The organism is Pseudomonas luteola NBRC 103146, assembly GCF_002091675.1.
GTDB classification, from domain to species: Bacteria; Pseudomonadota; Gammaproteobacteria; order Pseudomonadales; family Pseudomonadaceae; genus Chryseomonas; species Chryseomonas luteola.
This window is the reverse complement of sequence record NZ_BDAE01000009.1, coordinates 115344-170627: the sequence shown is the minus strand read 5'-3', so window position 1 is coordinate 170627 and position 55284 is coordinate 115344. Positions and strand designations below refer to the sequence as shown.

Below are 55284 nucleotides of genomic sequence, written 5' to 3'. Positions count from 1 at the left end.
GCCCAAGCAGTTCGCCGCCACCCTTGTCGTTGCTGTTAGTCATAAACATACCCGTTTGCCTATCTCTTATCCTAAGGGGGAAACGGTGTCCTGTCTTTCAAGGGGCTCGTTCAGAGATGTAGATCGCATCGGCAGCAGCACGAAAACTCTTATGCTCAACCAGAGCACAAAATGCCTGAAGATCATTTAGGTCGAAGTTGACGGCCATCGTACTCACATAACTTGTGTTGAATAATGGACATATATTATCGGATATAGCTATGGCAAACCGCTTTTATGGGCATAATTTGATGCAGCCCTTAATCGCGCCATTATGTGCTAACCCTCTCGCCCTTAGGTTAGTTGAGGCGTTCCTCCCAAATGATACGTAACTGTGAGTGAGAATGCTGGAGTAGATCAGTTCTGACTGTTCACGCTTGAATACATTTGTCGAGAGCTATACTACTTAGAGCATTCGCAACATGCGGATCGGCTATAAGAGTAGGATCAAATCGCCTAAATTTGTAGGTCTATAGCAAGGAGTAGCTTTTGTTGAGGTGATTGAAAAACCACTTGGTGTAAGTTTGATCATATGCTGGACTAAAGGATTAACAAGATCCGGCTAGATGTCCAACATTTAAGATTCCTCGGTACCGCTATAGAAACAAATAGCTTAAATATTCATAGGAAGGAGGAATAGTTTCATCTTTGTAGCGTCTAGCGTGTTGGATGATAACTTGAAGATTAAGCGTTTGGCTTTAACTAATAACGCATAACGGACTAAATGATTTGACTTGCCAGCTATTTTATCTTTCCTTGCAATATCTGGGAAGGACATTATGACATTGGCGGGTCATAACGTTATTGCTTTTGAGATACCGATTAAATCCGCATTTTCATAACTTGTCTTGCAGACTTATAAGAATCTTGTTGCAGTATTGATCGTTATTAAAAGGTTGGTCGTGGCTGATCTGTTTATAAAAAAACTAAGGGTTTCATGACGTAATAAACGTACCTATCCATTTGTCGGATTTGATGGCAATAAGTTTTTCTGAATCTACGCTGTTGTTACCAGTGCAACTGGTAACTATCAAGATCAGAAGAAGGATGCGGTCTCTCTGGTTAACTGGCCTACTGCCATCTTTAAGGCCATATATTAGGTATAACGACAAGGAAATCGATATGCGTCTTCACCACCTTTTCACTGCCACAGCCCTAACCCTTGCGACTGCTACTGCAATGGCTGAAATGAATGAGTCTGAGATTAACCAGGCTGGGGATGGCAATACTGCTGAGCTTACCCAAACCGGAAGCTCTAATAAGGCAATACAGAATCAAATGGGCATCAATAGCAGGCAGATCGTCGAGCAGAATGGGAACACAAACTCGGCTACTGTTTTTCAGGCAGAAAGTACCAACGACGCTGAATCAAGGGTGTACCAGACGGGTGACAATAACCTTGCGACCATTTACCAGGAAGGCGGTAGCTATGCTGATGTAACGCAAAATGGTAATGCAAACGTTTATAACTATGACGGTACAGGTGGCTTAATAGGCGTAGCGTCCAGCGAGCAGATTGGTAATAACAACGTACATAACATTGTCCAGACCGGGCTGTACTATGCTCCCGTTTTTGCCTACACAACTGGCAACGCGAATAACATCACGGTAGAGCAGGACACGGGAGGTGTAGGTAGTGGATTCTCCGTCACCCAGAATGGTGATAACAACGCTATTACCTCTACTCAACGCTATATGAATAATTCGGTCGTAGGCGACCAACGTGGAAATGCAAACGTTGTAGTCGTTGACCAAGACGGCAGTAACCCTAAGTATCCTGAGGACGGCGGGAATAGCTTGAGCTTTAACCAGACCGGTGACGGTAATAGCGTAAACGCCACTCAAATCCTGAATACATCAGCCGGATTCACACAAAATGGTAATAACAACACCATAACTTCCAGGCAAGAAGGTAACGCCGGAATGTTTGCTTCAGCACGGGTTTATCTGGATGCAACCCAAACAGGGGATAACAATACTCTGAATGTAGACCAGAGGGCTGCGCAGGGATCTAATGAGATCACTACCAATCAGGAAGGTAATGGCAATACCATGGATCTTGTGCAGGATAGAACGATCGATAGCTCACTGGAAGTCGCTCAGCTGGGTGACGACAACTACATGAGTATTACTCAGCGCCAGACTGTCAATGATGTCTTTAAGCTCACTCAGGAAGGCTCAGGCCTATCTGTAACGCTTGAACGTACTGGTCAGGGTAATCAGGCTACGGTATCTCAAACCGGCATGATGAATACAGCGGCCATTATTCAGCAGTAAGCCAACAAAGTACGCCATGAGAACCTTGAGTTCTCATGGCCTCTCTGAGCTTCAAGCCTGTCACAAGAGGCATGTCGCGTTTCCAGACAATTGGTCAACACAGCTATCTGTTTGGTCTGCTAATAAGGCTTGCTTATGAGCAGGAATTTAAAAAACTGTTTACTTAAATTTGCCCCGCCTTGAAAAGTATGGGCGGATGAACCAATACACAGGTAGCCTTGCTTTGGATACTTAGCCGAAGTGCTTATAGATTCCATTCGCTATAAGGCCCCTTAAATGTTCATTGCCTAACTGCAAGTAGTCTCTTTATAACGCTTTCTTAAATTGAACTCTAGGGTCTGTCTGAACAGTCCATCCACATGCATTGCTCGATACAAGCCAGAATAACCACAGCCTTGAAGCTACTGGCCAGTTTGTCAAAGCAGGTGTATTTCCTTCAACTAGCTGAATAGCATTCGTTTACGCGTATATCAAACCGTCAAGGCGCGCCTAGACACGTGGTGCGCTGAGTAATTACCGATCGCATACTAAAGTGGTTGCGATCATGACGTAACTCTTCACGATCGTAGTCCTTGTCAATGCTTCCTGTCATTAAGCATTGCAGAGTAAGGCAAGAGGTATATTTGGTCCTGACACCTTGATAGCTTAATCATTTCTATTGTTAGTTCATTCTCTGCAGCTGATCTTTCGTAGGATACTACGCCGCCTCGTTCATCTCTAATTTCTGCTAGAGTGCACAAAAGATGCCAGTCTATTAGCTTGTTTTTAAGACGGAACTTAACATCTTGAGCTCATTTAAAAGGTTGCCTACGGCACTATTCTGCTCTTCGCAGCTTTGTAAGGAGCTTAATTGATCCTCTAAGTCGGAGATGAACTTTGGGGCATCTTTTAACTCGAATCTATTAAAGTGAGCGATGCATTCCCTCGCTAGTCCCAACTTGGTTTGAACATCTTCTAAAGCACGCATAGTATTCAAAACGCTTTCAGCCTGCTGGTTTGGTAATTTTAAATCAGGCCGCTTATCGACGAGTGAAAAATCATGCAGCCAGTCACCAGCCTGAACAAGATGAAACGTCTCGACTATTTTTTTGCCAATAGCCTCTCTATCGTTGCCAGTGAGCGGCATGACACTAAACTTATTCGATGCAATAGTTATCAAGTTTGTTAGCGCTTTAGATTTTTCGCGCTTTGCTGCTAAATCTCCGAAAGTACTGAGCTCATCTGGCCTTGCTGCCATCTCATAAAGAGTGTTTGTTATGCGCTCTAAACCTGCAGTATGTTTCTCCTGCGGTAACCGAGCGATTCCATAAGCGAAAAGGGCTTCACTAAGCGTCATCGCGATGCTTGGATTTTCGACATTTATATCTGGTAGTGCGTTATATAAATGATCCAACTGCTCAAGTTTGGATTCAGACTTTGATTGAAAATTAATTAGATATTTAACAAATTCCATCGCTATAGACGATTTGTCTAAATTATTTGCGTTGGGTAGATGTTGAAGTAACGTATCCATCGCCCTGATATTTGGAGCTTTTTGTAAGGTCGTCCAAGCCTCTATAACGTTGTCAGGAACCTTGATGTCATTGTGCTCAATCATGGCTTGACATAATGCATCGTTAGATTGTGACAATGCCAAGCGATCAGGGAAAGCCAAGTGCTTTGCCACCTCGCTGACAATATCCTTATTGGCCTTTTTCCAAGCACCTGAAAATCGTGCTACTTGCAGCGAAGAGGCACGCGGACTTGATGGTGGAGCATCTGGCCGAGGCGGTTTTACTGGCAATTTCTGGGGAGGCAGCGGAGCAGTTTCACTCTTCCGAACATCCTCTTCAGGTGTTGGAGAGTGAATGGTAACAACAGAAGGAGTACCAATCGGATACATGATGGACAGGCCTGTTGGATATAGAGAAAGTTCCTGCGTGGTTTTCTACTAACAAAAGTTCCCACCTATGGCCTGGACTGAATCTGCTGTGATCAGATCCTTTACCTACGCCGGACGCCGATCCGTTGGCTTCATTAACGAGGCGGTTTTTGCTTGAGCCTCTAATCCATAGGGCTTAAACCTTCAATTGCTAGTCCAAGCGGTAGTGATGCAAGAGCGAAGATAACGATGCAGCACTTTTCTACTAAGTCGCATTGTTGAAGGACCCCTGGCAATACAGCTCGGAATTGGCGCGGTTAAAAAGCGTCGAGTGGCGGCATGACGCAGCGTCGTGACATGTTATGTAAGCCATATTGCTCCACAACCAGAAGTTGGACCAAAGCTTGCCATCTACGGATGCCTGTCTTGACCCGAATGCAAGCGTGGAGCCTCGCCTTGCCTCACGCATTCAACGTTTAAATCGAGAAGGTCCGTGACCCATCGCTCTACAGCGCACCTGACTGAAAAGCTGCAGCCGAGCCTGTTAGGTGCCGGTCAGGACATTGCGTCAAAACGCAGGCAGATTTGACAAACAAAGTTAACTATCATAATTATTTAGATGCTGGCCGATACCGAGGTCAAGCTCAAAAATGGGCATACAACAACAAGGAAAACCCATGAAACTTCTACCAGGTGTATTTGCCACCTGTCTTTGTCTCTTATCGAGCACAACGTCGTTCGCTGAAAACGCCCAAACACCTCATCAGCCTAATATTCTCCTGCTAGTTGCTGATGACCTGGGCTATGCAGACCTTGGCGCAATGGGCAGTGAAATCAGCACACCTAACCTCGATCAGTTGATTGCTGGTGGAAAACTCTTGCTGGACTTTCATAGCGCGCCGAGCTGTTCTCCTACCCGTGCCATGTTGCTTACTGGCAACGACCAGCACCTGTCAGGTATTGGCATGATGGCCGAGACACGTAATCGGCTGTTTGCTCACCAAGCCATCCGTCCTGGCTATGAGGGCGTATTACAAGGTGAGGCTGTTACGCTGGCTGAACTACTGCGAGACGCCGGCTATGAGACTTCCATTGCAGGGAAGTGGCATCTGGGCAAGCTGCCGGAACAACAGCCTCAGAATAGAGGGTTTGCTGAGTCCTATGTGGTGTTGGAGGGAGGGGCAGCTCATTTCAAGCAAAAGGAAATGTCTATCCAGGCCAACTACTCGGCAACCTTTGTCCATAATGGGGAACCGCTTGCTCTGCCCGAAAACTACTTCTCGACCACCTATTTTACCGATCGGCTGATCGAGACGACCCGGGCGGCGCATGAGCAAAACAAGCCTTTCTTTGCATTTGCAGCCTTCACGGCGCCTCACTGGCCGCTCCAGGCGCCGGATAGCTATCTTGCCAAGTACCGTGGGTTCTATGACAGGGGATATCAGGTGATTGCCGATCAACGCCTGGTTCGCCAAAAAGAGCTGGGCCTGCTTCCAGCCGATTTCCAGACGCGGGCGGTACTGGAAGGCGTGCCTGAGTGGAATTCCTTAAGCGCGGAAGAAAAAATGCGCTCAGCACGCTCAATGGAGGCCTATGCGGCAATGGTTGAGTCTCTGGATCAGGAGATTGGCCGCCTCGTCACTCATCTTAAAAACCTGGGCGAGTATGACAATACACTTATACTGTTCATGTCCGACAACGGCCCGGAGTCGGTGAACCGAGGGGATTCAATCAAAGAGTGGGTAGCCGAACACTTTGATAATCGTCTGGACAATTTGGGGCGAGCCAACTCGTTTGTGACCTACGGTCCGGCCTGGGCGCAAGTTAGTGCTCAGCCGGGACGGCGCTATAAGCAGACCATTTTTGAAGGTGGAATACGGGTACCTGCGTTTGTACATTTTCCGGCCAGGGCCCTCAAGGGCCAGACAACGGAGTTTGCCAGTGTTCGTGACGTCATGCCAACCTTTCTTCAGGTAGCCGGTATAGAGCATCCCGGTATTCGCTATAAGGGTAGGGCGGTCATCCCGTCACAGGGCAGCACGATGTTGCCGTTTCTTAGTGGAGAGGAGCCGCAGATTCATGCCGCCGCGCAGCCGATGGGGTGGGAGCAGGACGGTGCAGCAGCGCTTCGTCGAGGCAACCTGAAGCTGGTCTATGCGCCCAAGATAACAGGCGCAACCTGGCGTCTATATGACTTGGCCACCGATCCCGCCGAGCAACAGGACTTGGCTGGGCAACATCCTGAGCAGGTTAAGGACCTCCTGATAGACTGGCGGCAGTATGCAGGCAGTAACAACATCTCTGTAGACGAGGCAGGAGTGCCGCGCTTTCCTGCACTGCAGCGCCCGGCCGATAGCGCACCAGATCTGTGAGCGTACGGCGTAATCACCTGATCGCTATCGGCGCTCTTTTGCTCGCGATCCTGACCGGAGGGCTTTTGCGCTACCTGGCCGTGGCGGATTCATCGCCAGTGCCAGGCTATTTGTGTGAAACCTACGACGGGCTGCCCCTGACGCGGCAGGGCAGAGAGCGGCATGGAATGATCCAGCTAAGCGCAGGCCGGTTTACGATGGGGTCCGAGCGCTTCTATCCCGAAGAGCGGCCAGCGGTCCCCGTTGGCATCAAAGGTTTCTGGATAGACCGTCACCCTGTCACCAATGCGCAGTACGCAGCATTTGTAAGGGCAACCGGCTATCAGACGCAGGCGGAGCGCGGGCTCAGTGGCGAAGCGGCCAGAGGACTTCCTCCGGCGGTGCGTCTGCCCGGCTCGCTGGTATTTGTCCGTTCAAAAGAGCATCCGGGATGGCAGTTTATTGCTGGAGCAAACTGGCGGCACCCGGAGGGCCCTGGCTCGGGCATCGAAACTCGACTCAATCATCCGGTGGTTCATGTCAGCTTTGATGATGCTCTGGCCTATGCCGCCTGGCTGGGGCGAGAGCTACCAAGCGAGGCGCAGTTGGAGTACGCCGCCCGCGGCGGCCTAATGGAAGCGGACTACGCTTGGGGTGACAAACCACTGGATCATGAACATCCACAAGCTAACACTTGGCAGGGCGACTTTCCCCTTGCGGATCGAGGAATTGATGGATACCGGGGGACATCTCCCGTGGGCTGCTTTCCACCCAACGGATTCAACCTTTTTGACATGGGAGGTAATGTCTGGGAGCTTACCCGTACTTGGTATCGTCCGGGCCATGAGAGTGTTGAAACCAACAACCCTGAAGGGCCTGATACGGGGCTGGACCCGCGGGAGCCTGGCGTTCCGGTGAAGGTTATAAAAGGTGGCTCCCACCTGTGCGCCGAAGATTACTGTCTTCGTTATCGGCCTTCCGCCAGGCAATCCCAGGTCAGTTATTTAGGCACCTCGCATATCGGATTTAGAACGGTCTCGACAGAGGCGCCGACCCGCTAGGCAGCTGTATTTCCAAGCTTGGGTTACACCTGGCCGTTTTGAGCGCGACAGAGCAGGCGGATGGCCTGTCTTACGATACTAAAGGCATCCATGTCTTGAATGAAAATGGGGCTGCCCAGGGCGGCTCCGCTCCTGCAGTAGTGGTGTTCGTCTTGTCAGAAAATAATTTTCTTAGGCACGTCAGAGAGTTCATGGCTTCGAATTTCGAAGCGGGTTATAGCGCACCCAACAAGCACGCGATTAACTTCTGAAATCAGGCGTCCGGTATTCTCATTAATGAACTTATCTAGTCTTTTAGGTGCTGTGCCTAATTCAGCTTTTTGCTCATGAAAAGAGGGTGCTGGAGTGCATTGATTCAACTATCTGAAAGCGTCTCGATGTCTGTCTAGGTCACAAGATGTAGCTATTCTTTGGTAGAGCAAGAATACGGCAATCGCCTTATCCGTAATTACCGTTAAACGTTTCGTCTCTACGCGCTGAGCTCGTGGTGTGTGGGACGCAGCTTGGCTTGTTCAAAGCGCCTCGGCAGCCTGCCTCACATTTGGAACCGGCACTGACCATAAACCACTCATTCAAACGCTCCGCCTGAACTAGGCTACTAACGGGCCGGCAAGATCTGTTGCTAAAATAGGTAACGAATCCAGATGAGCTGGATGGCCTTGGTCAGGTTGGAAACCTATGCACAAACCCGGCGCTATTCACCGATTGGTTTTAAGCGGCACCATCATTTTCGAGGCAAGGTAAACATGAGTGTATCCATACAACGACCAGTTCCTCAGAACTTACTGCCCTTGGATTCCCAGAACATGGGCTTTTCTCAAGGTAGTTATGGACAAAATGGGCAAGTCTCATTTGGCTTAGGCGATAGCAGCCCCGTCAATTTCGGCAGCCTATATGGCGCCGACAGCAATTCTTTGAATCACAGTTTCAGCAACAAATCTATACAGGATCCGAGCGGTGCCAATACTGTAGAGCAATCGCTGAAAGATATCCTTGAAATGCTCAAGCCCCTGATTCAACAATTGCTGATGCTGTTGCAAGGTGGGCAGCAACATGCCTCTTCCAACAACTCCGCCGGGAGTGAAAAAGGCAGCGGAGGGAAAGGCAATACTTCGGTCACTTTTGGTAATGAAGTCCAACCCAGAGATGTTTCATTTGCAGCACAAAGCCCTAGCGGCAAGGAGGGGGAGGCCAGGGCAAACGACGCAGGTGATGGTCAGACAGTGAAGTCCGGCAATGGCATCACTTCAGTCAATGCCGGTAATGCACCGAAGGGCATGCCGCAGGGTCTTTGGCAGAACTGCGTCAAAGCGGGAGAAAAGTATGGAGTTGATCCCTTTGTGCTTGCAGCTCAAGCTAAGCAGGAGAGCAGTTGGGGACAGAACATGGCTAATGGCGACGGTGTGATGCAGGTAGAAGCCGCTACACGTAGCGAAAACACCGGCATGTTCCGTCTGCAGGCAGGTCATGAATACGACCATTCTAGTAAAGCCGACCAGGTAGAGATGGCCGCTATGATCATGAGCAACCTGGGTGGCGACACCCGGAGTCAGTTGGAGAAATACAACGGCGGGCCTAACTGGCAGCCAGGCTCGATCGATTCTTTCAAGCGAACCACCGACCCTCAGGGCTATGCGCAGAAAGTAATAACGACCGCGGATGAGTTGCGCGGCAGCGTAGCATAAGCGAAACACGGAGGGCTTAATTGGTCCTCCAATTATTATTTTATTACTAATGCTACGGGCGTAAGCATTAATTGTTGCTATGTAATTACCAAACTGATGTGCTGTTGCTCTCAATTTATTATGGATGAGTGCACCTTTTGCATAAGGGACAAGAGGTGCGGTTATTTATAATTCAGTCTCATGGCTGCGCTAACTCTTCACAAAGTTTCTTGCGAAATACCCGGCTCTTTTATTTCAGTGACTTTTATAAAATATTTACCAGTCCAATGAAAAATCACCTCTGGATCAGCCGTGAAGTGAGTGGCTGTGCGGCTTCGCAGCACTTTTAATAAAATCGAAAATCTCAACGGAAGCACATCCGGCCGGCTGAAAATAACGAATGAGGAAAGCGCTTCTCTGAATTGAAAGAGTTTATGTGCTTGAAGAACCGGAGCTGAAGCTTAGGGATTGTGTCTGAGTTGTTGGCTGAACCAGGCGATTTCATTAGAGTTAATTATTACAGTAACAGCTGAAATTCAAGTGTGATCAATAAACTCATTATCTCTAAAAGTCTGAAACTGAATCATGTAGGAACCGATATCTACTTCAAGCCACATAGGACTGTTAGGTTTGAGGTGCTTATTGTCATGGAACGGTCTTTTTTTCGTATGCCTTTTGCCTCCCTACGGGCTGGTTTTCTTTTCTCTATTACTCTATGTGCAGGTTGTCAACTTACTGACTCAGTCCAACTACCTGAGGCACGCGCGCCACGCTTGGTCATTCGTGAGGGGCAGGAGCCGGTCATGGTATCTGACTATTCCCGGCCACCTATGCTACACGAGAAACGGTCTGACATCTGGGGAAGGGTAAGCAGTCGGTTTGTTCTGGTGGACCAGATTGGGCGTAACGATCGGATTAATCAGCAGCTTAACTGGTTAATCCAGAATCGGCGTTTCATAACCACCGCCAGTGGCAAGGCCGCACCTTATTTGCATTTTATCGTTGAAGGTCTCGAACAAAAGGACCTTCCGGCCGAACTGGCTTTGTTGCCTATGATCGAAAGTGCCTATGACCCGATGGCCATCTCAAGTCAAAAGGCGGTCGGACTATGGCAATTCATGCCCCGTACTGGTACAGATTTCGGCTTGCGCCAGACGTCGCTTTATGACGCGCGGCGCGACGTTATCGCGTCAACACACGCGGCCATGAGATACCTGACACGTCTACATCAGCAGTTTGGAGGTGATTGGCTATTGGCTTTAGCCGCCTATAATGCTGGTGAAGGGACCGTATCGCGCTTAATAGAGGCCAATCGCAAGAAAGGGCTTCCTACCGATTATTGGCATCTGGATTTACCCCGTGAAACGCAAAATTATGTCCCACGGCTCCTGGCCCTATCCATTCTTGTCAAATCGCCTCATGGACATGCCATAGAGCTGAAGCCTGTAGCGGATGAGCCATACTTTATTACGGTTCGCTTGGCCCGTCCTGTAGAGCTGGCGCAGTTGGCGCTTATATCAGGTATCCCCAAAAAGGAACTACAGAGGCTAAACCCTGCCTATGTTAACGGCAACACCATAGGCGGGCCGGGGCATCTCGTCATTCCCATCGCTAAAGAGAGGCTATTGACAGCTAATCTTGATACGCTTGCGCGCTCTGGCAGCTCCGTTCATACGTCGGAAATGCAGAAAGGGCAGTCGGCTATTGCCGCCACGCCTTAATCGAATGATGTGTAACATAATACCATTGAAATTTAATATTCAATTATTTGTGAATTCGGAATTTTATTTCCATACTCATAACTGTTAGGCGGAATAATTTATAAGGCAACCTATCGACAAGAACTGGCTCGGCTTTTTAGCAAAAGGATGATATGTCGAGTCGTACCACCTCAACGAAATACTGCAGCCATCCAAAAAAACGCTGATAAAAGCCATCCAAGAAAATTATTCTAATCTTTTACAAAATGTAAAATGGAGATATGTTTGATAAACTAAGCAAACCGCACTGTTAAAGATAATAGCCCTGCTACTGCCTGACTCTTGGCCTTCTGATCCATTCAAAACACCTTGGATGATGTACAGGTTTTGTCTAGAGAGATGTCGGTAATATGAAGCTTTTATTACCTTCTACCAATTTTTAAGCCCCTATTTAATTTCGCAAGGCTCGGTGCATCTGACCTTAATTTCTGCACCTTCTATTGTTTCAAATAGCTGTTTTAATCCTATGTTTTGATTAATAAAAGCAAGAAAAAGATAGTTTGCTATTTGTTAACCTATTCACACAACTCAATTCACATATTGACGATTTTGGTTACAAAGATATTACTATTCTCGACCTTCAAGGTGAGAGTTGTCGATGCAAACAGAAACCGCTATACAAGATCGTGCGGACTGTAATAATAATAACGCGCACAACGTTCTTGGGGCTGGCCTGGATTTTAACCATCTTAAAATGGACCTTCTGCTTTATGGCGAGACGGGTACAGGAAAAGACACGCTAGCAAGACAAATTCATGATCTCTCGGAGCGGTCCGGCTCCTTTGTTGCACTTAACTGTGCTGCTATACCAGAGGCACTTGCCGAAAGTCAGTTATTTGGTACTGTAAACGGAGCCTATACGGGCGCCACACGTTCCCGTCAGGGGTATATAGAAGCGTCAGACGGCGGGACTCTTTATCTGGACGAAATCGACAGTATGCCTTTGGCGCTACAGGCCAAGCTGCTACGTGTCCTGGAGATAAGAGGAGTTGAGCGATTGGGATCCACTGAGTTTATTCCTGTTGATCTTCGTGTTATCGCCTCTGCGCAACGCCCGTTGGATGAACTTGTGGAACAAGGGTTATTTCGTCGAGATCTGCTTTTTCGACTCAACATGGTAACCATCCGGTTACCCGCGCTACGTCAGCAGCGTGAAAAGATATTGCCTTTGTTCGACCAGTTCGTTACAACCATGAAAAATGAGCTTAACAAGCCAGCGCCAATCCTGGGCAACCATTATGTCCAATTGCTTCTCAGCCATTCCTGGCCGGGCAATATTCGTGAGCTTAAATCAGCGGCCAAGCGTTTCGTCCTGGGGTTTCCGCTGTTGGGGGCGGAGGGCTGTGATGCTGTGCTTTCTGAAGAGCCAGCTGGGCTCAAATCACAGCTGAAAGTTGTCGAGCGGCTGCTGATTCAAGATGCGCTCAAGCGACATAAGCATCAGCTCGATGCGGTTATTCAAGAGTTGGATATACCTAAACGTACGCTGTATCACCGAATAAAGGAGTTAGGCCTTTAGTTTTCTTCCCAAAGGCGAAAGGAATCTCGCATCGGGATGTCCCCGCGCTCTTGAAGTATTCGAGGTCAAGAATGAGCGAGTATGATTTGCTTGATGAAGCATTGGCGGTCTCACCTGACCTGCCTGATCTAGATGTCATTGCACAGAGCCTTTCCGAATTCGCCGTCGATCTGTTGCTGGCGGGCGAGACTGGCTCTGGTAAAGATACATTGGCTCAACACATACATTTGCTCTCAGGGCGTAAGGGACCCTTTGTCGCAATGAATTGTGCTGCGATTCCGGAATCGCTTTGTGAAAGCGAATTGTTTGGCGTGGTGAGTGGTGCCTATACCGGTGCTGATCGTTCTCGTGTCGGATACATCGAAGCCGCACAAGGAGGAACTCTTTACCTGGACGAACTGGACAGCATGCCGCTGGCCTTGCAGCCCAAACTGTTGCGCGTATTGGAAACGCGTGTGCTGGAGCGGTTGGGATCGACTACACCGATTCCGCTTGATATCTGTGTGATCGCGTCTGCCCAGCGCCCGCTGGACGAATTGGTCGAGCGGGGTGAGTTTCGGCGTGACCTGTATTTTCGACTTAATGTGCTAACGGTGAAGTTGTTACCACTGCGGCTCCAGCGTGAGCGCATTCTTCCACTGTTTTACCGTTTCTTAAAAAGTGCGGCGAGAGAGCTTGGACTCGAAGCCGGTAAAGTTGATCCGGTTGTGTCCCAGATCCTGTTGAACCACGACTGGCCTGGGAATATTCGCGAGCTAAAGTCTACTGCCAAGCGTTTCGTGCTCGGTTTGCCGCTGTTCGACAGCGAGTTGGTAAGCGAGGGGGAGTCACCTACAGCACTCAAGTTCCAGTTACGGCTTATCGAAAGGGTATTGATTCAGGAATCGCTCAAGCGAAACCAGCACTCTATCGATGCAGTTAGCCGCGAGCTGGACATTCCTCGGCGGACGCTTTACCACCGTATGAAAGAGTTGGATGTCTGAATCACGTCTGGACCGTTCAGCCTGACTTATGCAGGCTGAACGGCTCAAGGAAGGCGAAGCTTTTCGCATTAATGCGCCTTGGGTATCCCGAACTGCTCCAGCGTAGGGTCAACGTTGTGGTCGAATGTTTCCTGTTTCTTATGTTTGTTTACCGCATCGATAATGGCTTTGATACCAAAGCCGATGGCTAGAACGGCATCAATTGCCCAGCCAATCGGTCCGGCCGCGGCGCCAATGGCACTGGCGGCTGCCAATCCCGCTGCTTCGCCCGCAACCATTCCGACTACACGTCCTGCGACGGCACCCGCCATACGTCCAAGTCCGGCAGAGGCATCCTTGCCCAGGCTTTGTGCCACGGCGTTATAACCCAGCTTACCTAACTCAGCTGAGCCTTTGGCTCCATCATAAATAGCCTTGGCTGCGCCAGCGGTGTCTCCGTTATTCAAGCGCTCTGAGACAGATAAAAGGCTAGCTACGCTAACAGCGCCGCTGCCAGCTAACAGGGTCTTACCGCCCTTACCGAGGTCTGACGCAGATGTCTGTTTCTCCACATTGTCTCTTAGTTGAGAATACAGCTGCTGACCTGTCATTTTCTTCTCGTCAGCATCTTTTGGAAGCGTACCCGCATCCTTCAAGTCCTTGATTACGCTTGCCCCCTTGGCTGTGGTAGTTAAGGCTTTCATGGTCGCTTCGGCGTAGCCGCTCTGCGCTGCAGTCGTAGCGCTTTGCGGAATAGCGTCTTCATACGCCAACTTCTTCGCATCTACCTGGGACAGGACATCTTTAGGGTCTGATTTCTGGTCCTGTTTAAGTGCACTCTCGGCTGCTTTACCTTGAACAAAGTTCTCCTGATAGGAGCGATCAATTTCCTGTTTAAGGTCCGGACGGCGGTCCAAGACCTGACTGGTAGTGGGTACGTTATCTTTACCCTTCAGGTCTCCTTGTAACTGGAGTTCTGCCGTCATATGCCCAATAGCCTGGCTATAATCCACAGGCTTGCAGTCTTCAGGCTTCTTGCCTTTGTTATCCTTGGCGGCCTGGTCCCGGGCGGCTTGCATGTCTTGCTCAAGTGCCTTACCAGATATCAGATCCTCGTGGCGTTCGTTGACTGCCTCTTTCAGGGCGGGGTCGCTGGCAATCAAGGTCTCTTCCTGCGCAGGAACTGCCTTGTCCAGATAGGTTTTAACGCTTTCGTCGGTCTGCAACTGAGCAATTTTTTGCTGTAGCGCCTCGGAGGTCTTGTCTACTTTTCTTAGCTTGCTTCCTCCCTGGACTTGCTCGAGCGTTTCCTGCAACTTGATCATGACGGCGGCTTTTTGCTCACCCGTGTAATTGTCGGGGTGGTTGAAGACATCTTCATTGAGTTTACTGATGTCCACATTAGCCACTGCATTACGGGTAGCGGCGTCGCTCATCATGGATGCGAACTCGCCACCATTCTTGGGAGCTTGTTTTTTGATCCAATCATCTATGTTTTTGGTGCTGATCTTTTTGTCTGCATTGTGTAGTGCAAGACCTTCCCCCTCGAAGCCGCCTTGATCAAGCATGTGCAGAAAACCAGGCTGTGAAAAGGTCTGGGCTGTTTGAGCAAGCTTTGGAGAAAGCCCTGGGTTCCCTGTTTGAAGCCCCTTCAAGGCATCATCAGTAATGTATTTACCAACACTTTTTTCTTTGTCTGGATTACCTGCTTTGGCTAGCGGTTCGTTAGCACGCAGCATCGCGGCGGAGCGGACCATAGCCAATGATTGTGGGTCCGCGCCCGGGTTTTCCTTTTGATACGCCTCGACATCCTTGGATGCCGCCTTTGCAGCGTTCTCCATGTTCTTGATAAAGGACTTGTAATCGTTTTTAGAAATGGTGCCATCGCACTTTCCGCCGTGCTTACTGGTATCCAGCGCTTTCTCGAGCGCAGGATTGGCCTCGATGAAATCCTTGGCCTGGGCTGAGCCCTCTTTACCTTCAGCCGCCATCTTGGCGGCGGCAATCGGGCGATTGAGTTCTTTTGCCGCCTGCTCTCGTTCCGCCGGTGGCAGATGAGCCACCAGCGCATCGTATTTCTTCAGCTCCTCCGGAGCGGAGTACTTGGAGTTATCCAGAAAGTCCGCATCGGCGGCTTTAGGCTTAGTGGGCGTATCGCTGGTTTCAGTACCGCTGACTGTACCTACGGTACCGGTTTCTTTTACTTGCGTTGGCTGCTCAACAGAAGGCCGTGTACGGCTCATATCCGGACATTCTGGCCGGGCCTGCCCTGATGGGGGCTGGGTAGACGGGGTGGTGGGTTGTTCCAGATTCTTCAGCAACTGTACAAGGCGGGAAATTAATCCGTCACGCGTAAGCGACGCGTTACCAGGCAGCGTCTGCCGCGTGGATGGAGCGTTGGTACCGAACTGAATAATGTTACCGGTATTGCCTCTGCGCTCAGCTGGCGCAGCACTGGGTTCCGCGCCCGTTGGAGAGAGTTCAAAACTGACGTCTGGATTGGCAATAGTTCCCATTCCTGGCGTGGGGTTGGATACGCGCATGGATACTTACCTGTGTAGGAAGCCGGAGTGTGGGGGCTGAGTGGCAGGTATCGCTGCGCAGTTCCATTCAGGTAGCGCTTTGTTCCTATACATGAGCGCCAGAGTGAATACGGGGCCGGTAGTAAGAGCAGCCAGAAGAATTTCTTGAAGTGACATGGAACCGATCCCTAAGGCGGTGCCACGCATGTGCACCAAGCAACGATGCTGGTATTCCTCGAATCACTACAAAGGTGCATATGCCATGGTTAATCCTGTCAATAATCCTAATACCGGTTTTACGGGTTTCGTTGGTGACGTGACCAATGCCGGTGGCCAGTTTGTACAAGGCGCTAATCAGGCCGAGGCTAATTTCAGTACTCAACAAGCCATGAATGAAATGACGGGTACTAGCAGCTCGGTTGAGGCCCAACGTGCTGAGATGAAGAAAAACGATGAAAACAACGCAGCATTAATTGGCTTGCAAGGCCAGGAAAACCGCCAGATCGCTATCCAGAACACGCTCAACTCCATCCAGTCGGCGCGAGATGATGCCTCTAACAAGAAGATCAGTTCCGCAGCGCAAAACGCCAAGGGCATCAGCTACTAACACGTGCTGCCCCTCGGTTTGAGGGGCGCAGGCCTTAAGGAGCAGGAACTATGTCAACCGTAATGAACAGTATGATCCCCAATCAACTGCCAAGGATGGATATTGAGTCGCTAATGCTGACCGGATCCAAGGAAACCCAGAGTAAGCCGTCACTGGAAGATGTGATCAAGCAGCTCTTGCAGGAATTGACCAAAAGCGGCTCGCTGGATGAGTCATCCCCATTGGGAAAAATGCTCGCCCAGCACATGCAAGAAAAAGGAATACAGGGATCTGGGCCGGAGGATCTTAAAAAAGGTCTGGAGAGTCTGATCAGCGACAAGCTGGGCCCGAACTTCGGCGCTGCAGATTCCGCAGGCCTTAACGGTGGCAGCCAGCAAGACCTCATGTCCAAAGTGCTCAACGGATTGGCCAAGTCTTCCTTGGATGATCTGCTTTCCAAGCAAGGAGAGGGCACTACCTTTTCCCAAAGTGATATGCCCATGCTGGAAAAGATTGCTGAGTTCATGGACAAGTTTCCCAAGGACTTTCCACCCCCAGATTCAGGCTCATGGAAAAATGAGCTCAAGGAAGACAACTACTTGAGCGAGCAAGAAACAGGCGATTTTCGTGCAGCGCTCGATAAGCTTGGCTCGCAGTTGCAGGCTAATGCTTCGGAAGGTAGCCAGGGGCTAGGGCAAGGGGGCGGGGGGGGTGGCCTGGGTGATCCGGCAGGTTTGGGCAACCAGAGCTCACCTGGTGGCGTACAAGGCGGCAGCGTCGATGAGCTTGCCAAACTCTTAAGTGCATTGATCGAGAAAGGGCTAGAGGCGACCCTCGCCGAAGGTGGAAACGGTGGTGGTGTGGGCAATGGTCAGCCACAGGGCGCTGGTCAACACACTTTGAACAGCAGTGCAGCGGAAACCGCGAATGCGTTGGTGCAGGCCTTGTTACAGGGCGGCGGCTTACAAACACAGGCATCGAGCTGACCCACCTTTTATCGACACCGTCTGTTGGAGTCTTCAAATGACGATTACATCCGTTAGCAAAGCAAAGCAGCCAAGCGCTGATATAGACCAGGGGCTGATTCAGGAGCCTTCACAGGCGGACGTCGATCTGTTTTCCGCAGCGATGAGTGCTGGGGCCGCCGCCGCGGTGCCAGGGCAATTACCTGCCCTGGTAGCTGGAGCACTGGTGGATCGCGTCCAGAGCACGGACAAGCTCTCACAGCAGGCCATGCGCAATATGAAAGCGGCTGCAAGCGCTGATGACCCTATGGACATGACCATGATGAGCCGCGCGCTGTCAGCGTACTCATTGCAGATGGCAGTTACTACCAAGGTGGTCAACAAGACTGCACAAACGCTCGATAAACTGACCAACCTGCAGTAGGTAAGCCATTGTGAAAGGGTCTGTCGCGACGCTATTGCTCAGTATTCTGCTGCTTGCAGGATGCAGTCAGGAAACCGATCTGTTCAGCGGACTTTCCGAGCAGGACTCCAATGATGTCATTGCGTCGCTGGCTGACCAGCACATCGAGGCGCATAAACGTACGGAGAAGACAGGTATCGTCGTCTCCGTGGACAGCGCCCATATCAACCGCGCAGTAAGAATACTGGATGCGGCAGGGTTACCGCGGCGCACTCATACCAGTCTGGGTGAGATCTTCAAGAAAGAAGGTGTCATATCCACCCCTCTGGAGGAGCGCGCCCGCTATATCTACGCATTGTCACAAGAGCTGGAAGCTACGCTGTCCCAGATCGACGGCGTGATTGTGGCCCGCGTCCATGTGGTACTGCCAGAGCGTGTTGCCCCGGGCGAGCCTGTACAACCCGCCTCGGCGGCGGTGTTTATCAAGCACGCTGTAACCCTTGATCCAGACAGTGTACGGGGCCGTATACAGCAGATGGTTGCAAGCAGTATTCCAGGGATGTCAGGTACTACGATGATGGATTCAAAAAAGTTTTCCATAGTGTTCGTCCCGGCCGCCGAGTTTCGCGATACTCAGCAACTGGTCAGCCTCGGCCCGTTCCTCGTGGATAGCGAAAAGGCGGCTTTCTGGAGTCGGATGGTGTGGGTAGCCCCGGCAGGAATGGTTCTACTTGTACTCGTACTGATGTTGCTGGTTCGATCCGACTGGCGATCGGCCTTGTTGCAACGTGTCACCTCGCGGCGCGGAGGCGGCTCTAATTTGCCGAGCCGGATCTGATGTCTACAAACGTCAGCGAACGCTGGGTCCAATGGTGGTGTTGCGCCTGGCGCGACGCGCACCCTGAGTGGAGGGCCCGTTTCATTGACCAGTCAGGGCTTCCGCCAGCTATTTGCGAGACACTGGCCATACAGCGTGTTGATGTCTTCCTAAAATTTGCAGGTGTTGTTTTCCTGCAGCCTCCTGAGCCTGAGTCCCACACGCTGAAGTGGCTGTCGCTGGATGACTCACAGAGTCAACTCGCCTTATCGTTGGTAGGCCGCATCTGCTCACCTGAACATCCTGATTCATCGGTAAACGACGAGTACACGCCGTGGTGTCGTAGCGTAGCAAAGGCGCTGCGCCCGGGTCTTTGGCTAGATAGCAAGTCACTGGATCCGCGCCTATTGCTAGGTGTCTGGTTGGGCGTCAGTTACTGGTCGAGGGTTCGCCTCTACTGGTCGCCAAACGCCGTGGAAGAGAGCCCTCTAAAGGTGATAGCCGCCAACACCATGGCCTGCTCCAGACTACAGACACTCTGGCCCGCTGTCTTTTGGCAGGTAACAGAAGGTATGGAGATTCAACATGCTGGCTAGGCGCTCTCTGTCCCTCGGTGCGGCTGTCATTAACGAACCCGTGCTACGCAGGGAAGACCTTGTTGATGCACTACGTGCAAAGGATATTCTCGAGCATGCCCAACAGCAGGCTGAAGCGATTCGAGCGCAGGCTCTGGTAGAAGGACAACAGTTGATCGATCAGGCCGTTGGCGAGTTCTGGTCGGTTGCCAATGACTTTCTTCAGGAGCTCTACGAAGAGCGGGAGGCCTTTCGGCGAGAGGCACTGATTTCGGTAGAGGAGCTGCTTAATCTGAGTCTATCCAGATTGCTGGATGAGACCCAGCTTCCGGAGCGAATCCGGGCACTATTACGCAACCTGGCTGACAGCCAACCCGTTGCGGTCGCTGCAACCCTGAGCTGTCATCCTGATCTTACCGAAATAGTAGGCGAGTGGCTGTCACACAGCCGCTTTGCCAAGCTGTGGCGGCTGGAGAGCAACAGTGCTTTGCCTGTGGGGTCGTTGAGACTTACTCATACAAATGGCTCGTTTGACGTCGACTGGGAAAGCCTGCGCAACGGCCTACTGCTGTAGCCATCTCCAAACGAGATGGAACCACCTACCATACAGGATCCACTCAGGGCCGAACCCCTAAGATGGAGTCCCATCATGCTCAATTTGAAAACCCTGCAGAACCGTCTCGATCACGCTTACAAGAGCGCACAATCCGAGATGGATGAGGCCAGCATGATCGCCACCGATACATGCGATGTTGAAGACATGCGCCTGTTTAACGAAGCCAGCCGGAAAAGCGCGGTTGCCAGCACGGTCCTGGGTGAGTCGCTACGGGCCAAGCACAGCATGACCAAAGCCATCATCGACGGAATCCAGTGACCGTTCGACGGCGCGGCTCCTGCACCGCGCCGCCTTCTTTTTTGACCAGGGAGCGTGAAATGCGAAAGGCCTTGATGTGGTTGCCTTGGTTGTTGTGTGTCATCAGCCCTCTTGGATGGGCTGCAGTACCTGAAAGCTGGAAACATACGGCCTATGCCTATGACGCCCGGCAAACGGATCTGAACAGGGCGCTTGGTGATTTTGCCAAAGAGTTCGGCATGAGTCTGGACATGCCTTCAATGGATGCTGTCCTAGATGGGCGTATTCGAGCCGCCAGCCCTCAGGCTTTTCTAGACCGTCTGGGGCAAGAAAACCATTTTCAATGGTTCGTTTACAACGAAACGCTGTATGTCAGTCCGACACGGGAGCAGACCTCTACACGTATCGAGGTGTCACCGGATGCAGTTGATGATCTGCAGCAAGCGCTTACTGATGTAGGCCTTTTGGATCCACGCTTTGGGTGGGGCATCCTGCCGGATGAAGGGGTGGTATTGGTTCGTGGCCCGGCTAAGTACGTGCAGTTCATTCGTGACTACAGCCAGAAAGTCGAGGCACCGGAAAAGGCAGAGAAACAGGATATCGTGGTATTGCCGCTGAAGTATGCCAATGCCGCTGACCGAACCATCCGCTACCGTGATCAGCAGCTGAACGTGGCGGGGGTGGCCAGCATTCTTCAAGAACTGTTGGAGAGTCGCTCTCGAGGCGAGTCGATCAATGGCATTAACCTCGCGCAACGCCCAAGCGGTACCTCAAGTGGATTAGGGGCCGCGAACCCTCTTGGGTTGAGCTATGGCGGCATGGGAAACGACATGGATTTTGGTGCGATAGAGCAGGGGCTGGATCAAGTCCTGGGTCGCTCAGGGCGCAAATCAAAGGGCGAAGAAAGCTCGTCTCGTAGTCGAATCCGTGTAAGCGCAGATGTTCGTAACAACGCCGTCCTTATCTATGACTTGCCCAAGCGCAAGGCAATGTATGAACAGGTCGTCAAGCAGCTGGATGTTCCACGGAATGTTATCGAAATTGATGCAGTAATTCTTGATATTGACCGTAACGAGCTAGCGCAGCTGTCCAGCCGCTGGAACTTTAATGCCGGTAGTGTAAGCGGAGGTGCAAACCTGTTTGAGCCTGGAACGACATCCACGTTGTTCATTCAAGATGCCGGAAAGTTTTCTGCTGATCTGCGCGCCCTGGAAGGTAATGGGGCGGCCTCTATTATCGGAAACCCGTCAATTCTGACCTTGGAAAACCAGCCTGCCGTTATCGACTTCAGCCGAACGGAATACCTCACCGCGTTGGCCGAGCGGGTCGCCAACATCCAGCCTATTACCGCCGGAACCAGTCTGCAGGTGATTCCACGTTCGCTCGATCGTGGAGATAAATCCCAAGTGCAGCTTATTGTTGATATAGAGGACGGGCAGATCGATGTTTCTCAGATTAATGATGAGCAACCGGCTGTTCGCAAGGGAAACGTCAGTACTCAAGCGGTGATTGCGGAGCATGGGTCGCTGGTCATCGGAGGATTTCACGGGCTGGAAGCCAATGATCGTGTCAGAAAGGTACCGCTTCTGGGAGATATACCGGTCCTTGGTAAGCTGCTTTTCCAATCACGCAGCCGCGAACTAAGCCAACGTGAGCGACTGTTCATTCTCACGCCTCGGCTTATAGGCGATCAGGTAGACCCGGCGCGCTATGTGCAAAATGGTAACCCTCATGATGTGGATGATCAGATGAAACGAATTGATACCCGGCGGGATGGCTTTGTCCAGCCTATGCGTGGGGACATCGAGCGGGTCTTTACGCAATTGGTAGACGGTGTTTCGCCCACCGGGCTTTCCTTGTCCTCCGCCTTGCCTTTTGAGCCTGACAGCCTGTGCGATCCGGCCAATGGTCTGGTTCTGGATCGGCAGCGCTCCCAATGGTTTACCCGAAAGGAGTGGGGCGTAGCAGTCGTGGTAGCCCGTAATCAGACCGAAAAGCCCTTGCGTATTGATGAGAGCCGCTGTGGTGGCCGGTGGGTCATGGCGGTAGCGGCCTGGCCTCATGCGTGGCTGGAGCCCGGTGAGGAGAGCGAAATATTCATTGCCTTGCGCCAGCCCCAGCAGTCCTTGAAAAATGCTGCCCAAAGTCGTCCCTCACTGCTACGGAGAGCTATCCAATGATGCGTGGCCGCTATGCAATCACTCTTATCGCACTCGCCTTATTAAGCGGTTGCGCAAGCCGCGCTGGCTGTGTGGGCTATGCGTGTGAGCGTCCCGATTCGACAGATCGCCAACTGGTCATCTGGTGGCCTCAGGATATGCGGCAGGGTTTGAATGACCGGGACCCTGACGTGGACTTCACGGTGGTGCCGTTAAGAGATTGAAGATGGATGATTCGGGTAATGGAAAAGCACGCCTTTTACACCCAGCTGTTGGCAGGGCAGGCGGCAACCTGGTCGATAGCAGAGGGAGTCTGCTTCGCCAGTTGCCGCGAACATCTGGAGTGGGGAATGGCGCTGCGTATCCAGCGCGGTGTACTTACCCGCGAGCAAACCCGCCAGATATTGGCGCGCCGATTTACTGATGCCGAGCGTTACCAGAATTACCTTTTATCCCTGGATCCAAGATGTGGGTTCGCTATTTGGCATGCGCTGCCCACGCTCTCCGAATCGGTTAAATCCCTGGATGGTATTCAACAGCAGCAGTTAGTTCTTGCTGGGCTTGAATCTCTGACTGAATAAATCGCCTCGTTCTAAGCGTGCATGTCACTGGCTGTGACTACCCATTTGATAGAAAAACAGCCGGCCGTAAGGCTCGTTTCTTTTGAAATAAGACGATTGCTCGGTGATGAAACTCGGGGTGGTGATCCTACTGCACCTTCAATGTAGAAAAGAACGAACAAACGATTGGAACCGATAGAAGCCATCTTCCACATAGATGGCATTGCTTCTCAGGAGCAATGCCCTGGTGGCGTAGCACTTCTACTGCTACATCAATGGAGAACAATAGTATGGCTTCGCAACACTATCACCGACTGCTGGAAGAAATCAGCCAGCTGACGCTCATTCCTGAAACTGTCTTGTCTCAAGAGTTGACACATCTGTCCATTCGCGGCGTGGACTTTTCGATGTACCCAGTTGGAAACCAGGCACAAGCCCACCTCGTGATTCATTGTGATCTCGGTTCGTTGCCGAACAAACGCCGAGAAGAAGTGCTGTCACGCTTGCTTGATACCAACTTTCACATGGTGAACTCAGCAAAACCCGTAACGTTCTGCCGTAACGAACAGTCCGGGCACATGATGCTCAGTGCGGCGCAACCATTGTCAGGCCTGACTGGTCAGGCGGTTCTGGATCAAATGGGATCACTGGCGGACTACGCTCTCGCATGGCGTCAGAACTTCTTCCTAAGCGATACAACGTCCAAACCTCGAACGCCTGTAGTCGCCAAAGAAACGCAGCTGCCACGTACCTCGTTTTCCAGGAGGGCTTTGTAATGCTCCCAATCCATACCGGGCGCGCCGCTGGCGCCCAGGGCGTGCATACGTCAGAAACTGATGAGATTCAACGGGCCTCGGTGGAGGGTGTAACTACCTCACACCAAGGAGCGATAGAGCAGAGCCAGATGCCCGGCGCGTACCCCCCTTCGCCTACCGCGACTCCTTTTGAAATGTCGCCAGAGCTCAGATCCGAGGCGGCAAAATTCGCAAAGAAGCCTCAAGTCGCTAGCAAAGAGTATTTAAGCGAGCGCATGCAACTTGAAGGTTCCTATCTTGCAGAATTGCAGAAACATGCGGAAAAAACGGATTCGCCTGACAGCGCCTTTGTCAGTTTCCCCCAGATTGCAAGGGATCTTGGCCTTGAGAATCCAGTTGCCGACAATATAGAAAGGCTACAGCAGCAGACGACTCAGGAGTTAAAAGAAATTCTGAAGGGCGCCAAACCCGATCAGGATAGAATGCAAGCGCTAACGATGCAGCTTAAAAAGCTTCTCTCGGAACAAACAGAGTTGTTTGCCCACCAGGCAGCTAAGTACGAAGAAGTGAAGAGGATGGATGGGCTGCCTGAAGAGGCCAAGATAAATATTCAGCGTAGCGAGCTAAGTTTTTCGGCCTATGCGACTAAAACAGCCTGCGATGTCCCAAACATGGTTGCTCAGGCTCATGAGAAAGCTTCATTGATCGAACACTCTCTGAAAGCAATTGGACATGAGGATGAAGCAAAGCCATGGACTGCTACTACAAAAGAACTGGAAGGACTTCAGAAAGATATCTCTTCTGACTTCAAAAAGGCTGTTGATCAGGCAAAACTAACTTTATTGGTAGATGAATACCAAAAAGTCAGTGGTGACTGGAAAAATAAGGGGATGGCATTCATCGGCCAGGGCGCGCGTCAGGGATGGTTGTCCGGATTTGCGCTCGGCACGGTAAGGGCCTTCACCTTGGCCGGTTTGGAAGGCAATAAAGCCGCTCAGGTATTTGGTGCTGGAGCTACCACGGGTATTGCACATGAAATCGGAACCCAACTATTGGCACCGGTCGTTCTGGAAATAATGGGGGGGGCGACGCGCCCGATCAATACTGCGGAAGTTTTACCTGCGCCTAATAAGTTTGTCAGTGAAAACGGTGTTGTGCGCGAGCGTAACGAAGATGAAATGAAGGCAGCGCAGAAGGAGGTCGCAGATCTTCGTAAAGAGCATGAACAGAGCAAGAATGCCAATAAAACAGGATCTCTGCCGGGTGAGGCAAAGGCCTGGTCTTTCTTTTCTGGCATTCAAGGAGCAAGTGCAGCCATTACAAGCAATATGGACCTGACAAGTACCCAGCAAGCAGGTGCTATTACGTTAGGCTCCATCATTGCTGGTTTTTTCATGGGTGCCACACATGGCGCCGACGGGCTCAACGCCAAAATGAAAGATCAGTATGGACGTGCGCTTCCTGCCCACACGATGAAAAAACCATCCGATGCTCCGCTTAAAGCCAGGCTGAAGGATACCATCGATGCAGGGTGGGCAAAACTGAACCCAGCGGACACCAGCGCTCGCAAGGTGTATGAGAACAAAATTGCTGCCCTGACGGTGGGGCTGGGCTATCAGAGAGTATTAGACCCAGCCATCAAAGCCGTAGAAAACAGCTCTCCTGCTGTCAAAGCTGGGGTAACAGGATTCGTTACAGGCGTTCAATCCATTATGCTGCTATCTCAGGCGTGGGGTGGTTTTGGGATTGGTGCGCAGACCGCTGCCGATAAGAAGGCCGCGGCGGCAGAGCGTAAGGAGAAGAACCTTCCTGAGCCGGAACAAGGTCGGTTTGATCGTCTCAATACGGCGAGGCTTAATGTGTTCAACCCGGGACGGGACGCCTATACCCATGCTACTAAGGATGGTGTAGCTAGATTGGCGGAAAATGCTTACACGGTACTCCAAGGTATTGGCGAAATACCCGAGACGGCAGTCACCGATATGCTAGAGGCTACACCAAGTCTGCTAGAAGACGCCGGAAGGATGATCGGAAGCGGCGCACAGACGCTATTCAGGCCGAGCCGTGAAGCCCAAGCCAATAGTGCAGACGGTGGATCGGCTGCAGCAGAAGAGCATGAGATGGCGACCCTTAGCTCTAAGGGTAAGACAGTCTCGAGTGCCGAGCGTGGTGAGTCAAGCGGACAGCAAGGACGTGGCGAATCAAGCAAACAGCCACAACGTTAATACCACCTCGCATGGACGCGAACGCGCGAAGTGACCGCTCCAGTTGACTGTTGCTCTTCTTAACAACAAGCAAGAGGCCGGGCATTGACTTCAATGCCCGGTACTCAGTGATTGTCTAACCTACATCCGATACTCAGCACTACCTCGACATATGACGGTTGCCTAGCTTTGCGCCAGCTCAGTCATCAATGGGCCTACGCTTGGGCTGTGAGCCAATCATTACTGTGTACTATCCTGCCAGGCCGTCAAAAAATCACGTTCTACAGACCTATAAATAAGTTTCCTTATCTGTAAGCGTTACGCCATCTCTAGCACGAGTAAATAGTGAATAGTCAGAAATCGTTAATTACTCGACCCGAGCGATACTACCGCACATGCACCCTTGTAGCGCAGTGATGGCGAATCAGCTTAACCGGGACAATAGCACTATAACTATCTTCCCTACGGTGCACTTGTATCAGAAGGAGATGCCGGCAAACCGCTAAAAAGAAGCCATTACAACTGCAGTACAAACGCTGTGGTTCGCCCAATCCGCCAAAACTCCTACTACCTCCCAGTCTAGCTATGTCCACGATAAAGGCATGAGGCATCGCAAAGAGCTATGGGGGCCTGACAAGTCGCCATTACCGAAGTATTAGGCCCAAGTCGAAAACGGTCGGCTTTATTTGGATGACTGGGACAATAAGTGCGCTCTTAGTGGTATTGGATTTGTTCTGCGTATCAGCATGTTAATCCAAGCGCTGAGCTCAGAGGCTCAGGGGCTAGTAGAGGAGTCTATGGGGAACAGGCCGGTATGTATGCCACAAGCTTTTTCTTGCGGGATCAAACGCCTGGTTTGGAACCAACAATGTCCTGATGCCACTTAGTTCGGCAACCATTTGAGAAGCACTCCCTGTCGATTTGATCGAGGCACCGTCTATGCGTATAGATTCAACAGGACCATCTGATAGCGTATCACCAGAATCTCCCGGCTCTTCCAGGGCTTCCCAATCAGAGATAAACAAGGAGGATGTCATCGCCTTTAACTGCACGCAGACGCAGGAGCCTGTAACGTTTGGGAAGGAGCCCAAGGGTAATCGCACGGTTAAAGACGCGATGGCCAATGCTGGAGAACACCTAAAGTATGTTCCGGGGCTTGGTAACGTTTTAAAGGGCATTGGGAATAGTGACGAAGGGGCTCTCAACACCCTATCCGGTGGGCTTGGAGGAGTTACGAAAACTGCAGCGACTAGTGTAGAGGGTATCGTTACGGGCGGCTCACGGAATCCTGCACAGGCGTTGACTAACGCCTATGTTGCTAATGTGCAGAACTTTGATAAATGAAGAGCACCGCTAAAGCGTTAAGATAGGCAAGTAGTACTCCTGATCGAATGCTTGCGACCGGGAGTACCTTTAGCAATAAAGAGCTCATTAAGCAGAATGCGTATCAGCTAACCATACCAGGCTGGGCGACTGGAAATTTCTAGTCACTATGTACGGTGGTTCGTTGCCAATGCCCACCCTAGGTAGGCTAGGCACTAGCTACCCAGCGCCTAGCGCCTAGCGAGCATTTTGTGAGCATAGTCAGTTAGGCCATAGACTAAAGCCGTTTATGGAACCCCGATAACATCACTCCCTGAAAGCAGTATCCTTTTAATCAAAGGAGTGTCAGCGCTTCAGTCGTTCAGGCATATCATTTTTTATACGTATGTGAGTCTATTTCAGTGACTGTAGCCGCCACCTCATGATTCTAGGCACTAAGCCGTCATGATCGTGATGCCAGTCCACGTTAAGATTTTAGTAGCCGTAAAAGGATACTTAAGGCTCTGCGGTTTCTATAGCAACAGGTAGATGCGGGTGAACATGGTGCGCCTCTATAGTTCATCCTCCACACGAATAACTTCGTCCGTTACCTCATCCAGCTGTTTTATGACCTGATAAAGATGAGCCACCGCCGTTAAGGTAGGTCGTGGGATGTACTGCCCTGTGTTCACCTTGTAAAGCGTTCGGGCAAGCCAGATGCTTTGTACGACTGGAACCCGTGCGTGCTTGGCACGGGCAATAAGATCCAGTGCGCTATCGTCCTCTCCCTTGCAAAGGATGCGTGGCAGCGGCGTTTCACCGGGGCGGTAGAACAGCGCAACCGCATAGTGGGTTGGATTGACGACCAGCATGTCAGCATCCTCAACCGGTTTGGGTGGCGCAGAAGGCGCTTTGTTCAAGAGCTCATGAGCCAACTGCTTACGATGTCCCTTGACGTGTGGGTCGCCCTCGGACTGCTTGTACTCATTCTTGATGTCTTCATGGCTCATGCGCAGTTTCTTGGCGTGGAAGTATTTTTGTAGAGCGAAATCCAAAGCGCCAATGACCAGCAATAAACCCAGCGTGGTACGGAGAATGTGGCGAAACAGGTCCAGCAGTGCATGCCAATAGGTCGTCAGGTCTGAATTCGCAAGCAGTATCAAAGAGCCTAATTCGGGCTTTACGACCATGTAAAGCGTTATCGCAATAGCGGCTGCCTTGAGTATGCTCAAGAGCAGATTAGTCAGATTCTGGCCTGAAAACATCTGCTTGGCATGGGAAAAGGGATCAATTTTCTTGATGTCGAATTCGAGCGCCTTTGGTGCAAATAGAAACCCAATCTGCATCCAGCTGCTTGCCAGCCGCATCAGCATCGCCGCCCCGACACTACAGAGGATAAAGCCAATCAGTACTGTGGCACCTTCGCTGGCCACCTGACCTATTGTGGTGAGAAAGGGGCGACCTGTCGCCACAAGCGCAAGATCCAGCAAGTGCTGCAAACGGCCCATGCTGTCATCGGCCAGCCCCAAGGTGATTTCGCTCACTACCATCAGGACCAGTAATTTACCGAGATCCTGGCTTTGGGCAACCTGACCTTTTTCGCGCGCGTCACGTAACTGTTTAGGCGTGGCTTTTTCTGTTTTCTCGCCCATGGCTCAGGGGACCTGTATGAGGTGATTGAACAGGAATTTAAGGTCTTTGAAGTGTTGAATCTGCCCGTTACCCAGCTCCAGCAAGGTAGGCAGGTAAATGATCAGAAAGGCGATACCCGCCATGCTTTTGGCGGGCATGGAAAGGATGGATACATTCAGCTGCTGAGCGTATAAACCAATAATGGCGAGCGCCGCCTCGATAAGCAGCAGAAGGCCGATAAACGGGGCGGCATACAACATCATGTGCTGTAAGGTTTGATTGAGCTGTTCAAGAAAGATGTTTAGACCATCGGCCGTCATACCAGGTAGCCAGGCGGTTGGAGGCCATACCAGATAGCTGTCCCAAATCACTTGTGTGATCAGTGACAAACCTCCCGAAAGGATCACCAGCAGGATCAGCGCTTCCTGAAACAGCTCTCCAAGCGGGGTCGCATCCGGGCCTAGCGCCGGGTTGATCTGGCCGCCACTGAGCGCGCCGCGCTGACTGTCGAGCAGAGCGCCTACCGACGCGAATAACCAGAACGGCATATAGAGCAAAATGCCAAGCAGCGTACCGAGGACTGCTTCCTTGATCAGCAGTGCCGACATTGCAATAAGGTCCTCTTGCCCACTTAGTGCCTGGCTAATTGAGGGCGCCGGAATCATGGCTACTACAATGACTACGGCATAGCGCAGGGGGCCCTTGAGGTATTTGAAGCAAAAGGCGGGCACCAGGATCATGCAGGGCAAGAGCCGCGCCATACCCAAGCCGAGGCCGAGCATCAGGTCGAAGGCGTGCTGCGCATCGAACGGCATTAGTGTGCGCCGCCGGAGCGGGAGATCAGGTCGAATGCCATGTTAATGAACTGAATCAGCTCCACACCGATCCAGCGGCCGGTCATCGCCAGTGTCAGACCCACTGAGGCCAGCTTGATACCGAAGGGCAGCGTCTGGTCCTGGATCTGCATAAGGGCTTGGAGTAGTGAGATGACGACCCCTACAAGTACCGCCACCGCCAGGGGCGGGGCCGTGAGGATAACGACCAGGATCATGCCCTGTTTGAACAATGCCAACGCTTCCATGGCTGCCTCACATGTAGGAGTAAAAGAGACTGTCGAGCAAGCGGGTCCAGCCGTTGACCAGTACAAACAGCAAGAGCTTGAGCGGCAGTGAGATGGTCATGGGAGAAACCATCTGCATGCCCAACGCCAGGAGCAGGTTGGAGACGATCAGATCGATGACGATAAAGGGGAGATAGATAAGAAACCCGATCTGAAACCCTGCCTGAAGCTCGGACAGAACAAACGCCGGGATAGCAAGTAAGAGATCATTCTTTGTAGCCTGATCAGCCATCTCCTTGGGCCACATCCGCTGGGTATTTTCAAGCAGGTGAGCGGAGACGTCCGGGTCAGTATTGCGTGTCATGAAGCGTTGGAGCGGATCAATCACACCGCTAGCGCTGGCTTGTAGCTTCTCAATGGAGGACATGTCCAGTGGCTGGGCCTTGACCCTTTGCTGAATTTCATGTGCCACCGGTGCCATGACAAACATCGTTGCCGCGAGTGCGATTCCATACATGGCCATATTGGGTGGAACCTGCTGTACCCCGATAGCATTGCGGGTAATCAGCAGGGTCATGGCAATCTTGAGAAAAGCCGTACAGACAATCAGCAAAAAGGGAATCAGCGACAGCCCACCAAGGAATAGGGCCAGCAGAACGGGGTTCATCCCCTCCATGATCATGAGCGCGACGCCATACGGATAAGTTGCAGACCCAGGCGTCCATCAACATCGACCAACTCACCTTCAGCTACTATATGGTCGCCATGACAAAGGGTAGCGTAGCCGGGAGCGATGCCCTGAACTTCCAGCACGGTACCGTGGCCCAGCCGATGCAATTCATCCAGGCTCAAGGTGAGGTGCCCGCAGCGTACGGTAAGCGCCAGCGGCAAATGTGCGGTAGGTTGAAGCGCGTTGGTGTCAGCCAGGGGCTCATCCCGGTCTTCATAATGCTCCTGGCCGTATTCTTCTTGAATAGCAGGGTCTGCTTGCGTGTCCAGTTCTGCTTCTGGGTAATGGTCAATGCTACTCATGAGCGCCGTTGTCCTCATCAATCAAAGTCAGGAAAAGCTGCTGTTCGCGATGCTCGGCATGCCCGATCCAGCGACGATCCGCCAGCTCCAGGCGACCATAACCTTCACTGTTGAACAGGCAGAGGGAGGGCAGCAGTACGTCGCCGATACGCAGCGAGTCGAGCTGACTGGCAGAAAGCATCACTTGCCCAAGTATCAGCGGAAACGGAATTTGCAAGGTCTCGGGAAGCGCTGCCCGGTGAGAGGTCCAGCCGGGGATATCGAGCCAACGTAAAAAAGTCTTGGGCGTACCACTCAGGAAGGTATAAAGCGCTTTGTCTCCATGTCTTATGCTCAGACGGCAATGTACAAGCAGCCCTTCAGGTACGTATTCACCCAGAGGACTGATAGGCGCCAGGCCCTGCGCGACCGCTGAACTCAGGTGCTGGCTGATCAGCTGCCAGTACCAGGATTGAAGCTCACCACTAGTGGATACAGGCATCTCGCCAACCAGATTTAACACTGCGCAGGCATCATCCAAGTAGAAGGACCCCGCAGCGGTATTGAACCAACCTCCTGAGTCGAGGGGCTCATACTGAGAGACGAACTCTAACGAGAGTTCGCCTGTTACGCCGCGGGCACTAAAGTGCAGAGAAACACCGGCCCCCAGGGCTCTTGTGGCAGCGGCGAACTCACTCTGGACGGAACGCAGCGCAAGCATTTTCATGTATACGCCTCTTCTAGCATTGACAGCTCTACTGGGTCACCAAGTGCGTTGGTCAGAGCCGATTCGCAGGCGCGCTGATGAGGTCTTAGCCGACTTAAAATCTCGCGACGACTAAACCCCAGCTCGATCCCCCAATGGTCGTTATGTCTGGTGACCTTGACGTGAATTTTTCCAAGGTTGGGCATCAATACGGTGACGGCTAGCGGGGCGACTGAATTTCGGGTCAGTTGCTGTACCAATTCATCAATCAGCTCTGCCGGAGCCTCTTCGGTCTGGACAGAGAGCGCCACGCCTGCGCTGCCACCGAGATCCTGCTGTCCGGCATCGCTGCTGACGGGCTGAATGAGCTGAGAGAAAAACAACCCATCTGCATTTAGAACATGTTCTGTCTCATGTTCAGGACTCAAGCTTCGCAGCCGCTCATTTTCACCTCGGCGAACGGTCAGTAACGGCGCAGAACTCTCCTTGCTAGGCGCACTCACCGGGGAGGAAAGCGGCCGGGGAGGGGCTGATGGTCGAGCTTCAGTTTTCATCGTGCATGGTCTCCGTCAGGCAGGACAGCTTTTCAACGGCACGCTGAGCATTGCGCGCCTCGTCTTGCGCGTGTTCCAGTGTCTCTTGCTGTTGTTCGACGGCCTGAATCTGAAGCTGGATGCCCTGGCGGAGCCGCGAGAGGTGATCAAGCATGCTGCGCTCCTGTTCATGCCAGCGATCCACTTCGTTTAACGTATGCCGCTGATTAAGATGCTCCACCGATAACGCATGACGTTGCTCACGCTGCTGGACCTGTTCGGCTGTAAAGCTGCTACGCAATTCGCTCAGGTGATCACGGCTGTTCTGCAGGTCTCTTTCAGCCTGCAGGCGCAAGCGTTCGGCTTTGGCTTGTCGATGTTGGCGCAAAGGGGCCAAAATACGAATCACCTCCTCTAGCGCAGCGCGTTGCGGATCGATTTCCAGCTCGTCGTCCATGATTACTCCGGCAGCTGCTCAGTGATTTGTAGGAGACCTGCAAGGGTCTCGTTCAAAGGCACAGGCTCGCGCAAGTCTTGCTGTAAAAAGCTATTGATCGTTCCGTGCAACCTCACCGCGCAATCGGTAACCGGATCACTCCCGGGTTGGTACTCGCCCAGACGCAGCAACATTTCAACCTGACGGTATGCAGCCAGGAGCTGGCGCAACCGGTTGTTGGCCTGCTGATGCTCACGGTCGGTGACGTTGGTCAGGATTCGGCTGATGCTGGCCTGAACGTCGATGGCGGGATAATGCCCTCGCTCGGCCAGCTTGCGAGACAGCACGATATGGCCATCCAGTAGTGACCTGACCTCATCCGCAACAGGATCATTCATGGAGTCCTGCTCGATGAGTACCGTGTACAGCGCAGTGATAGAGCCGACTTCGCTCATCCCGGCACGTTCTACGAGCTTGGGAAGTAGGGTGTACACCGAGGGTGGTAAGCCACCACGGCCTAATGGCTCGCCAGAGGCAATGCCGATTTCGCGCTGAGCACGGGCGAATCGGGTCAAGGAATCGATGAGCAACAATACTTTCAGCCCTCTGGCGCGATAAGCCTCGGCAATAGCCGTGGCAGTAAAGGCGGCGCGGGCGCGTTCCATGCTCGAGCGATCCGAGGTGGCACAGACCAGTACCGAGCGCTGCCGTAGGTCATCGTCCAATTCGTGGTCGAGAAACTCGCGCAGTTCCCGACCTCGTTCTCCAATCAGGCCGAAAACGATGACATCGCAGGCCATATTGCGCGCCAGCTCTGCGAGCAATGTCGTTTTGCCACAGCCGGCGCCAGCAAATAAGCCCACGCGCTGGCCTTCCCCTAGCAGTATGGCGCTGTCGATCGCGCGCACGCCTGTAGGCAAGGCATTGGTAATGCGTGGTCGCTGGGTCGGGGGCAGGGCGTCAGCAATGACCGGTAGCGTCTGGCGATTATCATGAGGGCCTGCAAAAGCCCCTCTGTGGCCCTCCAGCAAAGGGCGGCCGAAGCCATCGAGGACGCTGCCCAGCAACTGCTCGTCGACACCTATTCGATGGGCCATACCCAACGGCCAGATGGGAGCGCCAACTTGAATGCCCTCCGGTGAGCCCAACGCACTGAGTAGGGTCCGGTCATCGGTAAAGCCGACAATTTCAGCCAGAATCGCGCTGCCGTCTGCTTTGCTTACCTCGCACAGATCACCTACTTTGGCTGCAGGAATCTGACATTCCAATAGAATTCCGCTCACGGCACTCACCCAGCCGCTCACGCGCACGGCAGAGTAACAGGCAAGCCGTGACGTTTGGCTGGATACCCAGTCCTGTAAGGTACTATTCACCAGACCACCTCGTAGCGCCGCTCCCCCTGGAACTCCAGGCGGCCATCGTCGATCCGGGTCAGCCGAATGCCATCGAGCTCATCGCCCACGTACAAGCGCTTTCCTTCTGCCGTCACGATATGGGCATGGGGGCCCGACATGATCTGGACAATAGCGAAGGGAAGGGAGGCGCCGCCTACCGATACCTCGTCGATCAGCGTTGCCTTGGTTTCATAACGGTCTTTGAAACGTTGCAACATCCGCGCGTAGACCAGATGGGCTTCCTGCTCAAGGCTGCCACGCAGCACTAATCCGTCAGGCGTCGACTCGATTGCGATGTCAGTTAGCAACCGATCACTTAGCATCGTCTTGAGCTTTGACATGGCTTCCTCATCGCTTAATTGAAGGCGCTGAGGTGCGGCATGTGAAGACGTAGCTTGAGCAGAGCTGTTCTGCTTAATCGCTTGGTTATCGGCCACGGCAGATGCCGGACCACTGGAGGAAATACTCCAGGCGCTTCCCACCACACCCAGCAAAACACCCAGGGCTATGGTGGTCATACGGCTGAACAGAAACGTTTTAGGTTTTGAACTGGATCCGTTTGACGTTGACTCTGTAGGCTGGTTACTGGTTTGCGAGCGGCCAGAATCTGGAGTAGGCGTTGCCACAACGGGCCAGGCATCCTGTGCCGCGGATATGGTCAGCCAAACCGAGCCTATGACAAAGAGTCGATTAGGATAGAGATCGTCCGGTGATAGGGGATGGCCCTCCTCATCAAGTACCACACCTTCTTCAGCGTTCAGTACCCATCGCTCGCCTTCTCGTTTCAGGCAGCCATGTCTTTGCTCGACCCCAGCGTCATGCAGCGCGAGATCAAGCTCATCGTTCGCACCGATCAGCCATTGCTCACCTATCAGGGGTAGGGCGGCTCCCTGGTGAAGGCCATTCAGCACACGCAACTCGAACATATCTGCTCTCCTTGGTTCAGGCAGCGTAATCGTTGTCCATGGCCGCGGTATCGTCTTCGAGTTCGAAGCGACCCATGACCTTTACCTGAGCGGTGGTTCCGATTTCCGCAAATGACATGACAGGCACGTGGTAGAACTCCTCCTGTAACAACGTCCGTAACGGGCTTCGCAGGTCCTGAGCCACCAGCAGAACAGCCTGTTCGCGCACCCGAAGGGGAAACGCGAGGTGAAGTTGCTGCACCAATAACTGACTGGTCTCATTGCTCAAGGCAAAAAAGGTTTCGGTTTGGGTCTGGCGCAGGCCATCTCTCAAAATGCCTTCGCTTTCAGGCGTCAATAGCCAGACCAGCAAGCCTTCTGCACCGGCATATTGGTGATAGAGCTGAGATTTCAGGGCGATCCTGACGTAGTCCGTCAGGGCTGTAGGCTCACGCTCGTACTGCCCATATTCGATCAGCGTTTCGGCAATCACTCGAATAGAGCGCAATGGCACGCATTCGGATGCCAGACGCTGAAGGACCGCTGCGAAACGTGCCAGCGGCACTGCCCGCTGCATCTCCTGAGCCAGCTCCGGCTGTTCCGACTCCAACCAGCCCAGGATAGCCTTGGCCTCTTGTAAGCCAATAAACTGAGGCCCGCATGCCTGCAATGTACGCTCCATGCGTTCTACAATGAGCGTGCTGGCCGTGACCCTCTCAACCTCCTCATGTTGCAGGTCAGGCGTATCAGCCGGCAGCCAGACCCATTCAGCCTCCTGTCGATCCGTACTGCCTTGAACTGCCTGTTGAGGCGCCTGCTCAAAGAGACGCGCCTCCACTGCCACATGGCTATGCGTAAAAGTGGCCCTCAGGACGGGCACTTCATAAACGGTGAACCTGAACTCATCAGGTGCCAGCAGAGGCGATAGTTCAATGATGAAAGAGGGCAGCGTCAGGCCATAATGCACTACGAGCCGGTTACGTCGCTGGCGAATTTCGCTCACCAGGGACTCGATCAGGGCAACATCCTGCGCGGGATGGAACTGCAGGACAAACTGGCGACTCGGCAAGAACGTACGCAGGTCCTCGTTACCGTTCAGCTCCGGTGCTAGCGCTTCAGACTGATCCTGGGCAACCGGGCGGGCCCGTCTCAGTTGCAGGAAGCCGCCACAGCCGCAGACGATGGCGATAATAATGAATACGGTCGTAGGCATGCCGGGAAGCGCGGCGAACCCAAGCATTGCTACGGAGGCGATGATCCATGCCTTGGGTTGGCTGGTAATCTGCTCTGCAATTTCACGACCGATATTGCTCTGGGCTCCCGGATCGCCGTTGGGTACACGCGTAATGACGATCCCGCAAGTGACCGAAATCAGTAGTGCCGGTATTTGCGCAATCAGCCCGTCACCGATGGTCAGTACCGTGTACAGCTGCAGGGCGTCACCGGCTGTCATGCCATGTTGTACTACCCCGATCGCGATCCCCCCGATCATGTTGATGGCGACGATGATCAGGCTTGCGATAGCATCGCCGTTCACGAACTTCATCGCACCGTCCATGGCACCGAACAGCTGGCTTTCCTTACCTAGCTCGGCCCGGCGGTTACGGGCTTCCTGAACAGTGATCAGGTTGGCTCGTAAGTCACTGTCGATGGACATCTGCTTGCCTGGCATCGCATCCAGAGTAAAGCGCGCACCCACTTCAGCCACCCGCTCCGATCCTTTGGTGATCACCAGAAAGTTCACGACGGTAAGAATGAGGAAAATCACCATGCCCACCGCAAGGTTACCGCCTACCACAAATTGTCCGAACGCCTCCACGATATGACCGGCATCCTGGTTCAGCAGAATCAGCCGGGTGGTCGAAATCGAGAGTGCCAGGCGAAACATGGTTGTAAGCAACAACACTGCGGGAAACGTGGAGAACGCCAAGGGGCGCGGCAAGTGCATGGCCAGCATGATCAGCAGGCAGGAAATACAGATATTGATTGCGATCAGGACGTCTACCAATACCGTAGGCATTGGGGTAATCATCATGAATACGATGGCTATGACCACAAAAGCGCCTACTACCTCTGAGCGCCGCATTGCAGCCAGAGCGATAGCATTCAGAACATTAATCAAAGGTTCCATACGATATCGGTCTCCTGGGCGCGTTGTTGCTCTTTATCGGTCAGTTCCGTGCTAAGGGTGAGGAGGTTCTCCTTGGCTTTCTGGAAATCGCTCTTGTTACGCCAAAACCAAAATAGTAACGACATTCGCTGAGTCAGAATGCGCATCAATTCGTTGAGAAACGCCAGTTGGTGTTTGAGCTGCTCACCGCCAATGAGCTGTACCAGGGTTCGTGTTTGTACAGGTTCCATGAGCTTGTTCATTAGCGTGAGGAGATGCCTGAGCAGGGCAATCGCCTCAACCTGAATCTGCGGGTTTTTACCGCGCATACGACCCAGTATGTGCTCACACTCATGTAGCAGGGCGGCTACATGCTTTGCGATGATGAGATTGCTCATCAAGGGAGATGCTTGGTGAAGAACATTAGCTGAGGCTGCGTTTGCAATGTCCTCAGCCATCTCGGAGCGTATTTCACTGAGCGATAATTCATATTGACCTTGCTCTCGCAGCTCATTCAGCAGCGCGTCTACCAGAGCAATGACATTAAGAGGGCCATTAGCCGTTACGCTATGGAGTGTCTGGGATCGGGTACGCCGCTGCGTCTCGGTACTAAAGCGACCGCGTACTTTTGTCAGAGAGCCGGTCGAGGGCCGAGCAGGTTTGCCGTATTCCTTATACAAGAGCTTGAACTGACGTCTGAACAGGAGCTGTTCGCTATCTTCGCCTTCGTTCCTGGCCTGTCTTGCGGCCACTCGCAACATCTGGTGAGCCAGGACGGCATTGCCACCACAGCTTTCAAGAATATGTTTGAGCGTTTCCTTCGAGTTCTGCAATTGGCGATCTTTGAGCTGCCTTCGCAATGACTGCGCCGCCTCGCCTAGTGCTTTATCCAGCCCCTTGAGGTAAGTGGCGTGCAGCTGTTGAGCTGACAGTTGCAGTCTATATGCCTGTGACTGCAGGCCCGCAGACAGCGCGCTTTGATCGCGTCGGCTCGCTGTCTGACCCTTCTGGGCCAGCGCAGCGTCTTCTTTGGCCAGTGCATGCGTACCTTTCTCGTCGGATGAAGCAACACCCGGGCGTGTCTGAGTAGGTCCGGGATGAGGAGCATGCGGCGGTGTCTGCACCTCGGGGTGTACATGAGAAGGGGTGGGCAGAATCGGCTGGGCAATTTTCATGGCGTACTTCTGGGTAGAGTCATGAACCATGAGTGGTATGCCGAAAGGAACAGTTCCAACGTTACAAAAGAGGTTCTTCTGCATGCTGGCGTTGTGCAATATTTCGTAATGCCCAGCGGTGAGTTATGCAAGAAGTTGCGTTAGGTGATAATTTTAAAATTTAAAAAATATAAATAAATCAGTAGTTTAAAGAGGATTCTTCGCGTGGCACGGGTATCGCAATAGAGAACTTGCCAAATCCAATGGAAGGTAAGTCCAATGCATACAAGAATCTCCACCGTCCCTTGCGCATCTACCGGTATTCGCCAGCTTTCAAGTGATCAGATCCAGATGCTGAGAGCCTTTATTCAGAAGCGGGTTATGAATCAGGACGATGTCGACGATATTCTTCAATGCACTTTTCTCGAGGCCCTGCGCAGTGAACACAAGTTCCAGGGAACCAGTAAGCCGCAAACCTGGCTTTGCGGTATTGCATTGAATCTTATCCGGAACCATTTCCGTCGGCTTTACAAGCAGCCTTATCAAGAGAGCTGGGAGGACCATTTGCATTCTGAAGTTGGACAGGGGAGCGATATCGGTCATCAGGTAGACGGACATCGCCAACTGGTCAGAGTCGTCCATGCGATCGACCGATTGCCTGTCAATATGCAACGTGTAATCAAAGTTAGTCTGGAAATGGATGGTAATTATCAAGACACCGCCTTGTCGCTGGGGGTGCCAATCGGTACGGTTCGGTCGCGGTTATCCAGAGCGCGAGAACAACTAAAACGGCACGTTGAGTCAGCCACCTGATCTAGATGTGGTAACGCTGTAAGGCGCTTCTGTATTGATATGCCAGATTAGAAAAGGCTGAAACCGTTGTACCGTTTCGCTCATTCAGAAGTGTTACCCTTTAAGGCTCCAGCACGACCCTGAAAATGAGCGCAGGCAGATACTGTTGTACGTAAGTATCCAGCCTGCGCTCAAACTCCATGCGCTACTCATGACCGCTAGCGGCGCTCAGCGAACCACCAGGTGGCGAACCACCGGGTTGTGTCACACCATGTCCTCTGTCCTCGGAGGAGCAGGTGGTGCCAACGTTGAGGTAGCTACTGGTGCTGGGATGGATGTTGGGGCAGTTGGTAAGGGGGAATTCATCAGATTTGCATATCTCTGACTTAAGCCACGTTGACCACGATGATAGAGATCTTGAGACCTTTGAACTCCACTAGAGAATGTACTGACTGTCGAGTTGCCTATTCCGACAGCCTTGTCCTTCGTATATGCCGCTCCGTCGACTATACCTCTCGCTACGGAATTAATAGCGCCTTCCACGCCTTTGGCCACATGTGCGTCCGTTGCCTCAACCGCTTTTTTAGACTCTGACTCCCCCAGGCTTGCGCCTGCTGCCCATAAGCCAAACGCAACCGCACCCAGGATGTTTTTTACCGCCTCGGCGGCAGCGGCTACTTTGCCATCGCTAAGACCATGCTCTGTAGCTAGCGTCCTTGTTGCCGTCGTAGCGCCTCCCATGGCAGCAAATCCACCGGCCAGGCTCATGTTGCCTACGATACTTGTGGGGGAGAACACGGTTTTGACGGCATTACCGGATACAATCGATTTAATTGCGGAGGCAGTACCTGCGCCGAGCCGTGCAGGAACCATTTTCAACAGCGCAGTAGAATCCAGATTCCTCAGTACAATAAATTCATCCAACCATTCGTGCTCCTCGGCAATCGGCGTTGGTGCTTGGCCTTCCGGGACGGTATCGCGGCGGCCATAGAGCATGGCGGGACCTAGCAGGCTGCGGCCTTTATCACGGCTAAGGTTATAATGCTCGATAGCCATGCCTACGATAACGGCAGTGATTGGCCGCATATATGCTTCAAGGGCTGCAGCCAGCTCTTGTTTCCCTTGGCTCTCTAGACCTACGCGAATCGGATACAAAGCGGCATTGCGAATGGCAAACCCGACTAGCCATTTGTTGCATTCATCCATAGCATTGCCGAATGAGTTTTTGTCGTGTGTCTCGCGCTTCTCTGACAGCGATGCTTGAAACGATCCGTGCAATTTCTCATCTGGAGGTTTTTGATAATACTCAGGTTTTAATCCAGACAGCATATCGTTAACACTTGCATCCGCAGCCCCGGCGTACCAGGAGGCCAAAGCATTTTGGAGGGCCGCCTCGCCTTCGGGCGTATCTCGACGGTTAAAAACCTCAAGCATGGATGGCCAGGTATTGGTCGCCATCGTGACGGCGGCAAATGGAGATCCCCCAATACCAGACTTGAAAGTGGCAAAGATCCTATCGGCGATATTTGCGTTTCTTTCAACTATGTCCATATCGCTTACGGTATAGCCTGCGTTAAATAATCGTTGAGCCCGATCATCTCGAATAGCATCCAGTTCATCGTTATGCCCCCGTGCTGTGGCAGCGGCGGTTTGCTGAACGTCAGGGATGTTGCGTCGATATGGAAGGATATGGGTATCAAGCCTGTCATATATTTCCTGGTGGAAGCGATCCATATTCCGAGCGCTTCGTGCAGGACCAACAGGTGTAGTGAGTTCGATCTCATTGGCATGGTGAATAATTTGGTGCGTCGTGGCGATACGCTGAGTATCCATAGGGGAAGTATCCTCATCGTGATCGGCAGGTTTTAATAAGGGTGAATCGGGTGGTCTTATAGAAACTCCCGCCAATCGCTGCCACCGCTATTGCGTCTCGATCCGGATACTTTAAGCGGTAGCACCCTGCGACCTTAGTGAACGCTGCGCCTTAAGTGTTCCATAATTTTGAAGATACTTTTAGATGAGATAAGTGGTGGGAAGAGGTGATTTCCAAACCTGGGAAGAGACCTGTAAAGGGGTAAAGCTACTGATCTCGGCGACTCCCTAAGTCGTATGCCAAACACAGCTGACCAATACAAGTTAAGTGCAAGGAGGAGCTTGCATTCCAGCGGTCACAAAAAAGCTCATCTGTTTTACGCCTCTAAGGAGTTCTCTTGATGGCAGAGATCTCTAGCAAGCTGCCCAAGTTGGTGGGTATCAGAAAAGGCATACATGTAGGCACCCACTATCAGCGTGACACGCCATTAGGCTTCGCACTCATAATGTAAGAAGGTGCCAAGCGAAAGGCCTCTACAAACTATTGCCAGAGCGGCAGCTGCACACATCCAAGACGGCAACACTGTATTGACGGCACCACAAGTGCTGCGCTGGCGTTGCATCTCTGCTCACGGCAGGTGACCAATAGCCTACTGGCGGTGATGACGATCGCGAACGCCCGAGACTCCTCTGGCAATGACTGACAGCGATGTATGCGGATTGATCTGGGTACATAGGGGCCATTGGCAGAGCTGACAGTGAGTCGCCTGTAAGCGTTTATCACTTTATCACCTCACAACTAACGCCTTTCGAGCCTCCCCGTTTATCACAGTTGAGAATGCTGCCATTAGCTAACGGGACGCGAAAGAGCTAACCTCTTCTATGCCCTCTTTTCCTCAAAAAATTTGCGCACCCTAAGCGTGCCAGAAGGGGGAGTCCAGGTCGTTAGCTTGGGAGTTGAGTAGCTGATACCACTGCTCAGTAGTTGGTACATCAATATGGTCATTTCTATCTTTTTCTTCCTCGATATCAGTTACATAGGAATCAAGAAAGTACTGTTTTATATGAGGTGGTATTTGTGGAAGAATCTGTTTCACGGCCTGGTGAAGTAAATTGCTCTCATTAGGAGGTATTAAAATAATATCATGGTCTTGTTGAGCGGTAGTCGGGTTCATGCCGTAACTTGCTGTCCGCAAATCAGGTAACGCATGCAGAAATATCTCATGGAAGACAGTAAATGCAATCATTGCATGCATCTCAAAGTCTTGATCCCAGTCTTCGCTGGCAATTAATCCGATTGAAATCCTTGATCTATTGCCATTCGAGTTAGTAACGCCACGGTCCATATCGCCTTCACGATCATAAAAATCAAAGTCTATTTTATTGAAGTCTTGAGGAAATGATTTGCCGATTACGTTTATAATCAGCATGCACATGTCTGCTACTTCTTTAGGCGGCTGGCGCAGAAAACGTACTTCTGCCTCGGTGCCGTTGGTATGCAAAGCATAAAGGGATGAGGCGCTTATGGCGGGCCGCCCTGTTTCGGTCGAAAGCGCCAACTCCTCATTAGCGCCCGCTACAGAATAAGTGCTGGACGCTGCAGCTGGAGAAATAGGACCGTCGCGAAAGTGGTGAGGATTGCGTAAGCGTATTAATGCTTGCGTCAACTGGCCTCGTGAGCCCTGTGCAGATAGATTGTCTGATATTGGGTGCGGATCTATTCTCCTTATGGGCGGAGCAGGCGCACATAACGTTATAGACTCAGTGCCACCCGTCGACAGCACATCCAATGTAATTCTAACAATATCATATTGCGAATGTTCGTTCAGTTTCGCTTGAACCGTCAAATTAGCAGGGCCTGCGTTAGGAACAGCCACCTGCTGCCTATATTCTGCTTCAGTTAGCTTGCTGGAATGTATATGCAGCGCTCCATCCGCTATGCCGTTATATGCCAACAGCGCAAAAAGTTGATGGTGAGGGTCCGGCTGCGCCTCAACTTGGGTTAATGCTAGTAAAGCATTACGGCTCAACCTGGCTAAGGGCAGAGCAGAAGGGTGAGTTTGCTCAGTCTGCAAAGAGGAGGGCGATAGTGGCTGACTCGCGTCTAATGAGGTGGCTTGATACCTCATCTGAATGCCTGAACCAATAGAGTCCACAGTATTATCTCTTAGCCGTCTGACTTGAATCTAGACCTCTACGTGGTCAACCAGCCTTTTCAGTTCCTGATTTTTTAGCCATGGGAAGAAAAGATTTATACGCAACAATCTACGGATCAAGCCTTACCTTCAAAGGCAGATCGATAACTGAAAACTCAGGATAATATGCAAAGCAATTTCGGGCCGGACCCGGATTATATTAAATTAAGACGAAGCATTGTCCGCCTATAGCCTAGCACTAAAAGTATCTTTCACTTGCTCGAGTGTAATCCTATGTGGAGTAAAGAGATGACTATAGATTTGCATGGGTGCTAGATTTATTTTTGGCCAATTTAGAATCATCTGATTTTTGGAACTCATCCCCAATAAAGACCACTCAAGTAGTCATCTATTTGAGTGAGACCTTTATATACAAAATCATGAGGGGGGGAATCAACAATGTTTACAGTACTTCATGCTAGGGGATCAGCGCTATATGACAACAATACCCAGACCGTTAAGCTGTGGGAGGCGATACCAGGTAATCACAGAGGAGAGACGGTTACCGTTTCAGCTCGCTTAATGACTGAATTGCATACAGCACAAAGCGTGATAGACACAGTAAAAGAAAACCTCAGCTACGGTGCTGGCAATTTAAAGAACGACTTTATGCTGACCTCAGGGGAAAGCTACCAACGATCGATTGCGGCTAGACACATCCGTGATACAGATTTTCGCGGAGATGATAATGGACTCGCGAAATCCGCTTTGGCAGCTCAGGCTGGGACATGCTCCGAATATTCAGCATTAATTATTGCCTATCTTTCAAATATGGATCTACATCGTCCTATCTTTACTTATGCTGCGGCTAATGAGCCGGATCATCAATTTAATGTGATAGGCGATATACGTGAGTCAGCTGACGCTGTAGTGGTTGACGCATGGCCTTCATTCGCGAAAGCCCATTTGTTAAATAATGCGAGTTTTCAGCCGTCATCTACAAGCGTTTTAGACGTTCACTATCCGGGGATGAACATCAAACTAGAGCTTGAGGACATGGCGGAGGTTGCTAAGTTGAGCAAGGAACGTGTAGCGCAGATTAATAGGATCAAAGACACGCCTTCCTATGAGGAAGTATTGAGGCATCGACCGGATATCGGACTCAGAAATAAACTGCATGGGATCAATAATTTAGGTGTTAGATATCAAAATAGAGATGATTCATCTGACATATTCGAAAATAAGGTAAGTTCTCATGATTACGAACGCCAAGCGCATGGAACATTTCTAGTGCAGCATCATCTTTCTGATGGTGCGTATGATATGAATCCAGAAAGCCTGCATAATGCTGAAGAGGATAGCTGATCGTGAGTAATCAGCAATTTAATAATGTTGTCACACCGTTGTTAAACTATCTTAGCATACAAACCCCTATGACTAATGATGAGCAGGCTATTCTTATTGACTTTAAAAATTTACAGCTGCAAATCACACCTTTAAACAATCAGGAACTGCTGTTAGTTGCTAGTCTTGGTGTTTTGCCTTCGGATAGCCTGGGTGCATTGGCTAAAATACTGTTAGGAGCAAACAGTATTGATCCTATTGCTCCACCTATATCAGTATCAGTAATAGGCTCTCAGAGCACCTTAATACTGTGGAGCCGTGAAAGATTTGTACATTTAAACTCTGCTGAAATTATTGTTTTGTTTGATCGCCTAGTTTCTAAAGCTAATAGATTGATTGAGGATATTCGAGCCGACTCTCTGTCAAGCAGCGCTCCGGTTAAAGGTGGGGAAATAAAACCATCTAAGACAGTACTGACAAGCAGCTGCAAATGGTAGAGCTATTATTTAAGGGCATTTACTTGGATAAGCTTTAGACACTTAAAATTTAAGCATCCTAGCTGCCATACAAACTGAATCATTCAATACGGCTTATATGGGCAGCATGATAGTGAGTTTACTTAGAGGCGAAGCACTTAAAATCTCACTTAGATAATCTATCTGCAATGTCAGGGGCGTAACGCCCATCAAGCTGGACGAACAATAAACGGCAGTTGCTATTGGAGCGGTTTGACCATGCGTGGTTGGTACCGCGTTGCACCACCACACTTCCAGGCTTAAGCAGGACTTCTGCATCGTCGAGTACGATATAGATCTCTCCTTCGATCACGACACAGTAATCAACTGCCTCACTTCGGTGCATCATTGGATGCGGTGAGTCATGTTTAACAGTCAGCCCGTCGACGTAGTTGACTTGCTCAAACAGCTCTGCAATACGCGCTTCATGCTGATCAAGATAGGTCTCATCTGGGGGAAGATCAACGAAGCGAATGCGAGTCCCGTTTGGCGGTGGGTTATGCATCACAGGGCCGGTTGTTGGATCAGCGGCATTGTTTATCTTTACAGGCGAACCTGTAGTTTCCCAAACTTCGTGAAAGACAAGGCCCGGGATAGCTTCCATTTCAACGACCGAAGGTAATGCCCCTTCGCTGCAAACTGTGGACCTGCCGTTGGCATCGTGGCCCGTGACGATACGATGGATAGGCAGAAAGGACATAACAATATTCCTCCAAAAGTTCTCTTCGATTCTATAATGTGATTGTTACGATAATAGTATTTCTTACAGATCCAGGAATATTATTTTGGTAGTTATATTTGAATCCTAGGCTAGCCAGGAAATGATCATTTGGAAGATTTCTTTGCCTAACTAATAGGATAATGAACTAAGATTCATATGAATATTTGTTGTCTAATGTTCATATTCAAAAATATCCACTCTTGAAAAGACTGTCTTACGCAAAGCATCTCCACGTCACTGCCTTTTCCTATGAATTTCATTCTTACTCGTTGAGTCAGAGTGAAATAGTGCTCTGGTCGAAAGAACGGCTAACCAGCCTACCATCGAGAATGAGCCACACCTTGTGATCCACTCACTTGGTAGGGTTTGTCTGAAAAGTTATGTTGTACAAGTTCTTACGTATATCCCATTGACATATCCCGTTATGGTTCTATTATGGGATATACATTAAATATATCCCGCGAGGTGTGCTGTGGAACAAGGCGCAGTTTTTCAGAGCAATCGCAGTCAGGCCGTAAGGCTACCTAAGGCTGTTGCCCTACCAGATGACGTAAAGCGCGTCGATATTGTTGCCCTTGGTCGGGCTCGACTCATCACTCCCGCAGGGGAGTCCTGGGATAGCTGGTTCGATTGTGAGAGGGTTACTGCAGACTTCATGGCGGAGCGTGAGCAGCCGGCAGATCAGGAGCGCGAAACGTTCTGATGCTCAAGTTCATGCTCGACACCAATATTTGCATATTTACTATCAAGAACAGGCCCCAGGAGGTTCGAGAAGCCTTCAAACGGCACCACGGTCAAATGTGCATCAGCACTGTAACGCTGATGGAGTTGATCTATGGAGCGGAGAAGTCTTCTAACCCTGAGCGCAATCTGGCGGACGTAGAAGGCTTTGCGGCTCGCCTGGAGGTGCTCAAGTATGATCAGGAGGCTGCTGCCCACACTGGACAACTTCGTGCTGAGCTTGCCCGCCTGGGTAAGCAGATTGGTCCCTATGACCAAATGATTGCCGGGCATGCACGCTCCCAGGGGCTGATTGTCGTTACCAATAACCGTCGAGAGTTCGACCGCGTACCTGGCTTGAGAATTGAGGACTGGGTTGCCTCACCCGAATAAACGAGGGTCAAAGTGAGTACTTTAGTTGTGCGCTTGGAGCGCTTAAATTTCAGGATCGTTCATACTGCCGAAACAAATCTGTAGTTTGTCCAGACATCGTCATGCTCAGGCCTTTTACTTGCCTGGATGTCATAACAACAACGTAAAACGAGGCAACCATGGTGAAAAAAAGAGCGTTCAGCGAAGCCATGCAGGGACGAAACCTTCGTTATATGGGTAGTACAAGCCAATCCTCCTCAACCTCTCGCGTCGGCTTTGTACTCCTTGAGCACTTTTCCCTTCCTGCTTTTACCCAGGCGCTCGATACACTTGTGACGGGAAACCTGATCCTGGCAGATACCTTTTCCACCGTAACCCTTAGTTTTGATGGCGAGCCGGTCATGAGTGACCTTGGGCTTGCGATCTGTCCTGACGCGGCGCTTTCTTCAGGGCAATGCAATAGTCTGGATCTGCTCGTCGTGTGTGGAGGGCTGCGTACCGTCCTGTACCCGATCCCTGCGCTCAGCCGCGCGCTCAAGGTTGCTGCAGAGAAGGGGGACGCTGTAGCAGGGCTGTGGAATGGCGCGTGGTTCCTCGCTCAGGCAGGTCTACTTGATGGATACAAGTGTGCTGTCCATCCCGAGCACCGAGTGACCGTCGCTGAACTGGCGAAAGACAGCCAGGTGACCAGCGAAAGCTTTATTGTTGATCGTGATCGGCTAACCGCGGCAAGTCCTGCAGGTGCGCTTAATATGGTGCTTGGCTGGATTGGTAGGCGTCATGGACATCAGCTGTCGGATGCCATCGTAGATATACTGGCCTTTGAGGAGTCGCGTTACCGTCGGGTGCGTCCCACCATGCATGAGAAGATGAGCGAGCCTCTGCGCGAGGCTATCAATCTCATGAGCGCAAACATTGAGGAGCCACTGAGCCAGGAGCAAATATCCCAGTGTGTAGGCCGCTCCAAACGGCAGATCGAGCGACTCTTCCAACTGCAACTGGGAACCTCTCCGGTTCGCTATTACCTGGAGCTGCGGATTACGGAAAGCCGTAGGCTGATTCAGCATTCTGACCTTTCTCTGCTTGATGTCGCCATAGCCTGCGGGTTTGTTTCTCCGAGCCACTTCAGTAAATGCTACAAGTCGTTCTATGGATATGGACCATCCAGGGAAACGCGTTATGGCTGCGTTAAGGGTAAGCAGCGAGTCATGTAATTTTTAGCAGCTCAATGGGATAGGAAACTCTAAGAGCCTGTTCACGATTTTTCGAAGAACATGCATAGCCTATGAATGAGAACCAAAACCTATCCCAGCGACATAAGTCGAGAACGATCCGACCGAATGAACGCTCTTCAAATCCGCTCAGCCATATAGAGTGACTTATGGCCCGGTATGATCCTGTCCCAGGATCCAAAGCTTGCGTGGGAAGGCTTCTATGATTGATCAGGGTCCAGATCATATGCGCGCCGCTTTTCAGGATCTTGCAAAATTTCATAGGCTTCTTGGAGTTCTCGAAACTCAGCCGTTGCCTCGGGACTTTTGTTATGGTCAGGATGCTTTTCTAAAGCAAGCCTTCGATAAGCTTTGCGAATTTCTCTTTCTGTTGGCGACGCGGTAAACAATCCTAAGCGTGCATAAAGCGATTTGACCGCGGGCTTGGCTTTGATGTCCTCGGCCACGTTGGCTGCGCCGTTGGTAGTTGTTTCATCCTCTTGCGAGTGCGTGGATGGTTTATCATTGTCGATCCCGGGTTCCCTCGTTTGGCGAGGCGGCGGAGCACTACTCGCACGCGGTTTCCCAGCAGATGGCCGCTCGCCATTGAATTCAGGGCCATTGGGCTCAGCGCGAGTTGAGTTCTTTTCAGGCCTGGGTGACTTGGCATTTGCGCCTTCATCCGCTGGGCGCTGACCGTTGAGCTTCGCATGTAACGCCACTTGGCTCAAATGTGACTTCAGATGGGGCTTGGGTGCCTCCTGGCTTGCCTTATTCTCAGCCGCTTGCGCCTCATTGGGGTCCATTTCGTAGTTTTCATAATCTGCATGCGAAAAGCTGCTGGCCGATGCATGCCCGAAGAAAGGCGCTTCCCCAGATGCTTGTTCCGGGTTGATCTTGGGACCCTGACCTGGACGAGGTGGAAGCGGCGGTGGAGTCTCTTTCGGTGTTCGTCCGGTAGATGGCTTGAATTCTGTACTAAAGCCAGCCTGTGCCTCACGGGCTGTACGTGGAAAACTGTTTGCCCGTGGCCTTTGAGGAAGAGGGGGCGATCCATAGGTACTATTAGGATTACCGTTCTGGCGGCCAGGACGCGGAGGAAGCGGCGGCGGAGCTTCCCCATTACCAGATAATTGAGCTGCTGGGTTATTGATTGCGGAGACGAACCCTCCCGTGATATTTCGGATTACGCTACCTAAACCAATATTACCTGGTAAGGCACTGCGCGCCTTTGCCATCAGGCTGTCGTTACCAGCTTGTTTGGTGCTGGGTGACAGTGTATTTGCCAGCTTTGTACCTAAAGAGAGTAATGCTTTGCCCTTACCATCACTCATACCGAGAAAGCCTAATACCTCAGACATCGGCTTTTCGAACCCAATACTAATGGTGGTAGCCCCATAGGCAGGGCGATCCAAGAAGATTTCTCGGCCCATACCATTGGCTTGAACAGCTCTGGGCTTTTCGTCCCCACTTAACACTTTCAGGGCAACATCAAACATTTTTTGTTGGAGTGGTCCAAGCGATGCTCGCTGCTGATCCAACCATGAGCCAGGGAAATGCATCTTGGCGCCCATAGCGATGTTTTCTGCGACATGAAGATCCAGATGCACCGAAGGCTTGTCAGCTTTGCCCAGCTCGACCTGCAGTGATGTTAACGATGCATTGGATATATGGATCATCGGGCGCCTCCTAGAGCGGATACCCGACTGAGTGGCTCAGGAGCAGGCTTTGTTCCAATATACGCGACGATAGTTTTTGAGGTGACTTTACCCCTGCGAATATCGCCCAGCCGTGGACATATTCTCTATTACTATCCATAAATGTTGGAGCAGGAGTTAAAGGGTTGGCTGGAAAATCCAACCGGTTGGCCTATATTTTGTGAAAGCATAAGAACACGGTTCTGCCGCATTCATGTTTCAGCCTCAATTAGTGCCCGGCAAAGCGTTCCGGATCAAGGAGGCGAACGCGTCAATCACCTCATCCTTGCTATAGCGCCCTCGTACTAATGCGCCTGAGAGTGCTTCTCCCGCGCCAACAAGGCCCGTACAGCATCGCTCCAATTCGCCAGACGAAAAAGCTGCGTGAGGTTTGAGCACGGCTATGAACATTTGCACGCAGTTATCCAACAGCTCCTGAAAGACTGCTGCTTTCTCTTCGCTGCCTGCCAGAGCTGCGCCTATTGCATAGAATTCGTCGGTTGTGTCTCCTGCGCACTGAATGTAGGCGCTTGCCAGGAGTTGGGCAGTTTCTTCAAGGCTCCGCGGGGTTAAGGACATTGCGTCACGGAAAGCGTTAACCCGCTCGATATCAATGCATCTGTAGAGCTCGATCAACAGGCTCGAGCGGGTATCGAAATGATCATAGACCACCGGTTTGGAGACGCCTGCGCGGACGGAGAGATACCCCAAGGTCAACCGGTCTGCTCCTTCCTCCCGCACGATCAGCAATGCGGTATCCAGCAGTTGTCTACGCCGCTCGGCTTTTGGAAGCCGGCGTGTAGAGGAACGTATAGCGGAGGGCACTGTTTCTTTTTGCACTTGATCATTCCCGAACCAAAAAAACCTACCAATGGTAGGTTCAGATAAGTGATAGTCGTGATAGTTTACCTACCAGTAGTAGGTTGAAGCCTGGAATTAGGAGATCATGTAATGTCACTTAATCCTATCCTGTTAATGGGCGGTTCTGGCGCAGTTGGTCATCAAACTGCCCGGGCGCTGCGCGCAGCCTATCCTGATGTACCACTGCTGATTGGCGGCCGCGATGCTGCCAAGGCCCAACAGGCCGCAGAACAGATTGGCGGAGCGCAAGGCGTGGTCATTGACGCTGGCGCCGACGATCTGGGCCTTGGGGATCGCACCGTCAGCGGCGTCGTAGTCTTCTACATGGACCATGCTATTGCCGGGCTACGCTACGCCCAAAAGCACGGTGTGCCTCATCTCAGTATTTCATCTGGCATTTTCGAGATCGCACCGGAAATCGCAACCTACATGCACATGCCTAATGCTGCACCCATTGTCCTCGGTTACGAATGGATGGTGGGCGCTACAACGGTATCCACACTGAGCATTGCCAGTGCGTTTAGCCGCGTGCACGACATACGCATCAATGCGCTGGTCGATGAACAGGATACCGGAGGCCCGACTGTTGCAAGCGACTTTGAGCGCCTGAACAGGATGCTGCCAGCCGCGCTGACCCGGCGTGCCGGTGTATATATTTGGCGGGAAGGAGAGGATGCCAAGGTCAGCTTTCGTGCAGTTGATGGTACTGAAATCGAAGCGTCCGGGTTTTCATCCATTGACGTCGTTGGCCTAGGGGCCGCAACAGGCGCAGCCAATATCCAGTTCAATATGGGCATCGGGGTTAGCTCAACCCGACGTCAGGGTAAACCTATGTCGACCGAGATCATCATTGAGCTTGAGGGCGAGGACCTAAATGGCGAACCACTGCGCACACGTCATGCCGTCATCCATCCAGAAGGCGCGGCACCGCTAACAGGCCTTAGCGTAGCAATGGTCCTTGAAAGGCTGCTCGGGCTGGACGGTCAACCGCCCACCTCACCGGGCCTTTACCTCCCCTACCAGTTACTGAACTCCGCCACGTATTTGAAGCGCCTAAAGCAGGAGGGGGGTGAGCTACGTAAACTTCAGGTGTAATGAGGCTACAACACCCAGCTGATGGCGTCCGATAACATGGGCGTAAACTACTGCAGCCCTGGCGGGCTGCAGTGCATTCTCCGCTAATATAGCCGATCAGATCACCTTTGGGCCTGCTGCACAGGCCAAACTAAGGTTTTGGTTGGGCAGGGATAGAGTCTAGACGGCGAAAACACCTGGACGCACCTTATCCGGGTCAGCGGATTTTGTATGCATCTTCAGCTCGGCCGCAATCAGCGGGCAGGGCCTAACGGTCTCTTGTCTGACACTGCTTCGCTGGGTGTCATCAGTTCAGTGATCCATTGGATAAATACACGTAGTTTGGCGCTGACATGCCGGTTTGGCGGAAATGCTACGTACATTGGCATTGGGTCGAGTTGCCAGTCTTCAAACACAGGAACCAGCTCACCTCGAATCAAATAATCTTTGGACATATAGTCTGGTAACCAGAGGAGACCTAGCCCTGCCAGCCCGGCTGCCAAATAGGCATTACCATCGTCCACGGCCAGCGCATAATGACCCGTGACATTGACGCTCTCATTGCCGGAACGCATGGCATAGGGAAAGACCTTGCCAGTGCGCGCCCAGAGAAAGCCTACGATACGGTGGTCAGTACCTTCTAATTCCCGAGGGTGAAGTGGCGTTCCCCGATGCTCCAGATAGCTCGGCGCGGCGTACACCCCAAGCCGTAAATCGCCTATATGGCGAGCAACCAACGATTGATCGGTAATCTTGCCACCACGTACAACGCAATCCACATTGTCGCCAATCAGATCGACCATACGATCACTGACACCCATATCAAGTTGGATATCAGGATACTTTTCGTAAAACGCTGGAAGTGTCGGGATCAGAACCAGACGGGCAAAAGGGCTGGGCACATCCACTTGTAACCGCCCTCTGGGAGCCAAGGAGGCGCTGGATAAGCTCGTTTCGGCATCATCCATATCCGCAAGCAGTCTGACCACGCGCTCATAATAAGCGGCCCCATCGGCCGTCACATTGACACGGCGTGTGGTCCGGTTGAGCAGCTTAACGCGTAACCGGGCTTCCAGTTGCTGCACCAGTTGGGTAACGCTGGTCTTGCTCATATGAAGTGTTTCGGCAGCCTTGGTAAAGCTGCCTGCCTCCACAACACGAGCAAACGCCTGCATTGCATCAAAACGATCCATCGTTGTTCCTACTGTCTTGTAGATTATTTGGATTTTACAAATAGTGATGACTGCGCCTGCTAGTTTATTCAACAGGTAAGCGTTCCTTAAAGTCTCTCTACACCGGGCATTGACCCATAGGAGAGCAACCATGAGCACACGCAACGCCGTTTTTCCAACTGGCCGTCAGGCATTGTATGAGCGCAATCGTTATTCACCCGCGATTCGCTCCAACGGTTTTTTGTTCGTTTCAGGACAGGTTGGTAGTCGTGAGGATGGTTCACCCGAGCCGGAACTGGAGGCACAGGTGCGGCTTGCTTTTGAAAATCTGAACGCGATTCTGGCTGCAGCAGGCTGCTCGTTCAAAGATGTCATTGACGTAACGGTTTTCATCGTTGATCCCGAAACACGCTTTGATACGATCTGGAAAGTACTGCCCGAATACTGGGGAGAAGCACCTTATCCGACATTAACCGGCATTGGCGTTACATGGCTCTACGGCTTTCAATTGAGATAAAGGTCATCGCTAAGCTTCCAGACGCTATCACTAGCTGAACTGTGCAGTGAAAAAGTACTTTAAGCTCGGCAGTTGAGCTGACGTTCATGAAGCCCAGCTTACTTACTGCCGAACTCTTCAAAAAGCGCCTCATATCATTGAACAAATGGAGAAGGCTACGATTTAACAGGCTGTAACATAGGGTTACAGACTTAATCCCCTTTTGCTCGTAATAAGATCATTTGAGTGATAGGCCCTGATCTTACGTTGCCTGAGAATCGGCCAACCATAAGGCTCGCTTTATGGCTGTGGGGTCTTAATTGTAAGCAAAGCACGCTTTATTGTCTCGTCGCTATAGGTTCACACCCTTGCATGTAGAGAAAGTGCCCCGCCTGATTTCATTTTGGCCCTGACCTGTTTACTCACACGCTATCTACTGCGTTATAGGAAAGTCAGGAGCCCTTTATGTCTACCGTCAAACCCTGCTTCATTATTGCTCTGCTCTCATTCAGCATTTCTTGTCTTGCAGACAGCAATACCGCTGATTTAATACAGGACGGTGAAAATAATACAGCGACGATAGAACAGCTTGAGACAACGCTTATTAGTCAAGCGGCTATCAGGCAATCCGGCAGCAACAATATTGGGTATATACAGCAAGGTAGTGAAAACGCCAGCACGGCAAATCTTTACCAAGAGGGAACAGATAACGATGCCCGACTTTACCAAGCGGGTAACGGCACTCAAAGCCATATTGAGCTACAACAGCAAGGACAGGGCAATCAGGCCAATATTGCTTTTGGAGAATCGCATTATTCAAATAATTTTTCGGGTATGCAGCTAGGAAATTACAACGCCATTGAAGTGCAGGGAGGCTATGACGCGTATGGAGCGATCAACCAGAAAGGCGATAGAAATGGTGTTCTGCTCAGCTTGTCAGGCTCGGCAGGCGTTGATCAAACTGGTAATGACAACTATGCCTCAGTTAACGCCTCAAACGAAGGTGAGCTGTCTATCGTTCAGGAAGGCTCAACCAACGAGCTGCTCATATCGCAAATAGCCTACAGTGGCGGAGAGTTGATAGGCACTACCGTTGGTAACAGTAACGTGGTCAATATTGAGCAGCGTGGCGAGTACCAAGTGAGTCTTAGATACGTTCAGCAGGGTGACGGTAATCAGCTTGCTATTCAACAAGGCAGCTGGTTAGGCGGTTACGTAGATGTGACCCAAAATGGTAATAATAACCTGTTATCCGCTAGCCTGGGCGGAGGCGCTGGAGCATTGCAGGGAGAGACTGAAGGTGATTCTAACCGAGTTGAGGCCACCCAATGGGTAGATAGCTCTAGAATTTCTTACATTCAGACCGGAGATGCCAACACACTTCGAGTGTATCAGTCCGGTACGTATAGTTCGGTAGAAAGTATTGCCTTTGGAAATGACAATCGTGTAGATATCAGCCAGAGCGGTGAAGGCTCGATTGACGTTGATCAAAGCGGAGATCTGAACATCGCTCGACTTGATCAAGTTTCCTCCTATGAGAATCCAAGTAGCGCAACGCTGGCACAGGTAGGCATTGCGAATGAGGCCATTATTCAGCAATCCTCAAACTTTGAAGGCAGCAGCCGTGCTGTGCTCAGCCAGACAGGTACTGGCAACAGGGCCAGCGTTAGTCAGTAATGTTTAGGCAGCGCGGCAGCTAAACGGTCGCGCTGCTACGAATGGATGTATCTATGCGCACATGGAAGTATTGGCTCGGAAAACTTTTCAATAAAAGAGCAACGGTTATCGATTCTGAGAATCGCCGTTTAAGTGAAGCGTACGCCATTCTCCGGAATTATCCGAAGGATGCAGACTAGGCGTTGTTAAATCAGCACTATAATGGCTTCGTTCGAGAGTTTGCCGTTAGAGCGGTATCCAGCCAAACATGTGTCGACTCGCTAAGGGCTTTGCTTAAGACCTTAAATGATCCGATTCCACAGTTAAGAAGCCTATCTCTTGACGCACTCGAGACTTACCTCGCTATGGATCCAGCGTGCCGGAGACTGGATCAATCAGCAGTGGCTAATGGTTGATTCGGTAAACAGCATGCACCATCGAGAGCGGTTTCTTGAAAGAGAACACGCCTACGAAGCAGCAGGGCTGTTACCCGTCGGAAGCACCAAACGGCTAGCCTAGCTGCGGGTCGCTCAGTTGCTACAATCACTAGAATGAACGTTAAGGGCATAC

General features: G+C 51.5%; 48 protein-coding genes and 2 pseudogenes. 29 read left to right on the top strand and 21 right to left on the bottom strand.

The annotated features are described in order from the left end of the window. Nucleotides 1-103 precede the first annotated feature (103 nt). Nucleotides 104-208 (bottom strand): annotated as a pseudogene (locus PLU01S_RS26145) (helix-turn-helix domain-containing protein); the annotation flags it as partial. A gap of 953 nt (nucleotides 209-1161) precedes the next feature. Between PLU01S_RS26145 and PLU01S_RS12580 the strand changes: the two are divergent. Further along, nucleotides 1162-2316 carry a hypothetical protein gene (locus tag PLU01S_RS12580; RefSeq protein ID WP_159435101.1) on the top strand — a complete coding sequence of 385 codons (1155 nt, stop codon included), beginning with the start codon at nucleotides 1162-1164 and terminating at the stop codon, nucleotides 2314-2316. A 754-nt stretch (nucleotides 2317-3070) separates the two neighbouring features. Here the strand turns inward: PLU01S_RS12580 and PLU01S_RS12575 are convergent. Further along, a complete protein-coding gene (locus PLU01S_RS12575) occupies nucleotides 3071-4198 on the bottom strand; it encodes a hypothetical protein (protein WP_139208790.1) in 1128 nt (375 codons plus the stop codon). A gap of 656 nt (nucleotides 4199-4854) precedes the next feature. Between PLU01S_RS12575 and PLU01S_RS12570 the strand changes: the two genes are divergently transcribed. From PLU01S_RS12570 to PLU01S_RS12545, 6 genes are all read left to right on the top strand, one after another. Then, nucleotides 4855-6549, top strand: coding sequence for an arylsulfatase (locus PLU01S_RS12570; RefSeq protein WP_074825852.1), 1695 nt, complete (start codon nucleotides 4855-4857; stop codon nucleotides 6547-6549). Next, nucleotides 6546-7589, top strand: coding sequence for a formylglycine-generating enzyme family protein (locus tag PLU01S_RS12565; protein WP_233432160.1), 1044 nt, complete (start codon nucleotides 6546-6548; stop codon nucleotides 7587-7589). Before PLU01S_RS12570 ends, PLU01S_RS12565 begins: the two co-directional genes overlap by 4 nt. A 644-nt stretch (nucleotides 7590-8233) precedes the next feature. Further along, complete coding sequence (locus PLU01S_RS12560) at nucleotides 8234-9274, top strand: lysozyme family protein (RefSeq protein WP_074825850.1); 1041 nt, start codon at nucleotides 8234-8236, stop codon at nucleotides 9272-9274. Between the two features lie 521 nt (nucleotides 9275-9795). After that, nucleotides 9796-10974 carry a transglycosylase SLT domain-containing protein gene (locus tag PLU01S_RS12555; protein WP_139208788.1) on the top strand — a complete coding sequence of 393 codons (1179 nt, stop codon included), beginning with the start codon at nucleotides 9796-9798 and terminating at the stop codon, nucleotides 10972-10974. Between the two features lie 733 nt (nucleotides 10975-11707). Further along, nucleotides 11708-12532 carry a sigma 54-interacting transcriptional regulator gene (locus PLU01S_RS12550; protein WP_074826177.1) on the top strand — a complete coding sequence of 275 codons (825 nt, stop codon included), beginning with the start codon at nucleotides 11708-11710 and terminating at the stop codon, nucleotides 12530-12532. 71 nt (nucleotides 12533-12603) lie between these two features. After that, nucleotides 12604-13515 (top strand): sigma 54-interacting transcriptional regulator, encoded by a 912-nt coding sequence (locus PLU01S_RS12545; RefSeq protein ID WP_074825840.1) that lies wholly within the window; start codon nucleotides 12604-12606, stop codon nucleotides 13513-13515. 68 nt (nucleotides 13516-13583) lie between these two features. Here the strand turns inward: PLU01S_RS12545 and PLU01S_RS12540 are convergent, their stop codons facing one another. Continuing rightward, on the bottom strand, nucleotides 13584-16037 hold the full coding sequence (locus PLU01S_RS12540; protein WP_083397902.1) for a type III effector HrpK domain-containing protein: 2454 nt from the start codon (nucleotides 16035-16037) through the stop codon (nucleotides 13584-13586). A 241-nt stretch (nucleotides 16038-16278) separates the two neighbouring features. On the opposite strand from PLU01S_RS12540, the gene PLU01S_RS12535 reads away from it, so the two are divergent. The 13 genes from PLU01S_RS12535 (at nucleotide 16279) to PLU01S_RS12475 (ending at nucleotide 27237) form a co-directional block, all read left to right on the top strand. Further along, on the top strand, nucleotides 16279-16623 hold the full coding sequence (locus PLU01S_RS12535) for a type III secretion system major pilin HrpA (protein ID WP_159435100.1): 345 nt from the start codon (nucleotides 16279-16281) through the stop codon (nucleotides 16621-16623). Between the two features lie 62 nt (nucleotides 16624-16685). After that, complete coding sequence (locus PLU01S_RS12530) at nucleotides 16686-17588, top strand: harpin HrpZ family protein (protein WP_074826170.1); 903 nt, start codon at nucleotides 16686-16688, stop codon at nucleotides 17586-17588. 37 nt (nucleotides 17589-17625) lie between these two features. After that, complete coding sequence (sctI, locus tag PLU01S_RS12525; protein WP_074825839.1) at nucleotides 17626-17991, top strand: type III secretion system inner rod subunit SctI; 366 nt, start codon at nucleotides 17626-17628, stop codon at nucleotides 17989-17991. A gap of 10 nt (nucleotides 17992-18001) precedes the next feature. Continuing rightward, nucleotides 18002-18808: a type III secretion system inner membrane ring lipoprotein SctJ gene (sctJ, locus tag PLU01S_RS12520; RefSeq protein ID WP_074825837.1), complete on the top strand. Its 807-nt coding sequence runs from the start codon at nucleotides 18002-18004 to the stop codon at nucleotides 18806-18808. Further along, nucleotides 18808-19383 carry a hypothetical protein gene (locus PLU01S_RS12515; protein WP_074825835.1) on the top strand — a complete coding sequence of 192 codons (576 nt, stop codon included), beginning with the start codon at nucleotides 18808-18810 and terminating at the stop codon, nucleotides 19381-19383. Before sctJ ends, PLU01S_RS12515 begins: the two co-directional genes overlap by 1 nt. Continuing rightward, nucleotides 19373-19936 (top strand): type III secretion system stator protein SctL, encoded by a 564-nt coding sequence (sctL, locus tag PLU01S_RS12510; protein ID WP_074825833.1) that lies wholly within the window; start codon nucleotides 19373-19375, stop codon nucleotides 19934-19936. Before PLU01S_RS12515 ends, sctL begins: the two co-directional genes overlap by 11 nt. Before the next feature lie 75 nt (nucleotides 19937-20011). After that, nucleotides 20012-20236 carry a type III secretion protein gene (locus PLU01S_RS12505; protein ID WP_074825831.1) on the top strand — a complete coding sequence of 75 codons (225 nt, stop codon included), beginning with the start codon at nucleotides 20012-20014 and terminating at the stop codon, nucleotides 20234-20236. Between the two features lie 59 nt (nucleotides 20237-20295). Next, a complete protein-coding gene (gene sctC, locus PLU01S_RS12500; RefSeq protein ID WP_074825828.1) occupies nucleotides 20296-22395 on the top strand; it encodes a type III secretion system outer membrane ring subunit SctC in 2100 nt (699 codons plus the stop codon). Next, nucleotides 22392-22598: an HrpT family type III secretion system protein gene (gene hrpT / locus PLU01S_RS12495; RefSeq protein WP_074825826.1), complete on the top strand. Its 207-nt coding sequence runs from the start codon at nucleotides 22392-22394 to the stop codon at nucleotides 22596-22598. Before sctC ends, hrpT begins: the two co-directional genes overlap by 4 nt. 18 nt (nucleotides 22599-22616) lie before the next feature. After that, a complete protein-coding gene (locus PLU01S_RS12490) occupies nucleotides 22617-22955 on the top strand; it encodes a hypothetical protein (protein ID WP_083397900.1) in 339 nt (112 codons plus the stop codon). A gap of 269 nt (nucleotides 22956-23224) precedes the next feature. Continuing rightward, nucleotides 23225-23710, top strand: coding sequence for a CesT family type III secretion system chaperone (locus PLU01S_RS12485; RefSeq protein ID WP_074825819.1), 486 nt, complete (start codon nucleotides 23225-23227; stop codon nucleotides 23708-23710). Continuing rightward, nucleotides 23710-25914 carry a hypothetical protein gene (locus tag PLU01S_RS12480; protein WP_074825816.1) on the top strand — a complete coding sequence of 735 codons (2205 nt, stop codon included), beginning with the start codon at nucleotides 23710-23712 and terminating at the stop codon, nucleotides 25912-25914. Before PLU01S_RS12485 ends, PLU01S_RS12480 begins: the two co-directional genes overlap by 1 nt. Before the next feature lie 918 nt (nucleotides 25915-26832). After that, complete coding sequence (locus PLU01S_RS12475) at nucleotides 26833-27237, top strand: hypothetical protein (protein WP_074825811.1); 405 nt, start codon at nucleotides 26833-26835, stop codon at nucleotides 27235-27237. Between the two features lie 530 nt (nucleotides 27238-27767). On the opposite strand, the gene sctU is transcribed toward PLU01S_RS12475, so the two are convergent. The 12 genes from sctU to PLU01S_RS12415 are packed head-to-tail and all read right to left on the bottom strand — an operon-like array spanning nucleotide 27768 to nucleotide 38157. Beyond that, entirely contained in the window at nucleotides 27768-28847 is a 1080-nt protein-coding gene (gene sctU / locus PLU01S_RS12470; protein ID WP_074825809.1) for a type III secretion system export apparatus subunit SctU, read from the bottom strand. A gap of 3 nt (nucleotides 28848-28850) precedes the next feature. Further along, entirely contained in the window at nucleotides 28851-29642 is a 792-nt protein-coding gene (gene sctT, locus PLU01S_RS12465) for a type III secretion system export apparatus subunit SctT (protein ID WP_074825807.1), read from the bottom strand. Then, nucleotides 29642-29908, bottom strand: coding sequence for a type III secretion system export apparatus subunit SctS (gene sctS / locus PLU01S_RS12460; protein WP_074825805.1), 267 nt, complete (start codon nucleotides 29906-29908; stop codon nucleotides 29642-29644). The genes sctT and sctS overlap by 1 nt, the downstream gene beginning before the upstream one ends. Before the next feature lie 7 nt (nucleotides 29909-29915). After that, nucleotides 29916-30569 carry a type III secretion system export apparatus subunit SctR gene (sctR, locus tag PLU01S_RS12455; protein ID WP_074825803.1) on the bottom strand — a complete coding sequence of 218 codons (654 nt, stop codon included), beginning with the start codon at nucleotides 30567-30569 and terminating at the stop codon, nucleotides 29916-29918. Beyond that, nucleotides 30566-30919 (bottom strand): FliM/FliN family flagellar motor switch protein, encoded by a 354-nt coding sequence (locus PLU01S_RS12450; protein WP_139208784.1) that lies wholly within the window; start codon nucleotides 30917-30919, stop codon nucleotides 30566-30568. Before PLU01S_RS12450 ends, sctR begins: the two co-directional genes overlap by 4 nt. After that, on the bottom strand, nucleotides 30912-31625 hold the full coding sequence (locus PLU01S_RS12445; RefSeq protein ID WP_074825798.1) for a hypothetical protein: 714 nt from the start codon (nucleotides 31623-31625) through the stop codon (nucleotides 30912-30914). The genes PLU01S_RS12450 and PLU01S_RS12445 overlap by 8 nt, the downstream gene beginning before the upstream one ends. Then, the gene (locus PLU01S_RS12440) at nucleotides 31622-32158 is read right to left on the bottom strand and encodes a type III secretion system HrpP C-terminal domain-containing protein (protein ID WP_074825796.1); all 537 of its coding nucleotides are present in this window, start codon (nucleotides 32156-32158) and stop codon (nucleotides 31622-31624) included. Before PLU01S_RS12440 ends, PLU01S_RS12445 begins: the two co-directional genes overlap by 4 nt. Then, nucleotides 32148-32594, bottom strand: coding sequence for a type III secretion protein (locus PLU01S_RS12435; RefSeq protein ID WP_074825795.1), 447 nt, complete (start codon nucleotides 32592-32594; stop codon nucleotides 32148-32150). The genes PLU01S_RS12440 and PLU01S_RS12435 overlap by 11 nt, the downstream gene beginning before the upstream one ends. A 2-nt stretch (nucleotides 32595-32596) precedes the next feature. Continuing rightward, the gene (locus PLU01S_RS12430; protein WP_074825788.1) at nucleotides 32597-33946 is read right to left on the bottom strand and encodes a FliI/YscN family ATPase; all 1350 of its coding nucleotides are present in this window, start codon (nucleotides 33944-33946) and stop codon (nucleotides 32597-32599) included. Further along, complete coding sequence (locus PLU01S_RS12425; protein WP_074825785.1) at nucleotides 33943-34893, bottom strand: FHA domain-containing protein; 951 nt, start codon at nucleotides 34891-34893, stop codon at nucleotides 33943-33945. The genes PLU01S_RS12430 and PLU01S_RS12425 overlap by 4 nt, the downstream gene beginning before the upstream one ends. Nucleotides 34894-34909: 16 nt before the next feature. Beyond that, on the bottom strand, nucleotides 34910-37003 hold the full coding sequence (sctV, locus tag PLU01S_RS12420) for a type III secretion system export apparatus subunit SctV (protein ID WP_074825782.1): 2094 nt from the start codon (nucleotides 37001-37003) through the stop codon (nucleotides 34910-34912). After that, nucleotides 36991-38157, bottom strand: coding sequence for a TyeA family type III secretion system gatekeeper subunit (locus tag PLU01S_RS12415; protein ID WP_139208783.1), 1167 nt, complete (start codon nucleotides 38155-38157; stop codon nucleotides 36991-36993). The genes sctV and PLU01S_RS12415 overlap by 13 nt, the downstream gene beginning before the upstream one ends. 258 nt (nucleotides 38158-38415) lie before the next feature. Here PLU01S_RS12415 and PLU01S_RS12410 point away from each other — a divergent pair, with 258 nt between their 5' ends. Further along, a complete protein-coding gene (locus tag PLU01S_RS12410; protein WP_074825779.1) occupies nucleotides 38416-38949 on the top strand; it encodes an RNA polymerase sigma factor in 534 nt (177 codons plus the stop codon). 243 nt (nucleotides 38950-39192) lie between these two features. Here the strand turns inward: PLU01S_RS12410 and PLU01S_RS12405 are convergent, their stop codons facing one another. Then, a complete protein-coding gene (locus PLU01S_RS12405; protein ID WP_074825777.1) occupies nucleotides 39193-40761 on the bottom strand; it encodes a hypothetical protein in 1569 nt (522 codons plus the stop codon). 893 nt (nucleotides 40762-41654) lie between these two features. Beyond that, nucleotides 41655-42896 (bottom strand): hypothetical protein, encoded by a 1242-nt coding sequence (locus PLU01S_RS12400; protein WP_139208781.1) that lies wholly within the window; start codon nucleotides 42894-42896, stop codon nucleotides 41655-41657. Nucleotides 42897-43334: 438 nt separating this feature from the next. Between PLU01S_RS12400 and PLU01S_RS12395 the strand changes: the two genes are divergently transcribed. Together PLU01S_RS12395 and PLU01S_RS25355 are read left to right on the top strand one after the other, a co-directional pair. Beyond that, a complete protein-coding gene (locus tag PLU01S_RS12395; RefSeq protein WP_074825772.1) occupies nucleotides 43335-44240 on the top strand; it encodes a hypothetical protein in 906 nt (301 codons plus the stop codon). Nucleotides 44241-44242: 2 nt separating this feature from the next. Beyond that, the gene (locus tag PLU01S_RS25355) at nucleotides 44243-44716 is read left to right on the top strand and encodes a type III secretion system chaperone family protein (RefSeq protein WP_139208779.1); all 474 of its coding nucleotides are present in this window, start codon (nucleotides 44243-44245) and stop codon (nucleotides 44714-44716) included. Between the two features lie 145 nt (nucleotides 44717-44861). Here PLU01S_RS25355 and PLU01S_RS12390 read toward each other — a convergent pair whose 3' ends face one another. After that, nucleotides 44862-45434 (bottom strand): cupin domain-containing protein, encoded by a 573-nt coding sequence (locus tag PLU01S_RS12390; RefSeq protein ID WP_074825770.1) that lies wholly within the window; start codon nucleotides 45432-45434, stop codon nucleotides 44862-44864. Between the two features lie 493 nt (nucleotides 45435-45927). On the opposite strand from PLU01S_RS12390, the gene vapB reads away from it, so the two are divergent. From vapB to PLU01S_RS12375, 3 genes are all read left to right on the top strand, one after another. Next, the gene (gene vapB / locus PLU01S_RS12385) at nucleotides 45928-46158 is read left to right on the top strand and encodes a type II toxin-antitoxin system VapB family antitoxin (protein WP_074825764.1); all 231 of its coding nucleotides are present in this window, start codon (nucleotides 45928-45930) and stop codon (nucleotides 46156-46158) included. Then, a complete protein-coding gene (gene vapC / locus PLU01S_RS12380) occupies nucleotides 46158-46568 on the top strand; it encodes a type II toxin-antitoxin system tRNA(fMet)-specific endonuclease VapC (RefSeq protein ID WP_074825762.1) in 411 nt (136 codons plus the stop codon). The genes vapB and vapC overlap by 1 nt, the downstream gene beginning before the upstream one ends. A 158-nt stretch (nucleotides 46569-46726) precedes the next feature. Then, complete coding sequence (locus PLU01S_RS12375) at nucleotides 46727-47761, top strand: GlxA family transcriptional regulator (protein WP_074825760.1); 1035 nt, start codon at nucleotides 46727-46729, stop codon at nucleotides 47759-47761. A gap of 218 nt (nucleotides 47762-47979) precedes the next feature. Here the strand turns inward: PLU01S_RS12375 and PLU01S_RS12370 are convergent, their stop codons facing one another. Continuing rightward, on the bottom strand, nucleotides 47980-49437 hold the full coding sequence (locus PLU01S_RS12370) for a J domain-containing protein (protein ID WP_074825758.1): 1458 nt from the start codon (nucleotides 49435-49437) through the stop codon (nucleotides 47980-47982). Nucleotides 49438-49680: 243 nt separating this feature from the next. After that, entirely contained in the window at nucleotides 49681-50295 is a 615-nt protein-coding gene (locus tag PLU01S_RS12365) for a TetR/AcrR family transcriptional regulator (RefSeq protein ID WP_233432159.1), read from the bottom strand. A 111-nt stretch (nucleotides 50296-50406) separates the two neighbouring features. Between PLU01S_RS12365 and PLU01S_RS12360 the strand changes: the two genes are divergently transcribed. After that, nucleotides 50407-51411, top strand: coding sequence for a saccharopine dehydrogenase (locus PLU01S_RS12360; protein WP_074825756.1), 1005 nt, complete (start codon nucleotides 50407-50409; stop codon nucleotides 51409-51411). 233 nt (nucleotides 51412-51644) lie between these two features. On the opposite strand, the gene PLU01S_RS12355 is transcribed toward PLU01S_RS12360, so the two are convergent. Further along, nucleotides 51645-52583: a LysR family transcriptional regulator gene (locus tag PLU01S_RS12355; protein ID WP_074825754.1), complete on the bottom strand. Its 939-nt coding sequence runs from the start codon at nucleotides 52581-52583 to the stop codon at nucleotides 51645-51647. Between the two features lie 130 nt (nucleotides 52584-52713). On the opposite strand from PLU01S_RS12355, the pseudogene PLU01S_RS12350 reads away from it, so the two are divergent. After that, nucleotides 52714-53117, top strand: a pseudogene (locus PLU01S_RS12350) (RidA family protein). A gap of 406 nt (nucleotides 53118-53523) precedes the next feature. Further along, nucleotides 53524-54735, top strand: coding sequence for a hypothetical protein (locus PLU01S_RS12345; RefSeq protein ID WP_074825752.1), 1212 nt, complete (start codon nucleotides 53524-53526; stop codon nucleotides 54733-54735). Nucleotides 54736-55284: the final 549 nt, after the last annotated feature.

Coding starts and splice junctions, on each gene's coding strand:
- PLU01S_RS12450 (WP_139208784.1), bottom strand. CDS start 30,919: ATGAGTAGCATTGACCATTACCCAGAAGCAGAACTGGACACGCAAGCA.
- PLU01S_RS12345 (WP_074825752.1), top strand. CDS start 53,524: ATGTCTACCGTCAAACCCTGCTTCATTATTGCTCTGCTCTCATTCAGC.
- PLU01S_RS12575 (WP_139208790.1), bottom strand. CDS start 4,198: ATGTATCCGATTGGTACTCCTTCTGTTGTTACCATTCACTCTCCAACA.
- PLU01S_RS12395 (WP_074825772.1), top strand. CDS start 43,335: ATGTTTACAGTACTTCATGCTAGGGGATCAGCGCTATATGACAACAAT.
- hrpT (WP_074825826.1), top strand. CDS start 22,392: ATGATGCGTGGCCGCTATGCAATCACTCTTATCGCACTCGCCTTATTA.
- PLU01S_RS12535 (WP_159435100.1), top strand. CDS start 16,279: ATGGTTAATCCTGTCAATAATCCTAATACCGGTTTTACGGGTTTCGTT.
- sctC (WP_074825828.1), top strand. CDS start 20,296: ATGCGAAAGGCCTTGATGTGGTTGCCTTGGTTGTTGTGTGTCATCAGC.
- vapC (WP_074825762.1), top strand. CDS start 46,158: ATGCTCAAGTTCATGCTCGACACCAATATTTGCATATTTACTATCAAG.
- PLU01S_RS12480 (WP_074825816.1), top strand. CDS start 23,710: ATGCTCCCAATCCATACCGGGCGCGCCGCTGGCGCCCAGGGCGTGCAT.
- sctI (WP_074825839.1), top strand. CDS start 17,626: ATGACGATTACATCCGTTAGCAAAGCAAAGCAGCCAAGCGCTGATATA.
- PLU01S_RS12540 (WP_083397902.1), bottom strand. CDS start 16,037: ATGCGCGTATCCAACCCCACGCCAGGAATGGGAACTATTGCCAATCCA.
- PLU01S_RS12405 (WP_074825777.1), bottom strand. CDS start 40,761: ATGGATACTCAGCGTATCGCCACGACGCACCAAATTATTCACCATGCC.
- sctU (WP_074825809.1), bottom strand. CDS start 28,847: ATGGGCGAGAAAACAGAAAAAGCCACGCCTAAACAGTTACGTGACGCG.
- PLU01S_RS12490 (WP_083397900.1), top strand. CDS start 22,617: ATGGAAAAGCACGCCTTTTACACCCAGCTGTTGGCAGGGCAGGCGGCA.
- PLU01S_RS12445 (WP_074825798.1), bottom strand. CDS start 31,625: ATGAAAATGCTTGCGCTGCGTTCCGTCCAGAGTGAGTTCGCCGCTGCC.
- PLU01S_RS12410 (WP_074825779.1), top strand. CDS start 38,416: ATGCATACAAGAATCTCCACCGTCCCTTGCGCATCTACCGGTATTCGC.
- PLU01S_RS12505 (WP_074825831.1), top strand. CDS start 20,012: ATGCTCAATTTGAAAACCCTGCAGAACCGTCTCGATCACGCTTACAAG.
- PLU01S_RS12355 (WP_074825754.1), bottom strand. CDS start 52,583: ATGGATCGTTTTGATGCAATGCAGGCGTTTGCTCGTGTTGTGGAGGCA.
- PLU01S_RS12545 (WP_074825840.1), top strand. CDS start 12,604: ATGAGCGAGTATGATTTGCTTGATGAAGCATTGGCGGTCTCACCTGAC.
- PLU01S_RS12515 (WP_074825835.1), top strand. CDS start 18,808: ATGTCTACAAACGTCAGCGAACGCTGGGTCCAATGGTGGTGTTGCGCC.
- PLU01S_RS12370 (WP_074825758.1), bottom strand. CDS start 49,437: ATGATCCATATATCCAATGCATCGTTAACATCACTGCAGGTCGAGCTG.
- sctS (WP_074825805.1), bottom strand. CDS start 29,908: ATGGAAGCGTTGGCATTGTTCAAACAGGGCATGATCCTGGTCGTTATC.
- sctT (WP_074825807.1), bottom strand. CDS start 29,642: ATGCCGTTCGATGCGCAGCACGCCTTCGACCTGATGCTCGGCCTCGGC.
- PLU01S_RS12570 (WP_074825852.1), top strand. CDS start 4,855: ATGAAACTTCTACCAGGTGTATTTGCCACCTGTCTTTGTCTCTTATCG.
- PLU01S_RS12485 (WP_074825819.1), top strand. CDS start 23,225: ATGGCTTCGCAACACTATCACCGACTGCTGGAAGAAATCAGCCAGCTG.
- PLU01S_RS12530 (WP_074826170.1), top strand. CDS start 16,686: ATGAACAGTATGATCCCCAATCAACTGCCAAGGATGGATATTGAGTCG.
- sctL (WP_074825833.1), top strand. CDS start 19,373: ATGCTGGCTAGGCGCTCTCTGTCCCTCGGTGCGGCTGTCATTAACGAA.
- PLU01S_RS12415 (WP_139208783.1), bottom strand. CDS start 38,157: ATGAAAATTGCCCAGCCGATTCTGCCCACCCCTTCTCATGTACACCCC.
- PLU01S_RS12375 (WP_074825760.1), top strand. CDS start 46,727: ATGGTGAAAAAAAGAGCGTTCAGCGAAGCCATGCAGGGACGAAACCTT.
- PLU01S_RS12560 (WP_074825850.1), top strand. CDS start 8,234: ATGAGCTGGATGGCCTTGGTCAGGTTGGAAACCTATGCACAAACCCGG.
- PLU01S_RS12435 (WP_074825795.1), bottom strand. CDS start 32,594: ATGGACGACGAGCTGGAAATCGATCCGCAACGCGCTGCGCTAGAGGAG.
- PLU01S_RS12550 (WP_074826177.1), top strand. CDS start 11,708: ATGGACCTTCTGCTTTATGGCGAGACGGGTACAGGAAAAGACACGCTA.
- PLU01S_RS12440 (WP_074825796.1), bottom strand. CDS start 32,158: ATGAAAACTGAAGCTCGACCATCAGCCCCTCCCCGGCCGCTTTCCTCC.
- PLU01S_RS12425 (WP_074825785.1), bottom strand. CDS start 34,893: ATGTTCGAGTTGCGTGTGCTGAATGGCCTTCACCAGGGAGCCGCCCTA.
- PLU01S_RS12360 (WP_074825756.1), top strand. CDS start 50,407: ATGTCACTTAATCCTATCCTGTTAATGGGCGGTTCTGGCGCAGTTGGT.
- PLU01S_RS12475 (WP_074825811.1), top strand. CDS start 26,833: ATGCGTATAGATTCAACAGGACCATCTGATAGCGTATCACCAGAATCT.
- sctR (WP_074825803.1), bottom strand. CDS start 30,569: ATGATCATGGAGGGGATGAACCCCGTTCTGCTGGCCCTATTCCTTGGT.
- sctV (WP_074825782.1), bottom strand. CDS start 37,003: ATGGAACCTTTGATTAATGTTCTGAATGCTATCGCTCTGGCTGCAATG.
- PLU01S_RS12580 (WP_159435101.1), top strand. CDS start 1,162: ATGCGTCTTCACCACCTTTTCACTGCCACAGCCCTAACCCTTGCGACT.
- PLU01S_RS12390 (WP_074825770.1), bottom strand. CDS start 45,434: ATGTCCTTTCTGCCTATCCATCGTATCGTCACGGGCCACGATGCCAAC.